Here is a 57,671-nt window from a genome sequence, read left to right as displayed (position 1 = left end):
CTCCTTTACTCACCGCTCTAGCGCCACACGGTGCGTCTGGCGCTCACCAGCCATCGTATACCAACGTGCCGGTTGACACACTGCACCATTGGGTAGATCTGGCGTGAAAACAGGCGTTCCCGGGAGGGCGACGACTTCCCAGACCCCCCTATCGGGCAACGGTGCGGGGAACCGCGGATTCCCACAGCGCTCGAACCGGCAGGGTTACCGCTACTCACCCTCCCTCGCCTTCCTGCGCTCGGCGCCCTCTCCACCAGCAGCGGAGAGAGAGGGGGCCAGGGGGTTCTCAGGTGCAGGGTTTTTCGAGCGAGAAGCGGTTTTCGGCATTCCAATGCGCTTGCGATCCTCACCCCCCGCCCCCCTCTCCCGCTCGCGGGAGAGGGGGGCGCTGGGCGTCCCAATGCCCCGGATGGCGCATGCGACGCGAGCATTCGCCGGAAAACTCTACACCTGAGAAGGGCCGGGGGGAGCGTGAGGACCCAACTACCCCGTATCACCTCAGTACGTCGCCACAAGCACCTCGGCGGCCCGTTCGAGCTCTCCCAGCAGTTCCAGTTCTCCACTGATATGATACCGCATCGGCACAAAGGCGCGCACAACAGTCTCGATCTGCGCCTCAAGGTCGAGTCCTGAAAGATCGAGCCCCAGCACACCGGCGATACGACCGAGGCGCGTCTCGCGCTCGGGATCGGCGCGGAGACTGGCAGCCAGGCGCCGCCGGTCGTGGCGTTTCTCGGCGATGCGCCGCCAGAAGGGATCGGCGTGCTCGCGGCGCGGCTCGATGCGTCCGGCTTGCAGGTGCTTCGAGTAGAGCCAGCGCAGGATGGCCTCGGGGTCGTTGGCAGGCGGGCAGGGAGCATCGGAAACCGGAAGCGCGATGCCCAAGGGATCAGGGTGGGATACCGGATGATGCATTGCTTAATCCTCATTAGACTAACAACGCACGGGGAGAGCCGGGCCCTGCGCCGCGACTGATTTTGTTTCGTCCACGGCGGACATGCACCCCGGCGAAGCCGTAACCCGGCTACTGCGATGACAGGTCCCAGCGGGACGCCTTATAGCGTTTCTCAAACAGGTTGATCCGCAACGATAGCGGCACGAGCGCTGCAAGCCACACAGCTCAGAGTCCTCAGCGGATCAAGCATTTCGGTCGGCGCTCTGGACGGCGATCCAACATTATTCCATCCGGCGTGGCCGGTACTGAAGGGCTTCAGCCAGGTGAGCCGGGCCAATCTGCTCGGCGCAGGCCAGGTCGGCGATGGTGCGAGCGAGCTTGATAACACGGTGGAAGCCGCGGGCCGAGAGGTTCATCTGCCGCGCGGCGGCTTTCATGAGCGCCTGCCCTGCCGCGTCGAGCTGGCAGTAGCGCCGGATGTCGGCCGGGCCCATGTCGGCGTTGGTGCGCGTCCCCGCGCTGCCGAAACGCTCGTGCTGCCGTTCGCGCGCGGCGATCACCCGCTCGCGGATGGTCCGCGACGGCTCGCCCAGGCGGTCGCTGCTGAGCTTCTCGTAGTTCACTCGCGGCACATCAACGTGGATGTCCAGCCGGTCGAGCAGAGGCCCGGAGATGCGCTTCTGGTAGCGCGTGACCATGGCCGGCGAGCAGGTGCACTGGCGCTCAGGGTCGCCGTACCAGCCGCACGGGCAGGGGTTCTGGGCGGCCACCAGCATCACCGCCGCCGGGTAGGTAATGGTGCCGGAGGAGCGGCTGAGGGTGACCACCCGTTCCTCCAGCGGTTGCCGGAGGACCTCGAGTTTGGGGCCAAACTCGGGCAACTCGTCGAGGAACAGCACGCCCCGATGAGCCATGCTGATCATGCCCGGGCGCGCGCGGCCCGGCCCGCCGCCCACCAGCCCGGCGATAGAGGTGGTGTGGTGGGGCGCGCAGAAGGGCCGGCGGCGCACCAGGGGCGTGTCTCTGGGCAACTGGCCGCAGACGCTGTAGATTTTGGTCACTTCCAGGGCCTCATCGAGGCACAGCGGGGGGAGGATGGAGATCAGGGCGCGGGCCATCATCGTCTTGCCCGAGCCGGGCGTGCCCGACATGAGGATGTTATGCCCCCCCGCGGCGGCCACTTCCAGCGCCCGCTTGACGTGTTCCTGGCCCTTGATGTCCTGGAAGTCTACCGGGAAGGGTTCCTCTTCGGGGAGATGGCGCACCTGGCTGAGATAGGGGGCGATGGGCCGCTCGCCGCTAATGTGGGCGAGCAGTTCAGCCAGGCTCCGCACAGGGATGACGGTGACGCCTTCGACCAGGCTGGCCTCGGCGGCGTCCTCCACCGGCACATAGAGCGTGGTGAGGCCGTGCTGGCGGGCTACCGCGGCCATCGGCAGCACGCCCTCGGTGTGGCGCACCCCCCCGTCAAGGCCCAGCTCGCCGATGAAGGCGGCCCCTTCGGTGACGCCTGCCACCTGGCCCGAGGCCAGCGCCAGGCCCACGGCAATCGGCAGGTCATAGGCCGGCCCGGCCTTGCGCAGGTCGGCGGGGGCCAGGTTCACCGTGAGCCGTTTCATCGGGAAGGTCAGCCCCGAGTTGCGCACCGCCGAGCGGACCCGTTCGCGGCTCTCCTGCACCGCCGCGTCGCCCAGTCCAACCACGGCGAACGACGGCAGGCCCTGGGCAATGTCCACTTCAACCTCTACCAGGATGCCTTCCAGACCAACGACGGCGCAACTGTGAACCTTGGCGAGCATGCGGCCCCCCGTCCTCGCGACACATCCTTGATGCTCCGCCGGGTATACCGGATGGCGCGGGAAGAGGTTACGGGCGGGCCGATTGTGGATTTTGGATTTCGGATTTTGGATTTTGGATTTTCTGGATTGCGGATCGGGAATGTCTGGTTATGCCATGCCCAATCCGCAATCCAAAACCCAAAATCCAAAATCTACAATCACTGGCCGGGGCGCAGCAGGTTCTCGTTTTCGCGGCCCTCCTCGAAGTCGGTGAGGTTGCGGATGGTTGTCTCGGCGATGGTGGTCATGGCCTCGTAGGTGAAGAAGGCCTGGTGGCTGGTGACGAGTACATTGGGGAAGGTCATCAGGCGGGCCAGCACCTCGTCGTCTATCACCGTGTCGGAGAGATCGCGGAAGAACTTGCCTTCTTCTTCCTCGTAGACATCGAGGGCCACGGCGCCGACGTGCCCGCGCTGGATGGCGGCAATCAGCGCCTCAGTGTCAATCAGGCCGCCGCGACTGGTGTTGACGAGCATCACTCCCGGCTTCATCAGCGCCAGGGTTGTCGCATTGATCATGTGGTAGGTGTCGGGCAGCAGGGGGACGTGCAGGCTGATGATGTCGGAGCGGCGCAGCAACTCCTCCAGACTCACGTAGGTGACGCCCAGGGCCAGGCACTCCGGGTTTTCGCGCACGTCGTAGGCCAGCAGCGGGCAGCCGAAGCCGTGCATGATCCGCGCGAAGACGGCGCCAATTTTCCCGGTGCCCACCACGCCGACGGTGCGGCCGTGCAGGTCGTGGCCCAGCAGTCCGGCCAGGCGGAAGTTGAACTCGCGGGTGCGGTTGTAGGCCCGGTGGATGCGCCGGTTGAGGGTCTGCAACAGGCCAACGGCGAACTCGGCCACCGAATAGGGCGAGTAGTAGCTGACGCGCATCACTGTGATCCCGTGGCTCCGGGCAGCGACCAGGTCAATGTTGTTGAAGCCGGTGGAGCGCTGGGCGATAAGGCGTACGCCGCCGCTCGCCAGACGCTCGATTGCCGGCGCGTCGGCCCGGTCGTTGACGAAGAGACAGACGGCATCGTAACCCTGGGCCAGGGTCGCAGTATGGGGATCGAGCTGCGCCGAGGTGTATTCCAACTGGTGACGGCCCTGGTTGGCCTGGTCGAGAAAGGTGCGATCATAGGAATGGGTATCGTACACAAGGACGCGCATGCGTCTCTCCTTCCTCTCTGGTGAGAGCGTGGGAAAATCAGGTCACCCCACGCGCCCCTGCTTGAGGGCAGGGTCTGGCAGGAACAGGCCCTCCCGGAATGTAACCGCATAACCTGATTATCCGGCCGCGCGCGGCGTATCGGGCACATTGGCGCGCAGTTCCTCCAGCCACACACGGGCGCTCGAGTCGCTGGGAGCGCGCCAGTCGCCGCGGGGCGAGAGCGAGCCGCCCGAGCCGACCTTTGGCCCGTTGGGCAGCGCCGAGCGCTTGAACTGGCTGATCTGGAAGAAACGGTACAGAAAGACCTCCAGCCAGCGCTTGATGGTCGCCAGGTCATAGGCCACCCTTCTGGTTTCAGGCAGGCCCTCGGGCCAGGCGCCGCGAGTCGCATCGGCCCAGGCGTGGTAGCTGAGAAAGGCGACCTTGCTCGGACGAAAGCCGAAGCGGGTGAGGTAGTAGAGGTTGAAGTCCTGCAAGGCGTAGGGGCCGATGAGGGCCTCGGTGTGTTGCGCTGGCTCATCGTCCGCGCCATCGCGAGCCGGCACCAGTTCCGGCGAGATCTCAGTATCGAGGATGGACTGGAGAGTGGCGTTCGTGGCATCGTCGAACTGGCCCGAACGGATCACCCAGCGAACGAGATGCTGAATGAGCGTTTTCGGCACCGAGGCATTGACGTTGTAGTGCGACATATGATCACCAACGCCATAGGTGCACCATCCCAGGGCCAGTTCGCTCAGGTCGCCGGTGCCGAGAACCAGGGCCTGGTGGAAGTTGGCCAGGCGGAAGAGATGCGAGGTGCGTTCTCCGGCCTGCACATTCTCGAAGGTCACGTCGAAGACCGGCTCGCCGCGGGCGTAGGGATGGTTGATGTCGCGCAGCATCTGCAGGGCGGAAGGGCGAATGTCAATCTCGCCAGCGCTCACGCCAAGGGCGCGCATCAGCGCGTGGGCATTGGCGCGGGTACGCTCGCTGGTGGCGAAGCCCGGCAGCGTATAGGCGAGAATGTTGGCGCGGGGCAGGTTGAGGCGGTCCATCGTCCGGGCGGCGACGATCAGCGCCTGGGTGCTGTCGAGGCCGCCAGAGACTCCGATGACCACCTTGCTGATGCCGGTGGCCTTGAGCCGTTGCATCAAGCCGTGCACCTGGATATTGTAGGCTTCATAGCAACGCTCGTCGCGGGTAGCGGGATCATTGGGCACATACGGGAAGCGCTCGACAACTCGCAGCAGGGGCAGTTCACCAACGGGCGGCTGGAAGGCGAAGGGCACGCGGCGCAGCGTTTGCAGACGCGCCTGATAGTCGCTGGCAGCGTCGCCGAAACTGGTCTGGCGCATGCGCTCCTGGAGGAGCCGTTCGAGGTCCACATCGGCAAAGATGATCTGCTCGTCGCTGGCAAAGCGCGGCGACTCGGCCAGGCATTCGCCATTTTCGTAGATCAGGGCGTGCCCGTCCCAGGCCAGATCGGTGGTGCTTTCGCCGGGACCGGCGGCGGAGTAGAGGTAGGCCGCCAGGCACTTGCCGGACTGGGCGGCGCAGAGGGCGCGGCGATAATCAGCCTTGCCGATGGTGATGTTGCTGGCCGAGAGGTTGCAGAGCACGGTAGCCCCGGCGAGGGCGGCGTAGGTGCTGGGAGGGATAGGGGTCCAGACATCCTCGCAGATCTCGGCATGGACGGCGAGGGCGGGCCAATCGCGGGCCACGAAGAGCAGATCGGGGCCGAAGGGCACAGTGGCATCGAAGAGATCAATCGTGGCGCTCAGGGCGGCACGGGCGGCGGCAAAGTGCCGTTTCTCGTAGAACTCGCGGTAGTTCGGCAGGTAGCTCTTGGGAACCACCCCCAGGACGCGCCCGGCATGAATGGCGACGGCGCAGTTGAAGAGCTTGCCCTCGACACGCAGGGGCGCGCCTACCAGCAGCAGGGGGCGCAATCCGGCGCTGGCGGCCACAACCTTGCCCAGGGCGGCGAGGGTGGTCTCGAGCAGGGCGGCCTGGTGAAAGAGATCCTCATTCGTGTAGGCCGAGAGACCGAGTTCAGGAAAGAGCGCTACGGCGGCGCCCGCGGTATGGGCGCGCTGCGCCAGGGCAATAGTGCGTTCGGCGTTGAAGAGCGGGTCGGCCACGCGCACGGCAGGCACGGCTACCGCGACCCGCGCGAAGCCGTGGCGATAGAGATTGAGAAATGGCAGGGACATGCTACGCTTCCGGCAATCAGGCAGGGTGAATCCGGGTTCGTCGGTTGCCCATCCGTCGCGCCCTGCGCCACCATACGCAGGTCATGATGTTCCCGGCAGGGCAAAGCCCATCTGAACTACGCCATAAGCGGGCAGCAACAGCGTCCGGTAATACGTCATGATGTTCCCGGCAGGGCGAAGCCCATCTGAACCCTCCCATAATTAAGGACGCGCAAATACTGAAAAACCTCGCGGGTTGGCGACACCCGCGAGGTCTTCATTATATCGGGTATTCCCGGAACCGTCAGGCGGCGATGGCTCGGGCCTGTAAGCGGCTCTCGCGCATTCGGCGAGCAAGCGCCTTGAGCACCGCTTCCAGCTCGGTCGCCATCAAGGCGCTTACCTGCTGGGTGGGGACGAAGGAAGCCATCGGGCCGAGCATCGGCGCCAGGTTGAGCGAAGTGCTCAACTGAATATCCGTGCCAGTCTTGACCGGCGCCAGTTCCCAGGACGTCTCAACCTCAACCGGGGTGCGCACCTTGAAGCGAATGGCGCGATCATCTTCCCAGGACAGTTCACCCTCGGAGCGAATGGTGCCGAAGATGCCCCCAATGTTCATATAAGTCACCAGACGAGCGGTGCGCGCAGCATCGTCGCGCCGGGTGACCTCAACCCGCTGGACGCGGGGGAGTATCTGAGCGATGGCCTGCGAGTCGGAGAGCGTGGCGAAGATCTCCGCCGGGGTGAACCCTTCCAGATAGGCCTGGCGCGTAACGTTAATCATTGGTCTGTTTCCTCTCCGGGCGGCAGGCCCTCGAACCTGTGCGATTGCACATTGTATTGCACAGATTTGTCCACGCTTTGCACAAGAGCAGTATACGCGGTTTTGCTGCGCCTGTCAACAGTCTGTGCAAAGAAATGTTAGACGTGGTTCACACCTGAGCTGCCGTGGGGGGCCAGGAAGGCTATGCCTCCCCGCACCCCCCGGACGCCTGGCCTTCCCGGACTCTGTTCTCAGGTGTAGGGTTTTTCGAGCGAGAAGCGGTTTTCGGCATTCCAATGCGCTTACGATCCTCACCCCCCGCCCCCTTCTCCCACTCACAGGAGAGGGGGGATTTGGGCGTCCCAATGCCCCGGATGGCGCATGCGACGCGAGCATGTGCCGGAAAACCCTACATCTGAGAACCCTCCCCCTCAGGGAAGCGGTATGGCAACCTGGTCGCCTCGCGCACCAGCTCGGTAGCTGGGGGAACGGACAGGGTAATACGGGTGCCGCATGATGGGATACCGGTCCGTCTTTGTGCAGGGCCGATGCAAAGTCTCGGGGGGAGGCCCCGGACTCCAGGTTTAGGGATGGTTTGGGCCGCCACCCTGCCAGAACCATCCAAAAAAAATTGACCCTATCGGGCGGCGTAGCCGCCCCAATCCTCAGCCGGGGGGACGTTGCATCAACCCTGCGTCTTTGCAGACGCATCTACTATATGCGGGCGTTCGTGCGGTACCATGAGAAGCGACTGCAGGAAGCGCTTCGACCGGATGGCCCGAGGTGCAAACGGGGGGCATGCATCACCTCTCGGCCCGATAAGAGCGCCTGGGTCGTGCTCGACCTCCCAGGAACGTCTCTTTTACCCGTGGTGTACGGCAGCGTCGCGTAGGGTCTGGCAGGTTGGCGAGCAGAGGGGCCGGAGAGTTCTTCCGGAAATGCTCCTTCCTCAGCAGGTGGTAGTGAAGATACCCGTGCACCACGAGGGGTGCAGTGCGGCGATGTTCCTTGATGTGCAGATGGTTGCGCTGAGCAGGTGAGGACGTGTCATTGATGAAATGGTCGGTTACCCGAGTGCCCATGGCCGCGACCTCCCCGTTCTGGATGGCGCTGAGCCTGGCGACGCTGGCGCTGGTGGCCCTGGCCGACGCGATCACCCCGTTGATGCGCGCCCCGGCAGCGCTCTACGTGCTCCCCATTCTGATCGCCATCTTCGCCCGACGCGCACCGTTCGTGATCGCCGTCGCGGTGCTGGGAACACTGCTGTGCATTGCCAGCTATGCGCTGGCGCCGTTGCCCGAGGAGTGGTCGGCCTACGCGCTGATCAATCCCGGGAGCGCCGTGGGCGGCATGCTCGCCGCGGCCGGTCTGGGCCTGGCCCTGTTGCGCGTCATGGAGCGGAATGAGGAGCAGCAACGAGTGGTGCAACAGCAGTACGAATTGCTGCGTATGGCCAGCACGGCCGGACGCCTGGGCGGCTGGATCGCTTATCTGCCCAACGGTCCGGTACGATGGACGGACGAGGTGGCGCAGATCTACGAACTGGACCCGGCATCGCCTCCGGAGACGCTGGATTTTGAACGCTTCATCGCTCCCGAGCACCTGGAGCGCATGCGCGCCTGTTTCGAGCGCTGTGCGCGTGAGGGCACGCCCTACGACGAGGAGTTCGAGATCATCACCACTGGCGGACGGCGCCTCTGGGTGAGCACCTTCGGGCGCGCAGTGCGCGACGCCAGCGGGAAGATCGTCGCCGTTCATGGCGCGGTGCAGGACATTTCACGCGCCAAGGAGATAGAGGCTTCGCTAGCGCGGAGCGAGGCGCGCTTCCGGCAGTTCGCCGAGTCGGTGCCGTTGATCGTCTGGACTAACGACGTCGCGGGGAAGCTCGATTACATTAATCAGGCCATCGCCGAGCTGTGCGGCCCGGGGGCGCCGGTCCAGGCCCTGGGCGACGGCTGGCTCACCCTGCTGCATCCCGATGACGTGGACGCCGCCCGCGCGGCATGCGAGCAGGGGGTGCGAGCGGGTATGCCCTCTGAAACGGAGTTTCGCTTCCGCACCCGCGACGGGAGCTACCGCTGGCACCTGGCCCGCGCCTTCCCCGTTCGCGACGAACAGGGCAATGTCATCAAATGGTACGGCGCCGCTACTAATATTGACGAGCAGAAGCGCCTCGCCACGCGCCTGCGAACGATCCTGGAAAGCGTCACTGATGGGTTCGTTATCATCGATCCAGATGGGCGGATTGCCTACATGAACACCCACGCCGAACACATCCTGCTCCGAAGCCGGGCCGATCTCCTCGGCAAGAGCATCTACGAGACGTTTCCGCAGATCCGGGGAACGCGGTTCGACCGCGAGTACAGCCAGGCGCGGGCCACGGGGCGCGCGGCCCATTTCGAGGAGTTTTTTCCCCGACGCGGGATCTGGCTGGAGTTCAGCCTCTATCCCTCCGAGGAAGGCGTGGCGGTCTATTTTCGCGACGTGACCCGGCGCCGGCAGATGGAGGACCAGTTGCGGCTGCTGGAAACGGCGGTGGCGCGGCTCAACGATATCGTGATGATCACCGAGGCCCGGCCGATTGATGAACCCGGCCCGCGGATCATCTTCGTCAACGACGCCTTCGAGCGCATCACGGGCTACCGTCCGGATGAGGTGCTGGGGCGCAGCCCGCGTATCCTGCAAGGCCCGCGCAGCCAGCGCAGCGAGCTTGACCGGGTGCGCGTCGCTTTAGAGCAATGCGAATTCATAGTCGTTCGAGTGATTAATTACCGAAAGTCAGGAGAGGAGTTCTGGAACGAATTCAGCATTATTCCTATTACCGACGAGCAGGGCAATTGCACCCATTTCGTCTCCATTCAACGCGACGTTACCGAGCAAGTGAAGCTCGAAGAACAGTTGCGCCAGTCGCAGCGCCTGGAAGCGGTGGGCCAGTTGACCGGCGGGGTGGCCCATGACTTTAACAATCTGCTGACGGTGATGCTTGGCAATGCTGAACTCTTGAGCGAAGCCCTCGCCGGCAACCCCGATCTCAAGATGCTGGCCGAGATGATCGGCGCCGCCGCCCAGCGCGGTTCGGAGCTTACCCAGCATCTGCTGGCCTTCGCCCGGCGCCAGGCCCTCGATCCCCGCGCGGTGGACGTGAACCGGCTGGTAACGGGGATGGACGGGCTGATCCGCCGCGCCCTCGGCGAACACATCGCGATCCAGGCGATCCTCGCTCCCGACCTGTGGCCGGCGCTCGTCGATCCGGCGCAACTGGAGAGCGCGCTGCTCAACCTCTGCATTAACGCCCGCGACGCCATGCCAACGGGCGGCGCATTGACGATCGAAACCGCGAACGTGCTGCTCGATCAGCAGTACGCCGAGCGCGCCACCGAGGTGACCCCCGGCCCCTACGTGCTGATCGCCGTGTCCGACACCGGCGTTGGCATCGCGCCAGAACATTTGCCCCATGTCTTTGAGCCGTTCTTCACCACCAAGGAGAAAGGCAAGGGCAGCGGCCTCGGCCTGAGCATGGTCTACGGCTTCATCAAGCAATCGCGCGGGCACGTGACGATCTACTCCGAGCCTGGTCGCGGCACGACGGTCAAACTGTATCTGCCGCGCGCCGTCGAGACGGTTGCCGGCTATCAGCCAGGCATCGAAAGGACGTGGACAGGCGGGAACGAGACCATTCTGCTGGTCGAAGACGACGAGGCTGTGCGCAACTTTGCCCGCCAGCAATTGACGAGCCTGGGGTACCGGGTGCTGGAGGCCGGGAGCGGGCCAGAGGCGCTGGAGATCGTCCGCGCCCACGATGATATTGACTTGATCTTTACAGATATCGTGATGCCCGGCGGGATGAGCGGGCGCGAGCTGGTGGAAGCGGCGCGCCAGGTGCGACCGGGGATCAAAGCGCTCTATACATCGGGCTATGCTGAAAATGTGATTGTGCACCACGGGCGTCTGGACCCGGGAGTGGTGCTCCTGAGCAAGCCCTACCGCCGCATGGATCTGGCGCGGAAGGTGCGGGAGGCGCTGGCAACCGGGGCTGAGAGTCGAGGTGACGGGGAAAAGAGCATATGACCAGTAGTGTGCCACGCAGACGCCTGTTGATACTGGATGACGATCCGCTGATCGGGCAGACGATCAGCGCCATCGCCACGCTGTCGGGGCTGGACACGCGCTACACCTCGCGCCCCCAGGAGTTCTTTCAGGCCGTTGAGGAATGGAATCCGACCCATATCGCCCTGGATCTGATCATGCCGCAGATGGATGGCATCCAGGTGATCCAGAACCTGGCGTTGCTGGGTTGCACTGCAGGGATCATCATCACCAGCGGCGTTGACGCGCGGGTCCTCGACGCCGCCGGGCGACTCGCCGCCGAGCATGGCCTGAACATTGTCGGGGTGGTTGCCAAACCCTTCACACCGACGCGATTGCGGCAGTTGTTGCTCAGCAATATTCCATCGAATGCCGTTGAGCGTGGAACCGCGCAATCCGGCGCGCTGGCGCCCGCGACGGAGCTTGATGCCAACGAGTTGCGGCGCGCTCTCCTCGGCGGGGCCATCATTCCCTACTACCAGCCCAAGGTTGTCTGCGCCACCGGCGCCCTGGCGGGTTTCGAGGTCCTGGCCCGCTGGCGCCATCCCGACCGGGGCCTGATTCCTCCCGCTCGCTTCGTTCCCCTGGCCGAAGCCGCCGGCCTGATTGACGAACTGACGCTGCGGGTGACCGACCAGGCGCTGCGCTGGTTCGCGCCACTCTGTACCGGCAGGAACAGCGTCACCCCCTCGCCCGCTTCCACCGGGCTGGAGACAGGCTTGCAACTGGCGGTGAACATCTCGGCGCGGACGCTGAGCAATACCGCGCTCTTTGATCAGATTCGCGCCCGGTGCCGGCAACTCGGCATCGCCCCGGAGCACCTGAGTTTTGAACTGACCGAGAGCAGCGCGATAGACGATCCCACCGCCTCGCTTGACCTGCTCACCCAGCTGCGGATGCATGGCTTTCACCTGGCCCTTGATGATTTTGGCGCCGGTTTTTCGTCTATGCTGCAACTGGTGCGCCTGCCCGTCTCGGAGATCAAAATCGACAAGTCGTTCGTGATGACGGCGATGCAATCGAAGGAGTCGCGCACCGTGACACGCTTTATCGTTGACCTCGGACGCAGCCTGGGGCTCCGCTGCACCGCCGAGGGGGTCGAGAACGCGCACGTGCTGGCCTATCTGCGAAGCATTGGCTGCGATCTGGCGCAGGGCTACGCTATCGCCCAGCCAATGCCCGGCGAGGCGGCCCTGCAGTGGATGGGGCGGCGAGCCTCGCTACGCTAGAGCACTGACCGGAATGCTTGATCCACTGAGGAATCTGAGCGGTGTAGCTCGCTGCGCCTGCGCCGCCATCGTTACGGGTCAACCTTTTCAAGAAACGCTATAGTGCGCTTCCTGCCAACCTGTTGGAGCGTCCGCATGACGCCGACACGTTCAAATGCGCCGCGCCTAATCCGCAATCCAAAATCGGCAATCTACAATTTTTTCCAACCAGGGAACAGTTAAGTAGTAGTGTGTGAACGAAGTTTTTCGCTCAACCCCACCCCCTCCCCAACCCTCCCCCGCCGGGTGAGGGAGTCCGGCGCCTCCCAGCCAACGGGGGGAGGTTGGGAGGGAGGCGGAATTGCCGGGAAACTTGTTTTACAGACTGGTAAGGAGCAACGGTATGTCCGACCCTGGCAGCGTAAGCGCCGAGAAGCAGCGGCAGGCGGTCAATCTATGGCCGTTCGGCGCGGGCCTGGGACTGTTTGTATTGCTCTTCGCCGTGGGCAGCGCGGTCGGCGGGGAGCCTGGCCAGATTATGGCTGCCAGCGTCAACACGCTGCCGTTCGCCGTGCTGGCGGTGCTGGCCTACCTTGGCGGCGAACGCCCCAACTGGGCCTGGGTCGCCACAGGGCTGTGGCTGGCGCTGATGGTTGGCGGCGTCAGCCTGATTGCCCTGGGCCTGTCGGCAAGCGTGCTCAGCGGCGGCCGCTTGACCGAAACAGAGCGTTTGCCCCTCCTGGGGCCGGCGGAACTGGCGCGCCTGGGACTGGTGATGCTGGGCATCGCGGGCAGCATCGCTATTGGCGCGCTGTTCATCCTGCCCGCGGCGCGCCGCCTCCTCGCCAGGATCGTGCCCATCAATCCAGCGTCATTCGTGCATGCCGTCGCCCTGATTGCCGTGGTGACCATCGGGCTGGTCGCTATCGTGCCCCTGGTCGTGCTCGGCGCCCCCCCGTTCCTGACCCTGGTTGATAATCTGGCCGGGAATGCCGGCGGGCGCGACGCAGCCGGGTTGCTGCGCGATCAGATCTACAGTCTGATCTGGACGATTCCGGCAGCCATTCTTGCCGTCGGCTTTGGCATCACGCGCGATCTGCGCGGGGCGCTGGCGCGGCTGGGGCTGACCCGCCCGACGCCGCGCCAGGCGCTGATAGGGCTGGGGCTGGCCCTGCTCCTGGCGGGGGCCGCGCAGGCGCTCGGTGCGGCCATCGAGTGGCTCTGGGGGCTGATGGGCTGGCCGGTAACCGACGAGGAAGCTTTTGAGCAATTGTTTGCCTTTGCCATTAACCCGGTTGGCGCGCTGGTGATTGGCATCTCCGCCGGTCTGGGGGAGGAACTGGCGATGCGGGGCGTGTTGCAGCCACGCCTGGGGTTGTGGCTCTCCAACTTCTTCTTTACGAGCCTGCACGCCTTCCAGTACAACTGGGACGCCCTGCTGATCGTCTTTCTCGTCGGCGTGGCGTGCGGGATCGTGCGCCAGCGCAGCAGCACCAGCGTGGCGGCGATCGTGCACGGAGGGTACAATTTTACCCTGATTATGCTGGTAGCTCTGGGGGTGGGAAAGTGAACCAGACACCGGTCCAGATCAGGACGTTCGGGTTCGCCGGTCCCTGCACGGCCCCGCGCCGTTGACGGGGGGCATCGCGCTGGCTATAATGCCGCCGGAGGGTCGCGCACAGGGTCTGGCGATGAAACTGATCGTGTTTGTCACCGACGATGCCCACGCCGACGTGAGCGTGGACACCCTGGTCGGGCAGGGTTTCCGGGTCACGCGCCTGGCGACGACCGGCGGCTTTCTGCGCCGGGGCAATACAACCCTGCTCGTCGGCGTCGAGGATCAGCAGGTAGACCAGGCCTGCGATCTGGTCAAGGGCGTCGCCCCTGGCACCCTGGCGATTATCATGGACCTGGAGCGCTACGAGCGCCTGTGAAGATCCTCTACGTCACCGCTGGCATTCCGGTGCCAGGGGCTCTCGGCGGCAGCACCCACGCCTACGAGGTAGCGCGAGGTCTGGTCAGGCGCGGGCACGAGGTGCATCTTGTGGCCGCGTCGCGCGAAGGCTGGAGCGGCCTGGCGCCCTTCGTCCGCCCGGTCTCCTCGCGTCTCGACGGCATCTACCTGCACTATCAGGACGTGCCCAAGGTCCTGAGCCTGCTGGGCGCGGCGCCGGTGCTACGCCTGGCGCGCCTCCTGCGCCCCGATGTGATCATCGAGCGCTACTACAACTTCGCCGGGGTCGGCATCCTCGCTGCCCGACACCTTGGTGCGCCCGCGCTCCTGGAAGTCAACGCCCTGATCGTTGACCCGCCCGCCGTCTTCAAGCGGCGCCTCGACGATGCCCTGGGCGGCCCGCTGCGGCGCTGGGCCGAGTGGCAGTGCCGCGCCGCCGACCGCATCGTGACGCCGCTGCACACTACGGTGCCGCCGAGCATCCCCCGCACCCGGATCGTCGAGTTGCCCTGGGGCGCCGATGTGGAGCGCTTCGCTCCCGTGGCCCGGCAGCGGCGCCAGATCCACTCCCCGCCCAACGTGGTCTTCCTGGGTTCATTTCGCGCCTGGCACGGCGCCACCGATGTCGTGCGCGCCGGGCTGCGCCTGCTCGACCAGGGTCACGACCTGCGCTTCACCCTGATCGGCGACGGGCCGGAGCGGGCCGCCGCCATGGCCCTCGCCGCGCCGCGGGCGGAGCGTTTCACCTTTACCGGGGCCGTGCCCTATGCCCGCGTGCCTGACCTGCTCGCCGCCGCCGACGTGGGCGTGGCGCCCTTCACTACCGCGCCGCACCCGGCCCTGCGCGCTGCCGGCTTCTTCTGGTCGCCGCTGAAGGTCTACGAGTACATGGCTGCCGGCCTGCCCGTGGTGACCACGGCCATCCCTCCCCTCACGGAGGTCATCCGCGAGGGCCGCGAGGGCGCCCTCTTCCCCGAAGGCGACGTGGAGGCCCTGGCCGCGGCCATCGCCCGCGTACTCGCCAACCCCGCCGCCGCCCTGGCTATGGGTGCGGCCGCCCGCGAGCGGGTGGTAGCCCGCTACTCCTGGCAACGCCACTGCGCCGAGCTGGAGCGCATTCTTGAAGAACTGAGGCAGTCCTCACCCTCCCCCTGACCCCATCCCTCTCCACCTGCGGCGGAGAGGGAGGAAGCGCGCCCGCACGCCTCCGCCCGCAGCAGGGCGTGGGAGGGCTGCGCCCTCCCGCGAAGGACTTATTCTCGATAGGGTCCGGCGCAGCCGGTTGACAGACGCCCGCCATCTGGCATAATGAAAAAAGAGCGGGGCCAGGCCCCGCATCTGTATGTGGAGCAGCGTGATGACCCTGTTGAGCGTCGGCGGCCTGACCAAGTACTACGGCGCCGAACTGATTTTCGAGGACCTCAGCTTCCAGGTGGCCCGGGGCGAGAAGGTCGCCCTGGTCGGCGTGAACGGCGCCGGCAAGAGCACCTTGCTGAAGATCATCGCCGGCCTGGAAAGCCCCGACGCGGGCCAGGCGGCCATCGCGCGCGGCGCTCGCATCGCCTATCTGGCCCAGGAGGTGCGCTTCGGCGGCGACCTGACCCTCTGGCAGGAGATGGAGCGCGCCCTGGCGACCCTGCGCGATCTGGAGGCGGAGATGCGGGCTCTCGAACCGGTGATTGCCGACACCGCCGCTCCGGGCTGGGAAGCGGCGATGGAGCGTTACGGGCAACTTACCGCCCGCTTCGAGCACATGGGCGGCTACGAGGTCGAGCCGCGCATCAAGCGCACCCTGCAGGGCCTGGGGTTCCACGAGAGCCAGTACCACCAGCGCATGGCCCACTTCTCCGGCGGCCAGAAGACCCGCGCCGCCCTCGCCGCCGCGCTGCTCTCTGACCCCGACCTGCTGCTGCTCGATGAGCCGACCAACCATCTCGACATGCAGGCCCTGGAGTGGCTTGAACACTTCCTCCGTTCCTGGGATGGCACGCTGATCGTGACCTCCCACGACCGCTACTTCCTTGATCGCGTCACCCGGCGCACCCTGGAAGTGGCCTTCGGCAAACTGGAGGACTACCCGGCCCCCTACAACCGCTACCTAGAACTCAAGGCCGAGCGTATGGAACGGCGGCTGAAGGAGTTTCGCGCCCAGCAGGAGTTCATTGCGCGCACCGAGGAGTTCATTCGCCGCTACAAGGCCGGCCAGCGCGCCCGCGAGGCAAAGGGCCGCGAGAAGCGCCTCGAACGGCTGAAGCGCGAGCGGGCCATCGAACGGCCCCGCGAACCGGCGCGCCTGCGTCTCTTCCTCGACACCCAGCTTCGCAGCGGCGCCCTGGCGCTCGCCCTCGACGACCTGGTGGTCGGCTTTCCCGGCGACGGCCCGGACACCGCCCCCCGCGTGCTGCTGCGCGCCGATGGGCTTGAGGTGCATCGCGGCGAACGGGTGGCCCTCCTCGGCCCCAATGGCTGTGGTAAGACGACCCTGCTGCGGACCATTCTGGGCCAGGTGCGCCCGCTGCGGGGCCAGGCGCGCCTGGGACATCAGGTGCACATCGGCTACTACGCCCAGGGCCACGACGCGCTCAACTGGAACGCGACCGTGCTGGAGGAACTGACGCGGGCCAGCCCGACCCTCGGCGAAGCCGCGGCACGCACCCTGCTGGGGCGCTTCCTCTTCAGCGGCGACGATGTGTTCAAGCGCGTTGGCGACCTCAGCGGCGGCGAACGCTCGCGGGTCGCCCTGGCCCAACTGACGCTGCTGCCGGGCAACCTGCTCATCCTTGACGAGCCGACCAATCACCTGGATATCGGCGCCCGCGAGGCCCTTGAAGCCGTGCTCAAGGAGTATCCCGGCGCGATCCTCTTCGTCTCCCACGACCGCTACTTTATTGACGCCCTGGCCGATAAAGTCTGGCACGTCGAACAGGGGCGCATTCGCGAGTACCTGGGCGGCTACAGCGACTTCGTCGCCGCCCGCGAAGCGGCCGCCGCAGCGCCGTCCGAGGCGCAGGCGGCGCGCGCGCCTGCTCCTGCTCCCGCTGCGGCGCGGCCGGCGGCGGCCTCCGAGACAACCGCGCTGCAAGATCGCCAGCGCAAGAAGCGCCTGGCGGCGCTGGAAGCGGAAGTGGCCCTGCTCGAACAGGAACTTGGCCGCCTCAAGGCCGACCTGGAGCGGGCCAGCGCCGCCCGCGACGTGCAACAGATCACTGCCCTGGGCACGCAATACGCCGAACTCGAAACCCTGCTGGCGGCGAAGTACGACCAGTGGGCCGAACTGGCCGCCTGAAGCCAGGCTCTCGAACGGGAAGGGCCGGGAAGACTACGCCCTTCCAGAAAACCCTCCTCACTGGTCGTTCGAAGGGGTGCGGGCAAACCGGGTTTCCCCACGCCTCTGCCTGGGCAAGGGGCTGCAAGAGTTACGCCCTCGCAGAAAACCCTCCTGCGTGAGGGGAGGATCGCGGAAGGCTGCGCCCTTCTGCGATCCTCCACCGAAAGGGAACCCAAACATTAGCGCGGCAAAACCAGGTCTTGAGGGGAACAAAACCGTGAGCAAAGACATCAAAAATGCTATCGTAGTGGCGACCGGATTTCTTTTTGGCGCCTGGCTCTATTACCTGTACCAGGAAGGCGGTTGGAACTTAATGTTAAGAGATGGGTGGCAGGGATTGGTTGTGGCGCTGCTGTTTCTGGCGGTTGTCTTTCTCTGGGATCGGGTGAGGAAAAGGAATTAAAAGGGTGGCGGGGGCCTGCGGCCCCAGAAGGATATCCCTGGGCCTCCCCTACCAGGATCAACCCGCAACGGCGGCGAACGGCTGCGCTTCCTCGCCGCGCCAGGGGGGCGTCAGGCGTTACCAACGCTAGAGGAGAGGACCATGGGCATCGCGTGTTGCGGCCCGGATAACAAGACCCTTGACGCAAGGATCGAGCAAGAGCATATTCGCTTGTTGTATGACAGGATCGCGCCACTTTATGATATCTGGGCGATCTTGACAGAATCAAACGCCAGGAACAGAGCCCTGGAACTCGCGGCGATTCAAGATGGCCAGTCTATTCTTGAAGTCGCTGTAGGGACAGGACTGGCGTTTTATGAAATAGTCAAACGCAACCCAAACGGCATTAATATCGGCGTCGATCTATCGAAGGGCATGCTCGAAAAAGCAAAAAGACGCCTCAGAGGAATTTCCGGAGCGAACTACACTCTGGCTGTGGGAACGGCCTTTCATCTAGGCATCAAAGACGAATCGATTGACACCCTGACAAATCATTACATGCTCGACCTTATCCCGTTCAGTGACATGGATAACATTCTGTTGGAATACAGGCGTGTGCTTAAAAAGAACGGGAAACTTATTATGGTCAACATGACCGAAGGTGAACGCTTTGGAAGTAAGATTTACGACGTTGTCTACAGCATTTCACCGAAAACCATGGGCGGTTGTCGCGGCATCAAGTTGAAAGAACGATTACAACAGCTCGGATTCAGCGTTGAAGCGCGAGAGTATTACCAGCAGATGCTATTTCCTTCCGAGGTCATTGTTGCTTACAAAGCAGGAGTTTGAAATCACCCCATACTACATCGAGACTCCGTCTGAGCGGGGGGTGCACGAGCCTGCGCCCCCCGCAGGAGTTCCTGTTCCGGTGCGGCGCGGCCTCGTCGCGGTGCACCAGAACGGGTCTTTCAGAGAGGTAAAGTTCCTCGAAGCCTCGGAGATAGGCGAAGGTTTCGTGTTTGGGCCTGGCTCTGAAACCGGTCTCTGCTCCAGCCCCGGAGAGGCCCCTCTCCTCCCACACCTTGCCCGGAAGATCAGGTATAATCCCCTGCGGTGACCGGTAAGCGGAGCGGAGGAAACCACGCTCCCCGTTGAGGAGTTGCATACGAGCGATGCCCAGACGCACGGATCTGCATACCATCTTGATTATCGGCTCTGGCCCGATTGTGATCGGCCAGGCCTGTGAATTCGACTATTCGGGGGCCCAGGCCTGCAAGGCTCTGCGCGAAGAGGGCTATCGCGTCGTGCTGGTCAACTCCAACCCCGCGACGATTATGACCGACCCGGGGCTGGCCGATGCCACCTACATCGAGCCGCTTACCGCCATGAGCCTGGAGCGCATCATCGCCAAAGAGCGCCCTGATGCGCTGCTCCCCACCGTCGGCGGGCAGACCGCGCTGAACCTGGCGGTCGAACTCCACGAGGCCGGCGTGCTCGAGCGCTATGGCGTCGAACTGATCGGCGCCTCGGTCGAAGCGGTGCGTGTCGCCGAGGATCGCCAGCGCTTCAAAGACAAAATGATCGAGATTGGCCTCGAGGTGCCCGCCTCGGGCACCGCCCATACCGTTGAGGAGGCCCTGGCCATCGTGGCCCGCACCGGCTTCCCGGCGATTATTCGCCCTTCCTTCACCCTCGGCGGGATGGGCGGCGGAATCGCCTACAACCTGGAGGAGTTCAAGGAGATCGTCGAACGCGGTCTCGACGCCTCGCCGGTCACCCAGGTGCTGGTTGAAGAGAGCGTCCTGGGCTGGAAGGAGTTTGAACTCGAAGTGATGCGCGACCGCGCCGATAACGGGGTGATTGTCTGTTCGATTGAGAACATTGACCCCATGGGTGTGCACACCGGCGAGTCGGTCACCGTTGCGCCAGCGATGACCCTCACCGACCGCGAGTACCAGCGCATGCGCGATATGGGCCTGGCGGTGCTGCGGGCCGTCGGCGTCGAAACCGGCGGCTCGAACGTGCAGTTCGCCGTGAACCCCGACGACGGGCGCATCTATGTCATCGAGATGAACCCCCGCGTTTCGCGCTCCTCGGCTCTGGCCTCCAAGGCCACCGGCTTCCCCATCGCCAAGATTGCCGCCAAGCTCGCCGTTGGCTACACCCTCGACGAGTTGCCCAACGACATCACTCGCGAGACCCCGGCGAGCTTCGAGCCGACCCTCGACTATGTGGTGGTGAAGATCCCTCGCTGGGCCTTCGAGAAGTTCCCCCAGGCCGATCAGACCCTCACCACCAGTATGAAGTCGGTCGGCGAGGTGATGGCGATCGGGCGCACCTTCCCTGAAGCCTTCCAGAAAGCCTGGCGCTCGCTGGAGCAGGGCCGCCTGGGCTGGGGCGCAGACGGCAAGGACCGCATTAACCCTGAGCGCCTGCGCGAGCGCCTGATCACTCCCAATCCTGAGCGTTACTTCTACATCCGCTACGCCCTGCAGAGCGGTATGAGCGTCGAACAGATCAGCGCCCTGACCCGCATTGATCCCTGGTTCCTGCACCAGATGGAGCAGATCGTCAATCTGGAAGGGCGCCTGCGCGCCTTTACGCTGGACACCGTGCCCGCCGATCTGCTGCGCCAGGCCAAGCGCATGGGCTTCTCTGACGCCCAGCTCGCCTTCCTGCTGCGCGTCGAGGGCGGCGCCGCCGATAGCCCCCCCGAACTCCAGGTGCGCGCCCGGCGCAAGGAACTGGGCATTGTGCCGACGTTCCTGCGGGTGGACACATGCGCGGCGGAGTTTCCCGCCTTCACGCCCTATCTCTACTCCAGCTACGAGAGCGAGGACGAGGCCGATGTCAGCGACCGCAAGAAGGTGATCATCCTCGGCTCCGGCCCCAACCGCATCGGCCAGGGCATCGAGTTCGACTACTGCTGCGTCCACGCCGTGTTCGGCCTGCGCGATATGGGCTACGAGACGATCATGATCAACTGCAACCCCGAGACCGTCTCGACCGACTATGACACCGCCGACCGGCTCTACTTCGAGCCGCTGACGCTCGAAGACGTGCTCAACGTCGTCGAACGCGAACGTCCCGATGGCGTGATTATCCAGTTTGGCGGCCAGACGCCCCTCAAGCTGGCCCGCGCCCTGGAGGCCGCTGGCGTGCCAATCTGGGGCACCCCGCCCGAAGCGATCGACCTGGCCGAGGACCGTGACCGCTTCGGCGCTCTGCTTGACCGGCTGGGCATTCCCGCACCGGCCCATGGCAGCGCCACCAGTTGGGAGGAGGCCCGCCGGGTCGCCGCCGCCATTGGTTACCCCGTGGTGGTGCGCCCCTCCTACGTGCTCGGCGGGCGCGCCATGGCCATCGTCTACGATGACGAGACCCTGGAGCGCTACATGCGTGAGGCGGTGGAGGCCTCGCCCGAACATCCGGTGCTGATTGACCGCTTCCTGGAAGACGCCTTCGAGATGGATGTGGATTGCGTGGCCGATGGGCAGGAAGTGGTCATCGCCGGGATCATGGAGCAGATTGAACTGGCCGGCGTCCACTCCGGCGACAGCGCCTGCGTGATCCCCACCTACATGGTCGCGCCGCAGCACGTCGCCACCATGCGCGAGCACACCGTGCGCCTGGCGCGCGAACTGGGCGTGGTGGGCCTGATGAACGTCCAGTACGCCATGAAGGACGACGTGGTCTATGTGCTCGAGGTCAACCCGCGCGCCTCGCGCACGGTGCCCTTCGTGGCCAAGGCCACCGGCGTGCCCTGGGCGCAGATCGCCGTGCAATGCGCCGCCGGCAAGCCGCTCAGCGCCTGGCGCGAGGTGATGAAACAGGGCGAAGCGCAGATCTTCAACCCCCACGCCCCCCGCTACCACGTCAAAGAGGTCGTCCTGCCCTGGGCGCGTTTCCCCGGCGTGGACATCCTGCTCGGCCCCGAGATGCGCTCCACCGGCGAGGGGATGGGCAGCGGGGCCACCTTTGGCGAGGCGTTCGCCAAGGCCCAGCTTGGCTGCGGCCAGCGTCTGCCCCTCAGCGGCAACGCTTTTCTCAGCGTCAACGACCGCGACAAGCCCACCCTGCTGCCCATCGCCCGCGACCTGGAAGCCCTGGGCTTCACCCTGCTGGCTACCGGCGGCACGGCGGCGTTTCTGCGGGAGCGCGGCATCACCGTCACGACCATCTACAAGGTGAACGAGGGCCGCCCCAACGTCGTAGACTACATCAAGAACGGCCAGATCGCCCTGATCGTCAACACCCCCCTGGGCAAGGCCAGTTTCTTCGACGAAGCCGCCATCCGCCGCGCCGCAATCGTCTACGGCGTGCCGACCCTCACCACCCTCTCCGGGGCCGCCGCCGCGGTGGAGGCCATTCGCGCCCTCCGCGATGGAGCCTGGACGGTCGAGAGCCTGCAGGAACGGTTTGCGTGGATTGGGTGATGGCACCAGTTGGTTCGGCCATCTGAAATCGTATGACACCCTGGCGTGGCGCGCGCCTCTTCCCTCACCTGGTAGCTTTGCTATGCTATACCGGCGCAGCGGTAATCCTTACCTGGCCGATGGCCACCGCCTTCACCACGGCCATCGCCAGCGCACGAACCATCCACGGCTACCTCTATGACGCTCGCGAAGATGGCATCCAGAATGTCTGGAACATCTGGTGGACGCTGCGCGCCCTGCGCTCCGGGCACAATCCTTTCTGGACCGATCTGCTCTACTACCCCGACGGCGTTCAGCTCTATGTCCAGACCATGGGCCTGAGCAATTTCCTCGCAACGCTCCCCGTGGCAGCGCTGTTCGGGCCAGTAGCCGGGTTCAACGCCGCGGTCCTGCTGGCCATGGCCGGCAGCGGCTATGCGGCCTTCCTGCTCGCCCGCTTCTTTACGCCCTACCTGGGCATTGCCCTCCTGTGCGGGCTATTGTTAACGGCCAGCCCGTTCCACATGTTCAAGCTCCAGATCCACCAGTTGAACCTGATCAGCTTCCAGTGGCTCATCTTCTATCTGCTGGCATTGCTGCACCTGGAGCGCAATCCCTCGTGGCGAACGGTGCTAGCAACGATTGGGGCCACAGTGCTGGTCATGCTGAGCGACTGGTACTGGTTGCTGATCGCTCTAATTGGCGCGCTACCCTGGGGCCTGGCCGCCCTGGCGCGCTCTTCCCGGCGCGCCGATCTGCTGCGCGCCTTCGCCGGCCTCGGAGCAGGTGTGGGGCTGGCGACCCTCCCACTGCTGATCGGGATCGTCCAGGCGCGCCACCGTCTGCCGGCAGCGGCGCCGCGTGACGCGATCTGGTTCGCCTATATCCAGGGCTTCTCAGCCGATCTGTTGGGACTATTTGCCCCCAATATGCTGCATCCCCTCTGGGGCGAGCGCCTGTGGGAGATCACCCGTCCGCCACCGACGGACTTTGCCGCCGATGGCTGGTACGTGGCCGCCGGTTGGGTCTTGCTGGGGTGCGCGGCCCTGGGTCTGCCAGAACTGTGGCGTCGCCAGCGTCCCCTGGCGCTGATGGGGCTGGTAGCCTGGCTGTTGTCGCTGGGACCAGCGCTCCGAATCGCCGGTCAACCCACCGGGCTGCCCCTGCCTTACGCTCTGGTACAGGAGCTTCCTCTGGTCCAGATCGCCCGCCGCCCCTCGCTGTTCACGACCCTGGTGCTCCTGGTGGCCGTGGTGGCGGCGGCCCTGGGTCTGCAGCGCCTGCTCGCCCCCCAGCCGCCCGGACGAAGGGCGTTGCTGGTTGGCGCCATCGCCGTTCTGGCGATAATCGAACTGGCCCCGCCCGGCCCGGGGCAACGGCAACTGATTGTCCTTGAGCCTCCAGCGTTGATGGCAGAACTACGGGCGCGGCCTGGCGCCGTGGCTGATCTGCCCTTTGCCCCGATGGAAGATAGCCGCTCACTGCTGAACCAGATCGGTCACGAGCAGCCGATCATTGGCGGCTACGTCGCGCGGTGGCCAAGCTATCCGGCGCTTGAGCGGGCGCCGCTCCTGGGAGCTATCGCGCAGATGGGCCTTACGCCAGACATTGCGCCTCTCGACCTCGAAACGTTAGGCGCCATGCAGTGCGCCTACCCGGTGCGCCATATCTTGCTCTACCGACCGGAGGTGGGCCCTGATCAGCATGCCGCCATCGCCGAACTGGCGGCCGTTCTCACGGGCGCGCCACCCGTGCCACAGGTGGTTGGCGATTACCTCTGGTACGAATTGCCGGTTCCGTCGCCGCCCTGCCCCCCCTTCGCCAGCATGGGCGCGGGCTGGCACCCCCTCGAAGAACACCCGTCTGGTCGCTCGCGCTGGATGGACGAGGAGGCCGTAATCAACCTGATCAACCCTCAACCCTGGCCGCTACGAGTACAACTTGACCTGGGGCTGATCGCCTTTGATCAGCCCCGGCCACTGGTTGCAACCCTCGGCAACGGGCCGGCTGCTACCTGGATCGTCCAGTCTGACCAACCGCGGCGCTACACGACCCAGGTGCTGCTCACCCCCGGTGTCAACGAACTACGCCTGCGGGCGCCCGCCGCCTCCGACCCGGCGGCGCCTCGGCGCATCAGCCTGTGCGCGTTTGCTATTGCTCTGCGACCGGTCGAACCATAAGCTGCTGGCGCGTGTTCAGATTTACCGCCGAGCACGCAGAGGAACGTAAAGGATGAGCTTTTGAAGCCCTTTGCGCCCCTCCGCGCCCTCTACGGTGCGAACGTGTGCGGTAGATGCGAACATTATCGGCTGCCGGCTTCGGAGGGGATGTAAGGAAACCAGGTTTCCCCATACCCCTGCCCGATGGAGGAACCCGCGGCGCCCGCAACCGGTCACCACACCTCGTTCCGCAGCACCCCGATGCGCTCAATCTCGCACTCCATCACATCGCCGGCCCGCAGCCAGCGCGGCGGATTCATGCCCATGCCCACGCCAGCGGGCGTGCCGGTGGCAAAAATATCTCCTGGCTCGAGGGTGATGCCGCGGCTGAAGGTGGCAATGCAGGTCGGAATATCGAAGATCATATCGCTGGTGTTCGAGTCCTGCATCGTCACCCCGTTGAGACGCAGGCGCAGGCGCAGATTGTGCGGGTTGGGGATCTCGTCGGCGGTGACGATCCAGGGACCCATGGGGGCCGAACCATCGAGGCTCTTGCTATAGAAAAACTGCTGATGGCGCGTTTGCAGATCACGGGCCGAAACATCGTTCAAAATAGTATAGCCGAAGACGTGGCTCAAGGCCCGCTCCCTGGAAATGTTCCTGCCGCCAACGCCGATCACTACCGCCAGTTCCACCTCCCAGTCGCGCTGGGAAGAGACGTCGGGCATGAGCGGCACCACGGCCTCGGGATGGTTGACCGCCGTGGGCGCCTTGGAGAAGAAGACGGGGTATTCGGGCAGTGTCTCGGGCAGACCTCTGGCCCGCAGCGACTCGATTGCATGAGCGGCGTAGTTCATCCCCAGGCAGATGATGTTCTTGCGAGGTCTGGGGATAGGCGCCAGCAACGAAACCGCCTCAAGCGGCACGGCGCTTTCAGCGCTGGCGGTGATCGCCCGGGCGCGGGCCAGCAATGACGGCCCCCCGGCGATCAACTCCAGCATTGATGGCGCAACCTCGCTCAGATCAACGATCGCCTCGTCGCGCAGGGCGCCAATCCGCTCCGCGCCTTCGTGGCGATAGGTCACCAATTTCATACCCTCGCTCCCTCATCTCCAGGACGGCTCATCCAATGATGTGGCGTATGGTAGCATATTCCTGGCGGCGCACCGCGCCGCGCCGCCAGAGCATACGCATTGCGCACCGGAAGAATATGGCAGGGCTAGACCCTCCCACGGGCCGCAGTAAGGCCCTGCGCCTCCCCCCTCTCAGGTATAAGGGTTTTTCGAGTAAGAAGGGGGTTTCGGCATTCCAATGCACTTACGATCCTCACCCCCCGCCCCGGATGGCGCATGCGACGCGAGTATGGGCCGGAAAACCCTGCACCTGAGAAGCGCCTCCCCCTCCCTCTCCACCTGCGGTGGAGAGGGAGGGGGCCGGGGGAGGGTGAGGACCACCCCCCAACACGGCGAAATCACATCCCTGTGGTCTCCATAATCGGCCGTGGCGTAAAGACCAGGATAAACACCACCAGCCCCAGGAAGGCCAGGAGGCGCCAGGGGCCGCGCAGGGGCGAGACCTCATTAAGCAGGGGGCTGCGCTGCTGACCCAGGAGGGCCACGATCACCGCCCAGATGAACCAGCCGCTCCAGAGAAAGCCCATCGCGAGCAGAGCCAGCGCGACGACCATGCTCATTGCCCGCGCCAGCCGCGGCCCAAACAGGGCGAAGAAGATGTGCCCTCCGTCAAGCTGGCCCGCGGGCAACAGGTTCAGCCCGGTGACGAGCAGGCCGGCCCAGCCCGCCAGGGCCACTGGATGCAGGTACACATCCTCGCCATTGCTGGGCAGAAATCGCCCAAAGACGAGGATCTTGATCGCCGCGTAGAGCAGGCTGTTGCCTTCGGTAAAACTGCCGGGCGCAGGCACAATCGGGCGCACCTCGGAAATGCTCAGCCCGATGAAGAGCACCGGAATGGCTACAATCAGCCCCGCCAGCGGGCCGGCGATGGCGATGGCCAGCAGGGCGCGCCGGTTCGGCACCGGTTCTTTGATCGAAATAAAGGCGCCCATCGTACCCAACAGAAAGATCGGCGCGGGGATGAAGAAAGGATAACTCACTGCCACGCCCTCGCGCCGCGCCACCACATAGTGGCCCAGTTCGTGGGCAAGCAGAATGCCCAGCAGCGCCGCGCTGAAACCCAACCCCTTCGCCAGATTAAAGCCCTCGGCGGAAAACCCGCCCACAAAGATCGTCGAGGCCACGGTAAGGGCGAAGAGCAGCAGCGCCAGCCAGAGCCGCGAGGGCGCCGGTCTGGGCAATGCCGGCGCCGCTACCAGCGCCACCTGATGATCGCCGGCCTCCTGCAACAGCGGTGTATAGCCCATCGCCCGCAGCCGCGGCGCTACCCGATCATAGGCGCTCTGCGCCTCCATACGCAGCCGGCCCACAAAGCGCGTCGCCATCTGGTCATCACGGGCGAGTTGTAAACGCTCTACCGCATCAATTGCCATCACCTCCGCCACCGCGGCGTAGAGCGCGTCCGTCGGTTCGGCTACATAGAAATCCATACTTCTGCCAATCGCTCGTTTCGTGAATGGCACACTATCGGCCATGCTTTTGCTATTATTGTGATCATCATACCACGGCGCCCTTCCCTCTGGACAGGCTTAATGCTATACTCAGGGCTGATGCAAAGTCCCTGGGGCGAGTTTCGCACTCCAGGTTTTTCTCTGGCGGCTACGCTGCCAAAACCTACGAAATAATGATCCTGTCGGGCAGCGTAGTCGCCCCAAAATCCGCCACTGGAAGTGGACGCTGAGTCAGTTCTGATGTTATACTGACCTTGCAACAGGGCGCTGGAACGCGCTACACACGCTTGGAAAACCCGGTTTGCGCCTGCGCTGCCGTCCTGGAGGCGTCGGGAGGTCTAACCTCACCGCAACCCTTTCGTCCGCATGCAGCGGGTGCGCGCTGTACAGAAGGGGAGACGTTTCTGCCGCCGTGAGCGAACGCATATCGTCGAAGGCGGCGCCTCCGCATCCGCTTCGCAGAGGTACACAGGCGAAGCTGGTCCTTTGCAAGAAACCTGGCTCTCAGCTATGTTTCAAATCGGCCTGACTAACCGTTCGACCCCTCTGCACCTCTGCAGCTCTGTGTCTTCACCGAGGAGCAACGGTCAAGCTGGAACGTCCCGGTCTGTACCATGCCTTATTCCTCGTCTCCATTCGAGCGTATGACCGAGCCGGCACACATTCTGATTGTTGAGGATGATCAGATTATCCAGCGGGTTTACCATGATGTTCTCGTCGCCGATGGCTACCGTGTGTCTCTGACTGCCAGCGGCGAGGAAGCCCTGGCATATCTCCATCTTATTACCCCTGACATTATTCTGCTCGATCTGGCTCTGCCCGGCATTGACGGCCTCGAAATCACCCGGCGCATCAAGGCTGACCGATCCAAACCTTTTATCCCCGTGATGATCATCTCCGCGACGGCCGACCTGAGCACGAGCGTCGCCAGTCTCGACGCCGGCGCCGATGATTTTCTGGTCAAACCTATCGCCATTGACGAACTGCTGGCGCGTGTTCGGGCGATGCTGCGGCTGCAACGGGCGCAACGCGGGCTGGAGCGGGCCCAGCGTAAAACCGAACTGCTGCTGCACCTGACCCGCGACCTGGGTTCCAGCATCGATCTTGACGCCCTGCTCACCGGGTTCCTTGATCATCTCGCCGACGCAGTAGGGGCTGCGCGTGCCAGTATCATTCTGACCGATGTAGACGCAGAGCAGGTGCTCTGCTACTCCAGCAGTCGGAACCCGGCCAGCGCCACGCTCCAGCATATTCTGCAACAGGGCGTGGCCGGCTGGGTGCTGCGGGAACGCCGCCCGCTGACCATTGCTGATACGCGCCAGGACGGGCGCTGGTTCACCGCCAATCCACTGCACAGCAATGTGCGTTCCGTCGCGGCGATGCCGATAATGCGCGAGGGCCGCGTCCTGGGAGTGATCACCCTGGTGCACCATACGCCCGGCTACTTCACCGAGGAGCATCTGGAACTGGTCACCTCGGTGGCGGCTCAGAGCGCCGTAGCCATCGAGAGCGCCCAGCTCTTCCGCCTGACCCGGCGCCAGAAGGAACTGCTCGCCCGCCGCGCCGAAGAACTGCGCAAGGTCAATGAGATCAACACCTACCTTGCCGAACTCATGGCGCCCGAGCAGTTGATGCGCCTGATGGTCTATATGATCCAGCAGCAGTTTGGCTATCCCCGCGTCAGCCTGCTGCTGTTGCAGGGTGAGCGCCTCGTGCTCCAGGCCGATGCCGGCGGCGCCGCCACAGCGGCGGTGAGCGTATGCGCCCGGCGGGGCCTGAGCGGGTGGGCCATTGCCCACCGGCAAGCGGTGCGAGTGGCCGATGCTTCCCATGACCCGCGCTTCGAGCCAATGCTGCCCGGCGACGAGCAGGTGCGCGCGCTGCTGGTTATGCCGGTGATGCTGCGCCGTGAGATGCTGGGCACCCTCGAACTGCGCAGCCCGGACGAAGACGCTTTCGGCCCCAACGACGAGGCGGTGCTCAATGCGATTGTCAACCAGTTCAGCATCGCGCTGGGGAATGCCCGCCTCCTCGAACAGGAACAACGACGCATCTCGCAACTCAGCCAGGTCAATCGCCTCTCGGTGGCTATTACCGCCCAGATTGACGCGCCGCAGAACCTGCAACTCGCCGCCGATGCCGTAGCGGCGATCTTCGGCGTGCCCCAGGCTGGCCTGGTGCTGTTTAACGACGCTGAGCGGCAGGAGCAGCCCCTGATCGCCTTCCACGGAGGGCCAACCCTGTACGACGCCGATCTGGAACGTTTGTTCACCACCCATTCCGACGCGCGGCAGGTGATCCTGAACGCGCGTGAGCCAACGCTGATCCGCGGGCTGCGCGCCGATCCACGCTTCACCGCTCTGCACGAGTTCTTCACCGCCCGCGCGATCGAGGATATGCTCTTCGTACCGCTGCTAGCCGGCCAGCGCGTTCTTGGCGTCCTCTGCATCGATGCGACGGGTCGCGAGGCGGGTTTCGGACGCGCCGATCTGGAACTGGCCACGACCGTGGCCAGCCTCATCGTCCAGGTAATGGAGAATGCCCGTCTCTACCGGGTAGTTGCGGAGGAACGCTCCACCCTGAACGCGGTGCTACGCGGCGCGACGGACCCTATCCTGCTCGTTGGCCCGCAATGTGAGTTGCTGCTCGCCAATCGCGCTGCGGAAGAATGCCTGGGGCTGAATCTAGGCGTCGCGCGCGGCCAGAGTCTCGGGGCGCTCGAGCATGGCAACCGCCCCGCCATCAGCCAGTTGGCGCCGCTGATCCAGCAGGCCAATGGCGTGGGCGCCGCTGCCGAGATCGTTCTGACCGACGACGTAACCTTCAGCGTCAGCGTCGCGCCCGTGCGCGGCGCCGATGAAACCCCCCTCGGTCACGTGGCGGTGCTACGCGACATTAGCCCGATCAAACGCCTGGAGCGCCAGGAACGCGAGCGGCTCCGCAGCGTCTTCCGGCGCTATGTGTCGCCCCAGGTGGCCGAACAGCTGCTCGACGCCGGCACGGAATTTGGCCATCCCACCGAGCGCGATGTGGCGGTGATTTTCGCCGACATGCGCGGCTTTACGACCATTACCGAACGTACTCCTCCTGGCTTATTGATCGAAAAGATCCTCAACCGCTATTTCACCGCCATGACTGAAGTGCTCTACGCTTTCGGAGGCACCATTGATAAATTTCTCGGCGATGGAATCATTGGCGTATTTGGATCGCCAATCGCCTATGCCGACGATCCGCAGCGTGCCCTGGTCGCTTCGGTTGAGATGCAACGAGCCTTCGCCCGCCTCGCCCGCCAGTGGCGCACCGAACTGGGTCTCGATATCGGGATGGGCGTCGGGCTCAGCTATGGCCGCGCCGTGGTCGGGAATATCGGTTCCGAACAACGTCAGGACTACACGCTGATCGGAGATGTCGTGAATACTGCTTCGCGTCTCTCCGGACTCGCCCGCGCCGGGCAGGTGATCGTCTCCTATCACCTGGTTGAGGCCCTGCCCCCGTCCTGGCAGTCGCCCTGGCCCCTGATCCCCCTTGGCAGCGTGGATCTCAAGGGAAAACTCGAACCCCATCGCGTGTACGAAGTGAAAATCCCCTGACACTCTCTGCAAGAGGCGCCCTGTCTGTAAGCCGTCTTGACAATATCATGTAAAAACTTTATCATACGACTACCCTGCCGAATGAGAACGGCACAGGCTGGAGTGCTTTGTGTCGGACGCGCCAGTAACCCATGGATTGAGAGCATCGTGGTGATACGAACCTGTCTCAACACAGTTTACAGCCGGTTGACAAGTGGCAGCGCAACTCGGCGGGTTGCGCGCAGGCATTTGAGAGGGTCGCGTCTTCCCATACGACACAGGCGCTCGCCGGGGCGCCCCGCGGCCCTGCTGAGCATCCTGTTCCTGGCCGCCATCATCGCCGGGTGTGGCCGCCAGCCTGTGGTGCTTACCGGTACGATTACCGACGCCTACACCGCCCAGCCCGTGCCCGAGGCCCGCGTAACCATCGGCAATACAACCGTGACGACTGACGCGAACGGCGCCTTCAGCACTTCCCGCTGGCGACGGGGTGATGTGCTGGCGGTGTCTGCGCCCGGCTATGAGCCGCTGCGCCTCCTGCTGGCCGAACGTCCCGAACTGGCGGCCAGCGACGCCCTGACCCTGACCCTCAATACCGTCCTGCGGCCCAACACGCTGAGCGGAACGGTTACCGACGCCTACACCGGCCAACCGCTCGCCAATGCTCAGGTGACGGCGACGTTCAATGTCACCAGCGCCCTTAGCGTCGCCACTGGCGCCGATGGTCGCTATCTGCTGAGCGACCTGCCCGAAGAGTTCACCCTTAGCGTGGTCGCGCCGGACTATGCGCCCGTTGAACGGACGTTGCGCCGCACCACCAGCCTCGATCTTGCCCTGCGTCCCAGCGTGCTGACCGGCACAATCACTGATCGCTACACCGGCCAGGCGGTGGCCGGGGCTGCCATCACCGCCGGTACGGCCCGCGCCACCTCCGGCCCCGATGGTCACTACCGTCTTGAGGGTATCCCGGCTACGGCGACCAGTGTCGAGATCAGCGCCGATGGGTATGCCCCGCTTGCCCAGGAACTGTCTCGCTCGACAGTGCTCGACGCCGCGCTGCGCCCGGACACCCTTCGGGGCCGCCTGATTGACAAGAATACGGGCAAACCCCTGGCCAACGCGGCCATCCTTGCCACCACGGCTTATCCCGGCGTCGCCGTGGCCTTTGAACGCATCGCCGATAGCAGCGATGGCAGCTTTACTCTCAAGGGCGTGCCTGAGCAGGGCTATCTCCACGTGCTTGCCCCGGGCTATCGCACCGTCGTCCTGCCGATCAAGCCCGGCGCAGTGCCCGCCGAGATTGCCCTTGAACGCTTCCGGGTGAAGGCCCTCTATGTCACTGCCGCCGTCGCAAGCTCTCCCGCCCTGCTCGAGGAGTACCTTCAGTTGATCGACCGCACGGAATTGAACGCGATCGTTATTGATCTGAAGAGCGATCTCCGAGACGATCTGGGAATTGTGTATTACGACACGCAGGTGCCCCTGGCGCGCGAACTCGGGCTTTCACGGCCCTACATTGATATGCCGGCTCTCGTGCGGCGCCTCAAGGATATGGGCATCTACACCATCGCGCGCATCCAGCTCTTTTCCCACGACAATGCCCTCTCCGACGCGCGCCCCGAGTGGTCCGTTCGCCTCAAGGAGACCGGCGAGGTCTACGCTGATTATCCTGGCCCCGGCATTCGCTACGCCTACCTCGATCCGACCAACCGCAATGTCTGGGATTACAATATCCAGCTCGGTGTCGAGGCGGCCCTGATGGGCTTCGACGAGATCAACTACGACTACATCCGTTTCCCCGACTGGTTCGGCGAGCGCGCCGAGTTTCGCGATAAGTTGCTCTTCTCCGAGCCGATCGATCCAGTTGACAACCCTGAGCGCATGTTTAAGGTGATCACCGAGTTTATGGATGAGGCCCATCGGGCGGTCAATGGCGCCGGCGCGAAGATGTCCATTGACATTTTTGGGCGGGTCGTCCTCGGTGGTTCGCTCACTATCGCTCAGGACATCCGGCTCATGGGCGACCACACCGATTATATTTGCCCTATGCCGTATCCGTCCCTCTGGTGGCCCGGCGCCTTCGATCTGCCTTCACCCGTTGATGAACCATTTAAGGTCCTCGACGCCGCCAATGCCGAGGCGCTGCGCCAGATCGAGGGCGAATACGCGCGCCTGCGACCGTGGCTCCAGGATCACACCGACCCCTGGGCGTACAAGGTGGTGCGCTATGGCCCCGCCGAGGTGCGCGCCCAGATTGAGGCGACCGAGAAGTATCCGGAGATTGATGGCTGGATGCTTTACGACTCGGCCAATGCTTACAAGGGCGCCTTTGGCGGCGCGGTGAAGCCTGAGCGATGATCCTGCGAGTAAAGGAGGGTTGGAGAGGCGCTTCCAGGAACACCCTTTGTTGGCGAGGAGGTTAGGGGAACCGCCTTTCTCCGCCTCACCTCGCTTATTGACGATTGATGAGCAACCACCCCTGTTTGAGAGGGATCTAGTGCGCGCCGCGGTACTGCGGCCCCCTCTGGAGGATCCGTCGGACGTGGCAGCGTCCCCGTCCAGTTAATCCGGCAGGGCCAGGCCCTCCGTTTCAGCAGCGCGCAAGGCGGAAACGTATGCGACGGATGTTGGCTCTCTTTACACTCCGGGGGCGCCACGTCGCCTGCACGCTTCTGATCGCGCTGGTAATGACGCTCGCGTCGTTCGCTGCGGCTCCCTCTCATGCCCAGCAGCAGGGACCGCCGGCCCGCGTCGGCAAGCTCGCCCTCTCGTCCGTCGCTGATTGGGAGGCGGGCAGCGTCAGCGGGATTCTGGTCACCAATAACGCCGGTGGTGAACTGCGTCTCGCCGACGGTCAGAACTTTGGCAGCTTCGTCTCGCCTGCACTCAAGACAGGCTTTCCGATCAACGCTGCTGGCGCTCAGTGGCGCGCAGATGTGCTCGACGGCACCCAGTTGCTGCTGGAGGTGCGCGCTCGCGCCACGCCCCCCGATGGCGACCCTGAAAGCGGCTGGGGGCCCTGGCAACCCCTCGTCGCCGGCGATGCGCGCTCCGCCGCCAGCGGGAGTGCGGGCGCCTTCGCCACTCCTGATGTGCTCGCCTTGCCCGCCGACACTCAGTACCTGCAACTGCGCGTCACCCTTGGCAGCCAGATCGCCCGCGCCTCGCCCGTCCTTGAAGAGGTCACCCTCAGCTATCTGAACACCACCGCCGCGACGCCCATCTTCGCCGCCGGTCTGCCCCGCCGCCCTATCCTCTTCGGCCCGCCCACTTTGACCCAGCGCCCCACGGTGATCAGCCGGGCCGACTGGAGCGGCAGCATCCGCGGCGCTCAACCTGTTCGCGGCGATCCGCGCGGCGTGATTATCCACCAGATTGACGCCAGCCCGACGCCTGCCGCCACCCTCGATTTCGTCCGCGCGCTTACGCTGTACCAGACTGATGTGCTCGGCTGGGAAGATCTCAGTTATCACTACCTGATTGACGCCGAGGGAAACCTCTTTGAGGGCCGTCTGGGCGGGCCAACCTCGCGTGTGCCTCGCCTGGCCGGGGACGACGCCGCCGTTCACGTCGCGCTTATCGCCCCCCGCGACGCGACGGCGACCTCTGCCGCCACCGGGTCGCTGGTGAGCCTGCTGGCCTGGCTCGGTGAAGCCTATGCCATCCCCCCCACCGGCAATCACGTCGTTGTGCTCGACGGGCAACGCCAGACCCGGCTCAACATTGCCGGGCATAACGATGTCGCTCCGGAGGCCCCCGATCCGTTCCCGCCCCTGCGCGGCCAGCTCGCCCAGATCCGCACCCAGGCAGATGCCTCCACCGTGCGCGCCCGCTGGTACTTTGCCGAGGGCAACGTAGCCGATTACAGCCAGCGGTTCACCTTCTTCAACCCCACCGGCGCCCAGGCTGATGCGCGGGTGAACCTCATCCGCATCGGCGGCGCGCCCACCACCCGCATCGTCAGCGTGCCACCCAATGGCCGCGCTGACCTGACCGTCAATGACCTGGTACAGGACGCCCCGGCCCTGCCGGCAATCGTCGAGTCCAGCGCGCCCATCCTGGTCGAGCGCACGATGAGTCTCACTACTGACATTGATGGCGGTCCCGGCATCACCGAGCTGTCGCGGGTCTGGTACTTCGCCGAAGGCTCAACCGAAGGCAACAACCGGACCTACCTGATCCTCTTCAATCCTGGTCCTACGACCGTTCAGGCAACCGTCAACTATTTTCGCCGCGATGGCCTGACCTTCGAGCAGCCCGTGACCGTGGGCGCCCAGTCGCGCCTGGTGATCTCCGTCCACGACATTACCCTTCCCGATGGCTCGCGCCCGCTGCTCGGCGCCAACTTCGGCGGACAGGTGATCGCCAGCCAGCCCATCGCCGTTGAACGCACCCTGCGGTTCGGACCGGCGCAGGCGGGCCTGCACACCGGGCGCGGCATTACCACGCTGGCGCGCCGCTGGCACTTCGCCGAAGGCACCACCGAGGGCGATTTCCGTATGCGCCTGCTGGTGCTGAACCCTAACACTCAGCCCGCTCGCACCGTCGTAACCTTTATGGGACCGGACAGCCGCGCCGAGACGCGCCGCTACGCCGTGCCGCCACGCTCGCAACTCAGCATTAATGCCAATGAAATCGCGCCGAACCTGGGGTTCAGCTCGCTGGTCGAGGCGGACCGGCCCATCGCCGTCGAGCGCGCGCTGATCTTCAACGGCGGCGCGGCGGGGACGATCAGCGCTGGCGCGGCGGAACCCGCCCTGCGCTGGGCTTTCGTTGACGGGCGCACCCGCGATACGAGCTACATTCTCTGCGTCAGCAATCCCGGTCGCCTTGCCGCCCGCGTCACGGTGGATTTCAACTTTTCCGGCGGCGCCACTGGCCAGCAAACCTTCGAGGTGCCCGCTGGCGCCCGCTATACCCTGTCCGTGCACGAACTCTACCCCGACGAGGACGCCGTCTCAGCGGTGGTACGCAGCACCCAGCCCATTGTCGCCGAACGCTCGCTCTTCCCCGGCGGCGGCGCCCGTGGCGGGGCTACGGCGCTGGGGATACCCACAGGAGAGTGATGTCAGATCACGGCCTGCCAGGCGCCTGATGAGCTTCAAGAACATAGTCTGGCATCGTGGAGCGCTGAGGGTTAATCAGTCGCCTGTCTTCCGCCGACCCGCCGTGGCGCGCAGCGACCGGCGCAGGCGCAACAGCAGACCGATGAAGGCTGCGCCCAGACCCGTCCACAGGGCGCCCTGAATCCATGGCGAGGGCAGCATGGCCGCCAGCATCGCCGGAGCTTCGTAGCGCTCCACTAGTTCGACTGGCGGCGCGACGCCCAGGACGCTCGCCAGCCGTGTAAACGTCGGCCTGATGACCGATATCTCGCGCCGCGCTATCTCGCGGTGGATCAGGCTGAAGGGAAACACCCCCGGCAGCGCGTAGGGCAGCACAACGCCATTCTCGATCCGCGTGCCGCCCGCCTCCGGCGCCAGACTGAACATCCAGATCTGCGCTATCCCCGGAGCAAAGGTGAAGCCCACTCGCCAGGCGATCCGGTAGGGCGGCGCCCAGAGCACTACGCGGTTCGCCGTCACATACGACAGCCCACGCATACGCTGCTGCGACTCGAACACCACGCCTGGCCCCATCCGTCCCCCTGGCACCGTCACCGCCTGAACCTCGCCGCTTCCGGCAATCTCCGGGTGACGGGTCGGGTCGGCGACCAGATCCCACACTGATTCCACCGGCGCGCGCAGGACGCCGCTCACCGAGGCGCCGACGTATCGCATAACTCCTCCTCGCTTTCAGGTTGCATTGCTCTGGTGAACGCGAACAGACACTTGCATCCTCTGACCACTAGAGGGTTGCGGCAAGGCTCGGACTTCCTCAATACCATCAACGCGAACTCTCATCGGGACGCTACATACCGCAATCCAAAATCCAAAATCTAAAATCCAAAATCGTTATTACTCGTCCCGCCGAAGGCGGGCAACCAGTTGGGAGTAGAACTGGCTGCTTGGCCGCAAGCGCACAAAGGTGCACACCCGCGGGCTACGCCGCACGACCACCTCGTCGCCCTCCTGCAACGCCAGGTTCTCGCGCCCATCAACGGCCAGATTGGCATGGTGGCGGCTGCGCAGTTGCAGGGTGACTACCGCGTCCTCGTGCAGCACCATCGAAGGCACTCGCGAGAGATGCGGCGCGATCCCCACCAGCAGCAGCGCCCGCGAACGTGGATCAACGATCGGGCCGCCCGCCGCCAGCGCATAAGCCGTCGAGCCGGTCGCCGTCGCCACCAGCACCCCATCGGCGTGGTAGGTCGTCAATGGCGAACCATCCACGCTCACCTGCACATTGACGATGCGACTGATCTCGCTGCGCGAGAGCACTACTTCATTCAACGCCGTGAAGTCGGCGATATGTACGTCCTGGCGGTACAGACTGGCGCGGATCAACGCCCGTTCGTCATACCAGCCGCCCCCCTGATCCACCAGTTCAATCGCCTGCTCGACCTCATCGGGTTGCACCTCGGCCATGAAGCTCAGATGCCCCAATGCCACCGCCAGCACAGGAATATCAAGCGGAAAGCACAGGCGCGCTGCTCGCAACACCGTGCCATCCCCGCCCATCGCGACCATCAGGTCGGTGTCGTTCAGCACGCCTGGCATATCGCGCGCTTCTTGCGACACTCCACGCCAGACGGCTATGTCTCGCGACCGCAACCACTCGGCCAGTTTTGCCGAACGCTCGATGGAAACCGGGGAGAATGGATTGTAGAGAACGGCTACGCGCCTGAGCATCGTGAGGGCTCCTCGATCAGCAAGGGATTGCGTCCGCGGGGTGGCGCCACAAGCATACCATGGAACGATGGTCTCAACAAAGGCCGGACGCCGTATGCCCTTTCGGATTGTGGCTTTTGGATTTGAGACCGCCCTGTCTTGAGACCGGGCGATCATGCCTATGCACGGTATTCACCAGAAATGATCGTGTTCGCCTCTACCAAACGCGTTCGCGCCGCAGAGGGCGCAAAGGGCTTCCAAACGCTTATCCTCTACGTTCCTCTGCATGCTCCGCGGTAAATCTGAACACGCGCCCACGAATCGGAAGCGCCCGTATCCTCCTGACAACGGCAGCGGTACATACAGCGAGGTATCCGTTGCTACCAAAGGAGTCACCACCCATGAGCGACCGCGTTCTCTCCACCGCCACCGCCCGCGAAGCCATCAACGCCTTCCAGCGCATCGTCAATGGCCCGCTGCTTCAGCAGATCAGCGAATTGAACAGCCAGGGCCAGATCCTCAGCGATCCTGGCAACTGGGATGGCCGCCTGGCCGCCGAGTTCCGCGCCCAGTGGACCGACACCCACCGGAAGCTGCTCAGCACCCAGCAGGCCCTCGAGGAACTGCGCCGCCAGATCCAGCAGATCAACCAGAACATCATGCAGGCCGGCGGCAACATCTAGCTCCAGCGGCCAGCCGCACAGGTCACGCCGGTCGCGCCTGGCGTGACCTGCGCGGCTTGTGTCCCGGCGATTCCGCCCTGGATTGCGAGGCTCTCGCTGTGGGGGCATGGCAAAGCATCGCTCCGGCTTCCCACAGACAGGCTTGCCCTTCGCTCAGGGCAAGCCTGTTGTCTGCCACGCCGACGACACCCTTGCCCGCGCCCCGATATCAATGCCCGTTGAAGACGGTGCCTGCGCATTATCGCCGGCGCTCATCGGGCTGCCAGATACGGCAATCCAGAATTTACAATCCGAAATGATATATAAGGAGTCTGGCCATGACCGTCAGTTCGGCGCGCCCCGCAGCACTCACGCGCTACGCCCGCGCCTCCAGCGCCTCCGCCACAAACCTGGAGGACGAGGCTCGGCGCCTCGCGGAGATCCTCGCGCATTTCGCCGCTCGCTGCACCGAGTATCGCGTACCGGAAATCGAAGGGCTGGCCGCCCGTCTGAACGTCGCGGCCCGCGATCAGGCCGCCCTTGCGGCGTGGACGGTTGACGTCGCGCGGGCCTTCACCGCCGCCGATACGCGCGCTGCGGCTGCCGCAACCCTGCGCGCCCAGATCATGCAGTGGATGGGCAACCACCCCATGCGCGCCTCGTTACCGCTGGAGTATGCAAAACTGATCGAGCTTGTCCGCAGCCGGCCCGAACTGGCCCGCGCGGTTTGGAACGGGATCGCCACGATGCTCGACTACCACCTCGCCGAAATCGAGCGTGTCCTGAACAGCTACGGATCTGCCTGGCCCTCGCAGATCCCCTACCTGCTCGCCAGGATGGGGCCTTCCCTGGCGCTGCTGGGCATGCTCGCCGGGGGTACGGTAGTCGCTACCGAGTGGTCACGCTGGATGGCTCAACCAGTTGCCTCGCCCAGGGACTTCTTCGAGCTGGTTCACAACAGCGTCTGGCGCCTGATGTACCGGCCGGTTGATGAGCAACGCATGCGTTCGATCACCGCGCGGCTCGACCGAATCCACCTGGCGCTCTGCGGCACGCTTGGCACCTGCTCGCACCCGCGTCCGTCCGAGTTCGCCGAACCGCTCCGCGACCCCGTGCGGGGCATCCTCGACGTACCGCTGGAGGCGATGTACGATCCCGGGACGGTTCGCCATCGCAGCGCCGATGGCCGGCTCTATCTGAGCCCCCAGGCGCTGATGTATGGCGAGCACAGCTTGATCGGCTCCTATTCTGGCGAGCAGGTGCGCCTGGCGCGGGTGGGCGCCAACGAGTACGCCTTTGGCATCGCCGGGCTGGACGTCGCTAACGCCCAGGGTCCGAACAACTTTTACGCTGTCGCGTTGACCTCACAGGGGGTTTCGGGGAACGAGAATCGCTACTTTACGTATGTCAAGGAGCAGATCCTCGGTCACCTCGAACGTCTGCCCGAAGGCATCACCATTCACCTGGCTGGTCACAGCATGGGGGGCGGGATGGTTATGCTTGCACTCAACGATCCAGAGGTGCAGCAATACCTGCAAAGGCACAATATCACGGTGGGATCGGTGACCACCTTCGGCGCGGTGCGGCCCAACCGCGCTGGAGTTAACGGCGTGCCGCCGGACGCCCCGGGCGCGCTCGCTGGGCCGCTCTTTGCCAATACGGTCGTCAACCACTACGTGGACACCGACGACGCGCTCGCGCTCAATGTCGGCGCAGGCCACGATCCGGGGCGCTTCGCCAATGTGCATCTCCTCGATGACGGCGAGATAAGCGACCCGAGGATCGCCCATCTCTCCTATGACACCAGCAGTTACCGCGGGCTGCCAGCGGCCGCGCAGGTGCTTCCCTTCGCCATCGATCCCGCTTATCACGAGGTGTATGCGCCGATTCCGCCAGCTACGGCCCCGGCGCCCGCCCTCTGCGGCTCAGGAGCGCCGCGCTCTCCCGCGTCGCCAGGCGGCAACTGATACGAAACCGGGAAACCGGGTTTTCGCACGCCCCCGCTCGTCTGGAAACCATCAGTAGCGCGGGTTGCAATCGGACACAACCCGGTTTTCCAGATAGACACTCAACCAGGAGGCTGCTGATGCCAAACGATATCTGGCAAGATGTGCGTTGGGACCATGGCGCCGCCACCGAGGCCGTGGCAGCCCTGCAGCGCACCGCTGGCGAGATTGATCGCGCGCTCGCCGAAATCGCGCAGACCAGCCGCGAAGCCGCCACCGACTGGCTCGGCCCGCACCGCGAGTTCTTCGAGCACTCGAGTTCCCGGTTGCGTGGCGAGTTAACCGCTATTGCCGCGGCGTGTCGCCGCGCTGCCGCCGACGTGCAGCATGCCAGCGCCCGCGCGCATGAAGAGCAGGCCCGACGCCTGCGCGAGCGCGAGGAACACGAGCGCCGCGAGCGCGAGGAGCGTGAACGGCGGCAACGCGAGCGCTCCGGCCCTCGCCCCGTATAAGACATCCACACAGTTCCAGGCGCTATGTTCGGGAATCAGCACGATGCCAACCGCATCCAGATGCGCCGCACTCAATCCAAAATCCAAAATCTACAATTGCTTTAAGGAGGCCAGGTGCGCGATCACACCTTTAACCGGCCGCCTCGCGTGCGCCCACGCTGGGCCGCCGAGCGCGTGGAATTGCCCGAACCGCCCGCGCCGCCGGAGCCAGCGCCGACCGACTGGGCGCAACTGGTGTTGCCTCTGGCGGGCGCGGGCGTCTTCGCCAGCGCGGCCAGCCTCGGCGGCGGCAACCCGCTGCTCGTCGGCTTGCCCAGTGGCGCGCTGGCGCTGATGGGAATCGGGGCGGCGCTCGCCAGCCGTCGCGCCGCCGCGCGCCGCGCCGCCGCGCAGTATGCCGAGCGCCGCGCCTACTTCGAGGACCGCCTGGAGAGTCAGCGCGCCCGGCTGCGGCGCCTCTACGACCAGGAGCGCAGCGCGCGGCTCTATCTCTGGCCCGATCCCGGCGAACTGCTGCTGATCGCTGGCGTCACCGGCGGCGCGCCCGAGCCGCGTCTCTGGGAACGTCGCCCGGATGACGATGACTTCCTCGACCTGCGGGTGGGCAGCGGCAATCTCCCCGCAGCGAGCCAGGCGCACGTACCGCCTCCCACCCCTGCCGGCGCCGTAGACCAGCGTCTGCTGCACATCGCCGCCGAACATGCTACTCTGCGCCAGACGCCCATCAGTGTGCCCCTGGCCACGCTCGGCTCCCTCGGCCTCGCCGGGCCGCGCCCGGCGGTCCTGGCTCTGGCGCGGGCCTTGCTCTGGCAGGCGGCCGTGCTCCATGCCCCCGGCGATCTGCGGCTGGCGGCGCTCTACGCCCCTGCCAGCGCCGCCGAGTGGGAATGGCTGCGCTGGCTTCCACACACTTTGCCGCTCAACAACGACCCTTCGCCGGGTCTACGCATGCTCGCCGGGCGTCCCGATGTCGCCGAACGGCTCACCAGCGATCTGCTCGACCACCTTAGCCGGCGGAGGGAACGGGCCGCGCGACACGAGACCGCTCCTTCAGCTCCGCGCATCCTGGTGCTCGTTGACGGCGACGAACTGCCGGGGACCTACACCGCCATTACTGAACTGCTCCGCCACGGCGGCCCGCTGGGCATCGCCACGCTGCTGCTGGTTTCGGCCTGGTCGCTGCTCCCCGAGTCCTGCGCCGCGATGCTCGAACTCGAAACCCACGGCGCCCGCTGGACCCGCGCTGGCGATCAGTGGCCCCGTGAGCGTTTTTCGCCTGATCAGGCCGATCTCGCGGCCAGCGATCAACTCGCGCGTCACCTGGCCGGCGTGCGGCTGGTGGAAAGCGGCGGCGCGCAGGATGTGCCCCGCTCAGTCCGGCTCTTTGACCTGCTCGGAATCAGCGACGTGAGCGAACTGGCGCCGCCCCACTGGTGGAACGAACTGCCTGCCACCGCCTGGCGCGCCGACGTGCCGATCGGCGCCGGGGCCGATGGGCAACCCATCTGCCTCGATCTGAACGAGAGCCGCCATGGCCCCCACGGCATCATCGCCGGGGCGACCGGCGCGGGGAAGAGCGTGCTGTTACAGAGCATCATCGCCGCTCTGGCCACGACTCATCCCCCCGAGCGTCTGCAACTGCTGCTCATTGACTTCAAGGGAGGCGCCGCCCTGATGCCCTTCGCCACGCTGCCCCACTGCGCGGGGATGGTGACCGACCTCGAAGGGCGTCTGGCCGAACGGGCCATGACGGCGATCAAGAGCGAACTGCGCCGGCGCAAGGAGGTGCTCAAGAGCGTGGCCACCGCTTACAGCGCCCGCATCGAGAACATCGGCGACTATCGCGCCCTGGCCGCCCGTGCCGGCCTGCCGCCGCTGCCCAACCTGCTGATCATCGTGGACGAATTCGACGAACTGGCGCGCACCTATCCCGGCTTTGTCGCCGAGTTGATCCGCGTTGTGAAGCAGGGCCGTTCACTGGGAGTACACCTGCTCCTGGCAACCCAGCAACCCGCGCGGGCCGTCTCCAACGAGATCCGCAGCCAGCTCACCTTCTTCATCGCCCTGCGCCTGGGCAGCGCCGAGGATAGCCGTGAGATGCTGCTCAAACCCGACGCTGCCTTCCTCCCCACCGATCTGCCAGGGCGGGCCTTCTTCCGGGTCGGCGCCGAAACGCGACTGATGCAGGTGGCCCAGATCACCACGCCGCACCGCACCGGCAGCGCCGCGCGCGCTGCGGGTCCACGGGTAAGTTTTCTGCGCGATGGGCGCGAACAGCCGGTCACGACGATGCACGATCCGCCGGCTGATCAGCGCGAGACCGATCTCGACATCCTGGTGCGCGCCCTGCGCGAAGCCGCCGAGGCCCGCGCGCTCACCCTGGCCGGCTGGGAGCCATCCCGCATCTGGCAGCCCCCACTTCCCGCGCGGTTGTCACTCGCTGCTGTCAGTGGGCGCGTGGCCGACGGTTGGAGCGAACCGCCCACCGGTTCAGCCTGGCTTCGCCAGGCCATCGGCCTGCTCGATCTGCCCCAGGAGAGCCGGCGCGAGCCGTTCAGCGTCAGTCTGGCCGACGGTCACCTGGTGGCGATTGGCGCCCCCGGCAGCGGCAAAACCACCCTGCTGCGCGCCCTGGTGTTCGGCCTGGCGATGTCGCACACCCCCGACGACCTCTGGTGCTACCTGATTGACGCTGGCGGACAGGGCCTTGGCCCCCTGGCTGGATTGCCACACGTCGGGGCTCACATCCAGGCCCGCGAACGCGAACGGGTGCGCCGTTTGATGCGCATGCTCGAGACGACCATCCGCGAACGGCAGGAGGTGCTGCGTGCCGCCGACGCCGCCGATCTGCCCGCCCTGCGCGCCGGTGGCCGGCGCATTCCGGCCATTCTGGTGGTGATTGATAAAATCGCCGTATTGCGGGAAGAGTTCCGCGACGGTCATGGGGACGACGAGATAATTGACGACCTGATCCGCATCGCACGCCTTGGCCGGACCTACGGGGTGCATCTTGCGCTGAGCGCTGATCGCGCCACCGATCTCACCTACCGGCTGCTTTCGCTTATGGAGATCCGTATTGCCCTGCGCCTGCCCGAGTTGCACGACTACTCCGATCTGCTCGGCGCGCGGGTGAGCGCGCCAATCCCGCAGCACCTGCCGGGACGCGCGCTTGTTATGCACCCTGACTACGGCCCGCTGGATCTACACATCGCTCTGCCGGGCCTCGATGGCGACGGCGCCGGAGGCGAGGCCATTGAAGAACGTCCCGGCGCGCTGGACGCCGAACTGACGATCGAACTGCGCCAGCAGGCGGCACGCTTGAGGGCCGAGTGGCGCGAACGGGGCGCGGGCGCGGGGCCGGCGCCGATCGAACTGCTGCCTGAACGCCTGAGCCTTGCCTCCCTGAAAGCCGCGAGCGAGGACCCCGCCCCCGGCGACGCGCTCAGCGCGCCAATCGGCCGCGAGAGCCTGACCCTGGGCCCGGCCTGGCTCCATTTGAGCCAGGAAACACCGCATGCGCTGATCATCGGCCCGCGCCGCAGCGGTAAAACTGGCGCCCTGCTCTGCGCGGCCAGCGCCCTCATTGCCCGCTACGGGCCTGAGGAACTGGCCTTGTTCATTCTCGACGGGCCGCGCGGGGGGCTACGCCCGCTTCGCGCGCTGCCCCATACGATGCTCTACGTGGACGATGAGGCCGGCGCCGCTATGCTCCGCGCCAGCCTTCTGGCTGCTCGCGCCGAAGCGCCTGCGCGTCGCCGGCTCGTGCTGATTGATGATTACACCCTCTGCCGTGAGCGTATGCGCGCCCAGTTGACCCAGAACTTCGGCGGCGAACCTAACCTGCACGAACTCCTCACTGAGATCGCCCAGGTCGGCGGGCAGCACGGGGAGCATCTGCTGGTCGCCGCTGGCGTTGCCTACGCCGATGACAATCTGCTGCGCGCCCTTGACGCTGGCCGCGCCGGTTTATTGCTGTGGCCAGGGCGCTACGATCCCGGCACGCGGCTGCTGGGAGTCGCGCTGCCTCTCGCCGATCAGCGCGCCAGCGAACAACCCCCTGGACGGGCGCTGCTCGTGCGCGACGAGGAGCGCGAACTGGTGCAACTCGCCCAGGCCGATGCCGTGTGGCCTTCCTGAGAGGGCTGCACGTTCCCGAACCCTCCCCCGGTCAGCGACGGCTGATGCGACCTTCGCCGCTGGCGGCAGGGTTCGGGGCGGCCAGGCCGCCCACCAGGATTGACGCCAGGGCTGGTCCGTAAAGAGTTGGTATCGCGTCTGGGCGCCAGGGAGTCCCTTTTCAGGTGCAGGGTTTTCCGGCGCACGCTCGCGCCGCATTCGCCATCCGGGGCATTGGGACGCCCAACTCCCCCCGCTCCCTGAGCGGGGGAGGCGGGCGGGTGGTGAGGATCGGAAGCGCATTGGAATGTCGAAAACCGCTTCTTCTCGCTCGAAAAACACTACACCTGAGAAAAGGGAGTCCCACGGTGGAGCATTTCTCGATTGACCCGCAACGATGGCAGCGCAAGCGCAGGGAGTCACACGACGCAGGTTCCTGAATGGATCAAGCATGCCGGTCAGTGCTCTAGTATTACTCTCAGGGGACTGAATTATGACTCAACAACGCCAGGAGATGCTTACGGTAACCCTGCACTGGCTCGTCGGCGACACAGAGCAAACGACGACCATTGTTTGCGAGGACAGCTCACCCGAAATGCTGCTCCCGCTGCTCATTGATGGCTGCGGCCTGCCTGTACGGAACGAGCGGGGCGAACCTATCGCCTACGCCCTGCGGCTGGCCTCACCGGCGGGCAGGTTGCTGCGTCCGACTGAAAGGGCCAGTGCTCAGGGCGTGCGTTCAGGCAGCCATCTGTGGTTGACCGAACGCAGCCTCACGACACCCCGGCGTTGCCTGCTGGGTCTTCCCGATGGCAGCGAAGTGGCCCTTCCGCCACGCGGCGCTACCGTGAGCCGGGCCTGGCTGTTGCAGGCCCTGGCGCTGCTGAACCCCGATATGTACCATCGCGAACTGGCCCTGCTGGAACAGCGGCGCTCCGCCTACCGCTACGTGTCCAATCGCCCCCACTGCCTTATCGCCCCCGCCGAAACCGGTCCGTGGAGCGTCTCAACTGAACGCGCCGACGTGGCGACGCTGCTCAACGGTATGCGCATCGCTCCGGGCGCTCCCGAACCCCTGCGTGACGGCGACATCCTGACGCTCGGCGAGGACGGTCTGAGCCTGTCCATTACCCTGATCGGCGACATCGCCGCGTAGGGGTCGCGCCGGCTTCCCGGGTAGGCGAAGCCCCCAGGAATGTTCCTCAGGTAACGTCCGCAGGCGCCTTACGGTTCACGGTGTTCCGCCCGCCGGAGTGAAGAGGCCGGTTCCCGCCCCCGCCGGGTGAGTGGCCTATGCATCACCCACAAGTCAAGAGCGGGGTTCAGCCCGCCACCTTCTTGCCCGTCTGGACCGGCAGGGGCGACCGGTCGGTCACCCCTGCCGGTTCTAGGCGGCGCACCCCGATACTCCGCCGGCGCCACTGGCTCCGCTATCGAAAATCCAAAATAGCGGCATTCCTACCGCGACCGGAACACCACGGCGGCGCGCTGCTCCGGCGCGCCGTTGAGATACACGGTGGTGGTCGCGCTGCTCACACTGCCTGTCTGCGGCGTCCAGAAGAGCACAACGCTCCACGTCGAGGCCCCCAGCCCGCAGCGCCCCGTGTAGCCGCTGGCGTCGGTCTGGTTCTGGTAACTGTGCTCGCCGTTATTGATGCCAAGAACGGCGCCAGGGATTGGCCCGCCAGGCCCAAGGACCTGAATGTCAATGCACGAGGCAAACTGACCACTGTTGCCGCTCCCATCGAAGCTTTTGCGTTGCACGACGCTGAAGGCGGGGCCAGTGGAACGCGCGGGAGGACGCGGGGCGGGAGTTGGACGGCGCAGAGGAAGGGTTGCCGCTGCCGGCGTGGCGGGCGCGGCGGCGCTGGCAGGCGGGTTCAGTTTGCTGGCCAGTCGCTCGAGACACGAGCGGGCTGCATCACTCGCCTGGAGCGCTATCGCCTGCTCGCAGAACCCGCGCGCTTCCTGCCATCTGGCTGAGGCGCGGTCGTCAGCGGCGCCATCGCCGCTCCGCTCGAATACAGCCGCCGCTGCAAGCAAGCCGTTTGCCGCAATCTGCTCCGCGCCTGGCAGACGCGGCTCGCCGGCGACGGCCGCAACGGCTCGCCCGGCCAGTGTACGGGCCATGTCGAGGGCGGCAACATCATTCGCATCTGGTTCACCAGCCAGAAGCGCCTGTCGCCGATCCTCAACAGCCAGCAGTGCGACAAGCGCGCGCTCCAGACCGAGCAACTCATCGCGCAGCGCCGCATCGTCGGGCCGGAGCGCCAGGGCCAGGCCAACCTGGTCGAGAGCGGCGCGAAGCGCCTGCGCGTCGCCAGGGGCAGCGGCGATTATCTCGCGAGTCAGACCGATGCGCGCGCGCACGAGCAGCGCTATGTGGGCCGGACTAACCGGAGCGCCGAGCATCTCCACGGCAGCAGCGTAATCGCCCCGCTCCAGAGCGGTCTGGACCTCAAGGAGCGCAGCCTCTTCCGGCGGCACGGTCGGATTGTTCGGCGCAGGAGTAGCAACAGGCGCCGCCGGAGCCACGCAGGCTGCCAGGGCAGCGGCCAGCAGCATCGAGACAATCAGCTTTACACGTACCATCGGAGATCCTTTCATAGCTGGCAGAAGGATAGGACGACCGGGTGCGCCCACTCCTCGTTTCAAAGCGGAGCGCGGGGGGACGACGTCCCTCCGCATCGTCCCTTCAGAGACGAAGTTGCGTTGGCATATCAGGGTGACCGGCGATGTCACGGTGTGGCGTCGGCGCCTGCTGAGGCCGCCACCTGCACACAGAAGCGCACCTGAGGACCAACGCGCACTATCTCACCCGCTTCAAGCGGCTCGGGCACTCCCGGCGTCAAGCGTCGCCCCGGTTCGCCGACCAGGGTGCCATTAGTGCTCTCCATGTCGGTGATCTCTACCCGATCGCCGATCAGCGACAGACGAGCGTGCAGTCCTGAAACCCAGCTACTGGGAATGCAGACGTCGCAGCCAGGATCCCGGCCCACAGTGATCTGCCGGCTGCGTACTGGCCACACCCGGCGCTCACGTCCATCCCAGACCACAACTTCAAGGGCCGGCAGACTCCCGGTGATGCGCCGCTCGGTCGTCACCGCCCCCGGCGCGCGATAACGTTTTGTACTGTCGCCGGAACGTTCAGGGGTCCCTGAGAGCGTCCGGCGTCGCCAGGCAACCACCATGGCCGCCGCGACGAGCGGTACAGCCCCCAATCCTACCCACCAGAGGCGGAAGGGTTGATCAGGAGCGGGAACATCAAACATAACTGTAGCCGGAGCGCTGCAGCCGGCAAGGGTGAGTTCATGCCTGCCGGGAGCCATACGCTCCAGGGCAATCCGCACCTGGAGCGGCGCAGCGGCGCCCACCCAGTCCGCGAGGCGCTGGTCAACGGCCATGCTCCGCACGGGGAGCGCTGCGCTATCGGCGGCGGCGTAGGGCACGTAAAGCGCGCCGATGTCGGCCGCCAGCGGCGCGAGAGGACCGCGCCCTTCCTCGTCGGCGCCCCCCAGGTCTACGACGGCGCGCGCCGCCGCCAGCCCGGTGGGCAGAGGCGGCACAGGGGCATCCGCGGCGCTGGCGGCAAAGAGCGCCAGGGCCTGCGGCCCTTCCGGCGCCTCCAGGAGCGTCTCGGCGGCCAGACGCAGCGCCTGGCCCAGGGCGGGCGGCTGGTCGCCGAGGGCGCCGGGGGCGCCAACGAGCGTGCCGAGGGCCCGTCGCACGGCCAGCCCATCGGGAGTCAGCGGTAACACCACCCGCGCGGTGGCATCAAAGGTCACCAGACTGGTCAGGGAGCCAGGCGGCAGGCGGTCGAGCAACGCGCGCGCGCGCGTAAGCGCGTCGTGCAGACGAGTACTGCGCGGCGTGCCAGACTCTTCCATCACCGGCGTCGTCTCAACCACCACGACGAGGGCTAGCGGAACGGCGGAACGGATCGGCGCGCTCACGGGGTAGACCGCGCCGTCAATCGTCGCGGTCAGGGCGGGCAGCGTTTCGCCGGGACAGGCAAGTTCAACAACGAGACTTGTAGGAGTAACTTCGGCGACGCGGAGGACGGGCGGAGCTTCCTGGGCGAAGGCTGCGGCAGGCGCAACGCTCAGCAGTAATAGCGCGACCAGGCCGAGGCGGGAACAAAGGCGCATAGGGTTCACCTCCAGAACGTGAGCGTGATCCACCCTATGTACCGTTCGTTATCGTCGCGCGATGCGCCGCAGGACGCAGGTTATGGAAGCATGGGAGCGCGGGCCTGCCCGCGCTGCGCGTTTCTCAAAGGGGGTATGGGGAAACCGAGTTTCTCCATACCCCTCTAACGGCCCATTAGCGGGGTCAATCGAGCATCACCAGGGTGACAGCCCCGGAATATTGAAACGCCCGGTGGTGGCAAGGAAGTACAGCGTGGGGCCATAGTTGATCGCCACCAGCACGAGCGCGCTAAGCACCCAGGGCGTCAGGCGGTCGAGGAAGGCCGGCACATCCTCAGGCCCCGAGAGCGCCCTGGCGAAGGTCACCGGCCCGGCTTCCACCCGCCTGCCAGCCGTGAGCGTCATCACCATGTTCACCAGGAAGCACAGCGCGCTGGCAAACATCAGCAGACCACCGATCATCGTCAGGGGGAGCAGGCGCTCCCACTCGGGCAACACGTAGGGGGCAGAGCCGATCATGGTGCGCCGGGGCATGCCCGCCAGGCCAAGCATGTGCATGAAGTGCGAGAAGAGGATCATGCCAATGATCCAGAGCCAGGCCTGAGCCAGAGCCAGACCCCGGCTCCACAGTTCCCGGCCGGCCAGGTAGGGCAACAGCCAGTAGGTTAGCCCCATAAAGGTCAGCGCTACCGCCGAGCCGACGGTCAGGTGGAAATGGCCGGAGATCCAGGCAGTGTTGTGCACCACCAGGTTGAGGTTGTAACTGGCGTTGATCACCCCGCTGGCGCCGCCAAAGGCAAAGAGCATCATCGCGAAGACCTGAGTGACGAAGGCTGGCTCATTCCAGGGCAGGGCGAAGATCCAGGCCAGCCAGCCCTTGCCGCCCCGGCTGCGCCCGGCGTGCTCCAGCGAGGCCACCACGTTAAAAAAGGTCAGCAGGCTGGGGAAAAAGACGCCGACGGTGAAAATAAAGTGCACCAGTTTCCAGATCTGAGAAATGCCGGGATCGGTGTACTGGTGGTGCATGCCAATCGGCACCGACAACACCAGGAAGAGCAGGAACGACACGCGGGCCATCGGCTCGCTGAACAGTTTGCCGCCCGCCAGTCTGGGGACAATCGTATACCAGGAGATGTACGCCGGCAGGAGCCAGAAGTACACAATCGGATGGCCAGTGAACCAGAACAACGTGCGCGCCAGCAGCGGATCGGTGCCCGGAACCAGACCGAAGGCCCATGGCAACAGCAATACCAGCATTTCGACCGCAACGCCGAACGTGGCAATGACCCACATGGTCATCGTCACGATTGCCATGAACGCCGCCAGAGGAACCTTCGCGCCCGGATTATCCCGGCGCCAGTCCCGCAGGGTCATCGCCTGGTTAGCCAGGAGAAAATACGTCCCCACCACTACCATAGTCAGGCCCAGGTAGAAGAAGCCATTGGCCTTCAACGGCGGGTAAAACGTGAACATTACCGTGGCCTTGTTGAGCAGAATCGGCACGGCCGCGATGAGCAGGCCAGCGGTCATAAAGTAAAAGGTAAACCAGGTCAGACCACGGTTGCTGAGGGGGCGGTCGAAGGACCGCGCCGTCACGAAGGTCAAAAACCCGATGATATAGAACGTGGTAAACACGAGCACATTCAGCACGCCATGGAGCGTCAGACCCTGGTAGTAGCCGCCGGGCAGGATTGCTTTGAGGGGTTTGTAGAGATCAATCCCGTTGTACTGCAACACCTGCAGCACGCCCATCAGTCCGCCCAGGCCCAGGGCCAGAAAAGCCACCAGAATGTTGAGACCCGCGACGCGGTTCTCGGTGGCAAATCGATCCGCAACATCTGCACGCGCCGCGGCACGTGGTCGAGCGATCACTGCCATGATGAAACCTCTTGCTCAGGGTGCATCGGAGCGCCGACAGGAGCGCAACTAATACACGATCACCTTGCCTGACATTACGTGATGGCCGCTGCCGCAGTACTCATGACAGACAATCAGGTACTCGCCGGGCCGGTCGAAGCGCACGGTCAGTTTAGAGATCTGGCCGGGAACGACCATCATATTGACCGACGTGCCGACGATCTTGAACCCGTGAATAACGTCGCGGCTGGTAAGGACAAAGGTCACCTCGGAACCGGCGGGCACCTCGATCTCGTTCGGCGTGAAGAGGAAGACCTGGGCGATCATCGTTGCCTGGTACTTGCCCGGCGCCAGTTCACGCAGACCTGGCTCGTCAAACGGCTCGGTGACGGTGATGGCCTGGGGGTCAATGCGCCCGGCGACATCGGGCACGCGCAACCCGACGGCGAAGGCGGTGAGGACTACCGCGGTAATCACCGCAACGGGAATGGCCACGCTCGGCAAGATCCAGGCCACCTCGAACAGATAGGCCATAAACTTCTCGGGGTTTTTCAGTATCATGGCCGGATGACTCCTCCGTTGCTCAACAGTTGCAGGTACACCTGCAACCACAGGCCGACGATCAGCACCAGATAGCCACAGATAATCAGCAATGCCCCCCGTGGGGGTTCGTGGCTCTCGTGCTCATCCTCTTCGGCGGCGGGTTCGGCGGCGGGCCGCGCCCGGGCCCAGCGTTCGCGATCAGGGGTGTTTTGCGTTGCCATGGAAGTCAGTACGCTCCTCTCTAGTTCACAATAGCCTGTTGCAGACGGCTACTCTCTCAGTCGTTTAGCGCCATGCGGGGAAACCGGGTTTTCCCACGCCCCTGCCTGCAGAGCGCGATGGTCATGCAACTTTCCAGGTTGCGGTGAGGAAATCGGGTTTTCCCACGCCCCTGCCTGCGGGAGGTCGGAGAGAGCTACATCCTTCTACAAACAAATAGTTGGGCAGCCTGGTTGTCCAGACAGGCTCCTAATCGGGGTAGCACAGAAAGAGGTGCGAAGCTTCGTACACCTGGCGCATCAGACCAGTGCTGCCCAGTTCCTGGCGCACCAGCTCAATGTCGCGCAGAAAGGTTTGCACATTGAGCCGCTCGCCGGCGTACCTGGCCCGGATCATGCCATTGCTATCCACGAGGATCACCCGCTGGTCGTGCTTGATCACCCCGTTGGCATCGGGCTGGCCATAGTAGAAGCCCAGTTCGCCCCCGATCAGCGCCTTCAACTCGGCAGGATCACCGGTGGCAAAACGCCAGGAGCGCCGGTCGGCGCCCAGTCGGGCCGCGTAGGTCTGGAGCGCCTCGCGCGTGTCGCGCCGGGGATCAAAACTGATCGTCAACAGAAGCACTTCGCTGCCCAGAAGTCCCGCGGCGCGCAGATGCTCGCGCAGAGCCGCCAGTTGCTCCCGCTGCGCGGCGCAGTCCGCGCCGCAGCGGGTGTAGGAGAAGTTGATGAACACCAATCGCCCCAGCAGGTCGTTTGAATTGATAGGCAGACCGTACTGATCTTCCAGGGCAAAGGGGGGTAGTGGCGCAATCCGCGGCAGCACTTTCACTGGCCGGGCCACGGCAAACCAGAGCACCAGCGCCAGTAGCGCCAGACCCAGTGCCACCAGGCCGTGCATAAAGTTCCATGCGCCATGCGGACGGGGGGCAAGGCGGGGGATCCGTTCGGGGGCCAGGACCAGCTTCAGGGGTCGCATACCATTGCTTGTGATCGCAGGAACAAGTTACAGGGTAGAGTATATTTTGAGAGCGAAAGTAATATGGTGAAAGCCCAGCAACCGGTGATGGTGATGCATTAACTTCCTATCAGGAAGCGAGTGAAACGGGTGCGGATGGGAACACCGGGGTTTGCCCGCGCACCTGCCGCGAGGCGCAAGCGTAGCGCAACCTTGGCATGTTGCAGTATTTGTTGACATCTGCGCCATCTCTGGGCTATAGTGCAGCTATCATAATTAATCCCCGCCTTCTACGAAACGGTTATGGTCCAATCGCTTGATCGCGCCTTTGATGTGCTCGAGGCGTTGGCGGAGGCCGATGACGATATCAGTCTCTCGCAACTGACCGAGCGCGTTGGTTTGCCCCTGGGCACGGTGCACCGCCTGCTGGGAAGTCTGGTGGCGCGCGGCTATGCCGCTCAGGATCGCGATACACGCCTCTACGGCCCCGGGCCGCGTTTGCTGCAGGTAGCGGCCCGTGCGGCCAGTAATCGCCGCTTTCATCTCAATCGCATCGCCCGCCCGGTGCTCCAGCGCCTCACCGAGGCAACCGAAGAGACCAGCAATCTGGTGATGCTGCACAATAACGAGGGGGTCTATAGCGAGCAGGTCCCCAGCCCGCGGATGGTGCGCATGTTCACCGAGGTCGGGCAGCGCGCTCCTCTGTACTGCACCGGCAGCGGTAAGGCGATCCTCGCGACCTTCTCCCCCGAACAGCTCGACGCCTACCTGGAACATACGGCATTGCAGGGCTTTACTCCCCGCACGATCACCAATCCCGAACGCCTGCGCGAGGAGCTCGAAGCCGCTCGCTCCCAGGGCTTCGCTCTTGATGACGAAGAACGCGAACTGGGAGTATGCTGCGTCGCTGCGCCGATCTTTGATCGCTTCGGTCGGTGTGTGGCGGCCATCAGCATCTCCGGTCCTGCGGCGCGTCTGTCGCTCGAACGGGCGCGGGCGCTCGGCCCGCTGGTGCGCCAGGCCGCCGATGAGTGCAGCGCCTGTCTGGGCTATTGTCCGCCCACGCCGGTTGAAGCGACTGAGGGGGCGTAACGCAACCCTCCCGGTTGCGCCAGCAGGCGCAAGCTGGTTCTCGTTTCTAGAACCCGACCCGCCTGTAGCGTTTCTCGAAACGATTGACCTGCAACAATGGCGGTGCGAGTGCAGCGAGCCACACGGCTCGCTGTCCTCAGGGGATTAATCATTCCGGTCAGTGCTCTATGGATCCTCAACGCCTCTGGACAGCTTCGTTGCGCGCTGCGCCCTGCGGCGACGCTATCACGGCCATTATGGCCGCGGCCCTGGCTGCCGTCGAGCCTGGCGCTGCCGTGCGTCGCTGCCTGCGTCGCGATGGCGACACCCTTGTTGCCGGCGAGCGCGCCTTTGATCTGCGCGCCGTTGACCGGGTTTTCGTCATCGGCGCGGGAAAGGCCGGCGCGCCGATGGCCCGCGCCGCCGCCGCTGTTCTCGGCCCCCACCTGACCGGGGGCCTGGTTGTGGTCAAGGACGGCCACCTTGATGGCGCGCCCCCGCCTCGCATCACCATCGTTGAGGCAGGGCACCCCGTGCCCGATGAACGCGGCGTCGCCGCCGCGCGCCGCATGGCCGACATGCTCCGCAACCTCACCCCGCGCGACCTGGTCATCGCCCTGATTTCTGGCGGCGGCTCGGCCCTGCTGACCCTGCCCGCCCCCGGGGTCGCCCTCGCCGATCTCCAGGCTCTCACCACCGATCTGCTCGCCTCCGGAGCGAGCATTGGCGAGATCAACACCCTGCGCAAGCACCTTGACCTGGTGAAGGGCGGCGGACTGGCCCGCATGGTTCACCCGGCGGCCCTGGTGACGCTCGTGCTCTCCGATGTGGTCGGCAACCCCCTCGACGTGATCGCCTCCGGTCCGACCGTGGCCGACAGCAGCACCTTCGCCGATGCCCTGGCCGTTCTGGAGCGCTACGGGCTGAGCGAGCGCGTGTCTCCCGCTATTGCCGCCCATCTACGCGCTGGCATTGCCGGCGCCGTTCCCGAGACTCCTAAGCCCGGCGACCCGGCGCTGACTGAGACCAGCACGATCCTGGTCGGCAGCAACCAGATCGCTGCCGATGCCGCCCTCGCGGCTGCGCAGGCCGCCGGGTTCCACACGCTCTTGCTCACTACGTTTCTGGAGGGTGAAGCGCGCGAAGCCGGGCGCTTTCTGGCCGCCGTGCTGCGCGAACTTGCCGCCAGCGACCGGCCGCTGCCGCGTCCGGCCTGCCTGGTGGCCGGCGGCGAAACCACGGTGACCCTGCGCGGCGACGGGCGCGGCGGGCGCAACCAGGAACTGGCTCTCGCCGCCGCCCTGGCCCTCAGCGGCACGCCCGACGTGGCCCTCGTCGCCCTGGCCACCGATGGCGGCGATGGCCCCACCGATGCCGCCGGCGCCGTTGCTACCGGCGATACTGCGGGCCGCGCCCGCGTCCTGGGGCTTAACCCCGCGGCCCACCTGGCGCGCAATGACGCCTATCCCTTCTTTGCGGCCCTTGATGACCTGCTCCGCCCCGGCCCTACGACAACCAATGTGAACGATCTGCTATTCTTGTTCGCCTGGTAATGACGGGACAGGGGCAAACCGGGCCTCCCCACCTTCTCAGGCGTAGGGTGTTCCGGTCCATCCTCGCGTCGCATGTGCCATCCGGGGCATTGGGACGCCCAACTCCCCCCTCTCCCGCTGCGCGGGAGAGGGGGGCGGGGGAGTGAGAATCGTAAGCGCATTGGAATGCCAAAAACCCCTTCTCGCTTGAAAAACCCTGCACCTGAGAGGTTTCCCCACCCCGGCCCTCCGACAGGGTTCTGGCGGCCCCGATGCCGGTTGAAGATGAGGGGGAAGCCAGGTTTTCCCCCGCCTTTCCGGGGTCACACGCGAACTAACGCCGGTTGGAGCTTATGGGGAACCCCGTTTTTCCAGGCCCCGGACTCCCCGATGGCGCAGGCGAACCTGACGCCGTCCGGGGCTTGTAGGGAACGCCGGGAGCTGCAAACCCTGGCGAGAGCCGGGCGCCGGCGGCGTCCCATATTTCGCCGGAGACGCCGTATTCCCGTAGTTCCGCCCAGTCGAGGAACACGCCGAGACGGCGACCGTCGGACGCGACGAAAGTCGGGCTGCGCAGGGCGATCTCGTCACCCGTCGTGGGAAGCAGCACCCGCACGACGCGCCAGCGCTGATCCACCGGCGCGGTTGTGCAGGTTTCGCCAGCGCAGATGCACAGCCGCGCCCCCTGGCCGTCGGGCCAGGGCGCCGTTACTCGCAGGGTCAACAAGCCTGGCGCCGATCCTTCGCCTCCCAGCCGCAGCCGCCCATCACCGCCGGTCCAGCGCCCGGTGGCCTGGTGGGCCAGTTCAGCCGGGTAAACCTGGCCCACGTAGCCGAAGTCCAGCCCGTTTCCGAGATCAATGAGCATGGCGGGGCGCGGGCGCAGGAAGCGATAGCTCCAATCGGTGAGCCGGGCCGGATCGAGGTAGCGCCCCTCAAAGGCCCTGCGGGCCTCATCGTCGCGGCCCAGCTCGCGCAGCAAGTCGCCGCGACGCGCGCTGGCGGCGGGGTAGGGGCCGGCCAGGGCGAAGGCCCGGTCGTAGGCTTCGGCGGCCCTGTTCAGGTCACCCTGGCGCCGCCGCAGGTCGCCGAGGACCAGCCAGCCGTCGGGGGTTTCGTGCGCCGCCAGGGCCGCCCGGTAGGCGCGCTCCGCGGCATCAAAGCGACCTGCCGCCGCCAAAGCGTCTCCGGCCCAGCGGTAGAGGCTGCGCGACGTTCCTTCCAGCGCCCACGACCATGGGTAGTAGAGCGACAGCGGCAGGAGGGCCAGCGCCAGCGGCGTCGCCACCGCCAGACCGGCCAGGGGACGCGGACGCGTCCGACGCGGCAGCGCATTGGCCGCGACACCCGCCAGCGGCAGCATGGCGATGAAGAGAAAGTGCCGGTAACGCCCCTCGGCGTGGGTCACCAGCGTCACAGCGATGAATAGCGCCATCCACAGAGCCAGCAATACGGTCAACCCATCGCGCCGCGACAGCCCGAGCGCCAGACCGTAGCCAGCCAGGAGCAGCACCAGCAGGTAGAGCAGATCATCGAGGAGCAACCCCGCCAGAAACACCGGGGGCGGCGGGTCAGCATAGTAACTGGGCAGTAGAAAGCGGTCCTGGATGATCTTCACCGCCCAGAGGCGGCTCCACTCTACCGGGAGCTTCCGCAGCAGGATGGCGGGATCCTCCCGCAGTCGCTCCAGGCCGCGCCGGGCGGCCTCGTCGGCTCGCGCCACCGGATCGGGGATGGCTTCGAGGGTGCGGTTAATCGTATTGAGGTCCTCCCGCGGCTCGTAGAAGGCCCACAAGTTATAGGCGAAGCCCGTCTCGATCAGGACGCAGGCCGTATAGGCCCGGCAGTTGCGGATCGTCCAGGGGGCGATCACCAGTGCAGCGCAGACCGCCGGCAGCAAGGCCGCCAGCACCCCACGCGGCCACAGCTTGCCCTCGCGCCGCGTGGCGATAATGGCAACCCAGAGCATCAGCGCGGGCAGAAACACCAGCGCCGCTGAACGGGTCAGGCATGCCAGCCCGAACAGCGCCCCGGCCAGGGCCAGCCGCCATGCACCCCCGGCGCGCCGCCAGACCGCCAAGGACAGGAGCGCGCCGCCGAAGAGGAGGCTGAAGAGCGTCTCGCTCATGTACAGGCTGGCGAAGGTGGCGCCGGTCTGGAGCAACGCCGCGGCGAGCGCCGCCAGCAGCGCCGCTCGTTCGCCACCGGCGGAGGCCAGTTCGCGGGCCAGCCGGTACACCAGATAGACCACCGCGACGCTGGCGGCGATGTTCGGGAGGGCGGCGCGCTGCAGATCGCCGCCCGCCAGCCAGAGGGAACCGGCGAGGAACAGCGGGTAGAGCGGCGCGCGCAACCAGCGCCACTCCTCGTAGAACGACCATCCCTGGCCAGCAAGCAGGTCGCGGGCCACACGCAGGTACTCAACCTCATCGTTGGCCGGTTCGTGCAGCGGCTGCGCCCAGAGGACCAGACGCCATGCCAGGGCCAGCATCAAGATCAACAGCAGCGGCGCCCTGTGCGCCAGGCGGCGGCTGAAGGTTCGCGGGTTCACGCGCCTATGATAGCGCAGAAATGCCAGAAGCTGTAGCGCAATCATCCGGATTGCGCGCTACAGCCTTGCCCCGGCAGGGGTGAGAAAGGAGGCCTCGTCCCTCAGTACGGCGCGTCGTAGAGCAACGGCAGCGGGAAGCCGTCACCAATCGCTTCCAACTCGTAGCGATTACGCCGGCTGGAACACGCCACCACGCGCCACCAGCCGCTTTCAGGCGCGGCGAAACGCTCCTGGACCCAGACGCCATCGCCGGATTGCCTTCCCTCGAAGCCACCGC

At 65.4% G+C, this 57,671-nt stretch carries 37 protein-coding genes (1 of these 37 only partly in view); 20 read left to right on the top strand and 17 right to left on the bottom strand.

Annotated features, from left to right (window positions below; all coding sequences use genetic code 11):
- Positions 1-498: 498 nt before the first annotated feature.
- The 5 genes from NZU74_11925 to NZU74_11905 form a co-directional block, all read right to left on the bottom strand.
- Positions 499-915, bottom strand: coding sequence for a hypothetical protein (locus NZU74_11925; protein MCS6882031.1), 417 nt, complete (start codon positions 913-915; stop codon positions 499-501).
- Positions 916-1,176: 261 nt separating this feature from the next.
- A complete protein-coding gene (locus NZU74_11920; protein MCS6882030.1) occupies positions 1,177-2,694 on the bottom strand; it encodes a YifB family Mg chelatase-like AAA ATPase in 1,518 nt (505 codons plus the stop codon).
- A gap of 197 nt (positions 2,695-2,891) precedes the next feature.
- Positions 2,892-3,887 carry a 2-hydroxyacid dehydrogenase gene (locus NZU74_11915; GenBank protein ID MCS6882029.1) on the bottom strand — a complete coding sequence of 332 codons (996 nt, stop codon included), beginning with the start codon at positions 3,885-3,887 and terminating at the stop codon, positions 2,892-2,894.
- Positions 3,888-4,004: 117 nt separating this feature from the next.
- Complete coding sequence (locus NZU74_11910) at positions 4,005-6,080, bottom strand: NAD(+) synthase (GenBank protein MCS6882028.1); 2,076 nt, start codon at positions 6,078-6,080, stop codon at positions 4,005-4,007.
- Between the two features lie 283 nt (positions 6,081-6,363).
- Positions 6,364-6,843 carry an SRPBCC family protein gene (locus NZU74_11905; GenBank protein ID MCS6882027.1) on the bottom strand — a complete coding sequence of 160 codons (480 nt, stop codon included), beginning with the start codon at positions 6,841-6,843 and terminating at the stop codon, positions 6,364-6,366.
- Positions 6,844-7,875: 1,032 nt separating this feature from the next.
- On the opposite strand from NZU74_11905, the gene NZU74_11900 reads away from it, so the two are divergent.
- The 10 genes from NZU74_11900 to NZU74_11855 all read left to right on the top strand — a co-directional run bounded on the left by NZU74_11900 (position 7,876) and on the right by NZU74_11855 (position 24,375).
- On the top strand, positions 7,876-10,890 hold the full coding sequence (locus NZU74_11900; GenBank protein MCS6882026.1) for a PAS domain S-box protein: 3,015 nt from the start codon (positions 7,876-7,878) through the stop codon (positions 10,888-10,890).
- Entirely contained in the window at positions 10,887-12,137 is a 1,251-nt protein-coding gene (locus tag NZU74_11895; GenBank protein MCS6882025.1) for an EAL domain-containing response regulator, read from the top strand. Before NZU74_11900 ends, NZU74_11895 begins: the two co-directional genes overlap by 4 nt.
- 382 nt (positions 12,138-12,519) lie before the next feature.
- Positions 12,520-13,686, top strand: coding sequence for a CPBP family glutamic-type intramembrane protease (locus tag NZU74_11890; GenBank protein MCS6882024.1), 1,167 nt, complete (start codon positions 12,520-12,522; stop codon positions 13,684-13,686).
- Positions 13,687-13,807: 121 nt separating this feature from the next.
- On the top strand, positions 13,808-14,050 hold the full coding sequence (locus tag NZU74_11885; GenBank protein MCS6882023.1) for a cyclic-di-AMP receptor: 243 nt from the start codon (positions 13,808-13,810) through the stop codon (positions 14,048-14,050).
- Entirely contained in the window at positions 14,047-15,225 is a 1,179-nt protein-coding gene (locus tag NZU74_11880; protein MCS6882022.1) for a glycosyltransferase family 4 protein, read from the top strand. The genes NZU74_11885 and NZU74_11880 overlap by 4 nt, the downstream gene beginning before the upstream one ends.
- Before the next feature lie 202 nt (positions 15,226-15,427).
- Complete coding sequence (locus tag NZU74_11875; GenBank protein MCS6882021.1) at positions 15,428-17,356, top strand: ABC-F family ATP-binding cassette domain-containing protein; 1,929 nt, start codon at positions 15,428-15,430, stop codon at positions 17,354-17,356.
- A gap of 259 nt (positions 17,357-17,615) precedes the next feature.
- Positions 17,616-17,801 carry a hypothetical protein gene (locus tag NZU74_11870; GenBank protein MCS6882020.1) on the top strand — a complete coding sequence of 62 codons (186 nt, stop codon included), beginning with the start codon at positions 17,616-17,618 and terminating at the stop codon, positions 17,799-17,801.
- Between the two features lie 141 nt (positions 17,802-17,942).
- Positions 17,943-18,629, top strand: a complete 687-nt coding sequence (locus tag NZU74_11865) for a methyltransferase domain-containing protein (protein ID MCS6882019.1) — start codon at positions 17,943-17,945, stop codon at positions 18,627-18,629.
- A 323-nt stretch (positions 18,630-18,952) separates the two neighbouring features.
- Positions 18,953-22,216: a carbamoyl-phosphate synthase large subunit gene (gene carB / locus NZU74_11860; GenBank protein ID MCS6882018.1), complete on the top strand. Its 3,264-nt coding sequence runs from the start codon at positions 18,953-18,955 to the stop codon at positions 22,214-22,216.
- Positions 22,217-22,248: 32 nt separating this feature from the next.
- A complete protein-coding gene (locus NZU74_11855) occupies positions 22,249-24,375 on the top strand; it encodes a hypothetical protein (GenBank protein ID MCS6882017.1) in 2,127 nt (708 codons plus the stop codon).
- Between the two features lie 212 nt (positions 24,376-24,587).
- Here NZU74_11855 and NZU74_11850 read toward each other — a convergent pair whose 3' ends face one another.
- The gene (locus NZU74_11850) at positions 24,588-25,448 is read right to left on the bottom strand and encodes a fumarylacetoacetate hydrolase family protein (protein MCS6882016.1); all 861 of its coding nucleotides are present in this window, start codon (positions 25,446-25,448) and stop codon (positions 24,588-24,590) included.
- 377 nt (positions 25,449-25,825) lie between these two features.
- Positions 25,826-26,920, bottom strand: coding sequence for a site-2 protease family protein (locus NZU74_11845; GenBank protein MCS6882015.1), 1,095 nt, complete (start codon positions 26,918-26,920; stop codon positions 25,826-25,828).
- A gap of 665 nt (positions 26,921-27,585) precedes the next feature.
- Here NZU74_11845 and NZU74_11840 point away from each other — a divergent pair.
- From NZU74_11840 to NZU74_11830, 3 genes are all read left to right on the top strand, one after another.
- On the top strand, positions 27,586-30,531 hold the full coding sequence (locus NZU74_11840) for a GAF domain-containing protein (protein MCS6882014.1): 2,946 nt from the start codon (positions 27,586-27,588) through the stop codon (positions 30,529-30,531).
- A 228-nt stretch (positions 30,532-30,759) separates the two neighbouring features.
- Positions 30,760-32,868, top strand: a complete 2,109-nt coding sequence (locus NZU74_11835; protein ID MCS6882013.1) for a carboxypeptidase regulatory-like domain-containing protein — start codon at positions 30,760-30,762, stop codon at positions 32,866-32,868.
- A 257-nt stretch (positions 32,869-33,125) separates the two neighbouring features.
- Complete coding sequence (locus NZU74_11830; GenBank protein MCS6882012.1) at positions 33,126-35,576, top strand: peptidoglycan recognition protein family protein; 2,451 nt, start codon at positions 33,126-33,128, stop codon at positions 35,574-35,576.
- A gap of 75 nt (positions 35,577-35,651) precedes the next feature.
- Here NZU74_11830 and NZU74_11825 read toward each other — a convergent pair whose 3' ends face one another.
- Together NZU74_11825 and NZU74_11820 are read right to left on the bottom strand one after the other, a co-directional pair.
- Entirely contained in the window at positions 35,652-36,290 is a 639-nt protein-coding gene (locus NZU74_11825; GenBank protein MCS6882011.1) for an SRPBCC family protein, read from the bottom strand.
- Between the two features lie 177 nt (positions 36,291-36,467).
- Positions 36,468-37,301 carry an NAD(+)/NADH kinase gene (locus NZU74_11820; GenBank protein ID MCS6882010.1) on the bottom strand — a complete coding sequence of 278 codons (834 nt, stop codon included), beginning with the start codon at positions 37,299-37,301 and terminating at the stop codon, positions 36,468-36,470.
- Positions 37,302-37,681: 380 nt separating this feature from the next.
- Between NZU74_11820 and NZU74_11815 the strand changes: the two genes are divergently transcribed.
- The 5 genes from NZU74_11815 (at position 37,682) to NZU74_11795 (ending at position 45,672) form a co-directional block, all read left to right on the top strand.
- Positions 37,682-37,963, top strand: coding sequence for a WXG100 family type VII secretion target (locus tag NZU74_11815; GenBank protein ID MCS6882009.1), 282 nt, complete (start codon positions 37,682-37,684; stop codon positions 37,961-37,963).
- Positions 37,964-38,280: 317 nt separating this feature from the next.
- Positions 38,281-39,909: a hypothetical protein gene (locus tag NZU74_11810; protein ID MCS6882008.1), complete on the top strand. Its 1,629-nt coding sequence runs from the start codon at positions 38,281-38,283 to the stop codon at positions 39,907-39,909.
- A 119-nt stretch (positions 39,910-40,028) separates the two neighbouring features.
- On the top strand, positions 40,029-40,400 hold the full coding sequence (locus NZU74_11805; GenBank protein ID MCS6882007.1) for a hypothetical protein: 372 nt from the start codon (positions 40,029-40,031) through the stop codon (positions 40,398-40,400).
- 114 nt (positions 40,401-40,514) lie between these two features.
- On the top strand, positions 40,515-44,537 hold the full coding sequence (locus NZU74_11800) for an FtsK/SpoIIIE domain-containing protein (protein MCS6882006.1): 4,023 nt from the start codon (positions 40,515-40,517) through the stop codon (positions 44,535-44,537).
- 472 nt (positions 44,538-45,009) lie between these two features.
- Positions 45,010-45,672: an FHA domain-containing protein gene (locus NZU74_11795; GenBank protein ID MCS6882005.1), complete on the top strand. Its 663-nt coding sequence runs from the start codon at positions 45,010-45,012 to the stop codon at positions 45,670-45,672.
- A gap of 302 nt (positions 45,673-45,974) precedes the next feature.
- Here NZU74_11795 and NZU74_11790 read toward each other — a convergent pair whose 3' ends face one another.
- The 6 genes from NZU74_11790 to NZU74_11765 all read right to left on the bottom strand — a co-directional run bounded on the left by NZU74_11790 (position 45,975) and on the right by NZU74_11765 (position 52,261).
- Positions 45,975-47,108 carry a hypothetical protein gene (locus NZU74_11790; GenBank protein MCS6882004.1) on the bottom strand — a complete coding sequence of 378 codons (1,134 nt, stop codon included), beginning with the start codon at positions 47,106-47,108 and terminating at the stop codon, positions 45,975-45,977.
- A gap of 146 nt (positions 47,109-47,254) precedes the next feature.
- Positions 47,255-48,664 (bottom strand): FHA domain-containing protein, encoded by a 1,410-nt coding sequence (locus NZU74_11785; GenBank protein MCS6882003.1) that lies wholly within the window; start codon positions 48,662-48,664, stop codon positions 47,255-47,257.
- A gap of 195 nt (positions 48,665-48,859) precedes the next feature.
- Entirely contained in the window at positions 48,860-50,542 is a 1,683-nt protein-coding gene (locus NZU74_11780; GenBank protein ID MCS6882002.1) for a cbb3-type cytochrome c oxidase subunit I, read from the bottom strand.
- 48 nt (positions 50,543-50,590) lie between these two features.
- On the bottom strand, positions 50,591-51,082 hold the full coding sequence (locus NZU74_11775; protein ID MCS6882001.1) for a cytochrome c oxidase subunit II: 492 nt from the start codon (positions 51,080-51,082) through the stop codon (positions 50,591-50,593).
- Positions 51,079-51,285 (bottom strand): hypothetical protein, encoded by a 207-nt coding sequence (locus NZU74_11770; GenBank protein ID MCS6882000.1) that lies wholly within the window; start codon positions 51,283-51,285, stop codon positions 51,079-51,081. Before NZU74_11770 ends, NZU74_11775 begins: the two co-directional genes overlap by 4 nt.
- 247 nt (positions 51,286-51,532) lie before the next feature.
- Positions 51,533-52,261, bottom strand: a complete 729-nt coding sequence (locus tag NZU74_11765) for an SCO family protein (GenBank protein ID MCS6881999.1) — start codon at positions 52,259-52,261, stop codon at positions 51,533-51,535.
- A gap of 282 nt (positions 52,262-52,543) precedes the next feature.
- Here NZU74_11765 and NZU74_11760 point away from each other — a divergent pair, with 282 nt between their 5' ends.
- Together NZU74_11760 and NZU74_11755 are read left to right on the top strand one after the other, a co-directional pair.
- Complete coding sequence (locus NZU74_11760; protein MCS6881998.1) at positions 52,544-53,332, top strand: IclR family transcriptional regulator; 789 nt, start codon at positions 52,544-52,546, stop codon at positions 53,330-53,332.
- Between the two features lie 167 nt (positions 53,333-53,499).
- Complete coding sequence (locus NZU74_11755) at positions 53,500-54,864, top strand: glycerate kinase (GenBank protein MCS6881997.1); 1,365 nt, start codon at positions 53,500-53,502, stop codon at positions 54,862-54,864.
- Between the two features lie 313 nt (positions 54,865-55,177).
- Here NZU74_11755 and NZU74_11750 read toward each other — a convergent pair whose 3' ends face one another.
- Together NZU74_11750 and NZU74_11745 are read right to left on the bottom strand one after the other, a co-directional pair.
- Positions 55,178-57,394: a glycosyltransferase family 39 protein gene (locus NZU74_11750; GenBank protein ID MCS6881996.1), complete on the bottom strand. Its 2,217-nt coding sequence runs from the start codon at positions 57,392-57,394 to the stop codon at positions 55,178-55,180.
- Between the two features lie 101 nt (positions 57,395-57,495).
- Positions 57,496-57,671, bottom strand: the end of a protein-coding gene (locus NZU74_11745) for a hypothetical protein (GenBank protein ID MCS6881995.1). Its footprint extends 4,579 nt past the window's final position; the window shows 176 of its 4,755 coding nt (coding positions 4,580-4,755); its start codon lies beyond the right edge, outside the window; it ends in the stop codon at positions 57,496-57,498.

Source organism: Chloroflexaceae bacterium (assembly GCA_025057155.1).
GTDB lineage: Bacteria > Chloroflexota > Chloroflexia > Chloroflexales > Chloroflexaceae > JACAEO01.
Note: the sequence above shows the minus strand (reverse complement) of the source record. Positions and strands in the feature narration are given on the sequence as shown.

Bases quoted from the DNA above. Each gene is read 5' to 3' on its own strand.
- NZU74_11850 (MCS6882016.1), bottom strand. From the start codon at position 25,448: ATGAAATTGGTGACCTATCGCCACGAAGGCGCGGAGCGGATTGGCGCC.
- NZU74_11840 (MCS6882014.1), top strand. From the start codon at position 27,586: ATGACCGAGCCGGCACACATTCTGATTGTTGAGGATGATCAGATTATC.
- NZU74_11775 (MCS6882001.1), bottom strand. From the start codon at position 51,082: ATGATACTGAAAAACCCCGAGAAGTTTATGGCCTATCTGTTCGAGGTG.
- NZU74_11815 (MCS6882009.1), top strand. From the start codon at position 37,682: ATGAGCGACCGCGTTCTCTCCACCGCCACCGCCCGCGAAGCCATCAAC.
- NZU74_11895 (MCS6882025.1), top strand. From the start codon at position 10,887: ATGACCAGTAGTGTGCCACGCAGACGCCTGTTGATACTGGATGACGAT.
- NZU74_11865 (MCS6882019.1), top strand. From the start codon at position 17,943: ATGGGCATCGCGTGTTGCGGCCCGGATAACAAGACCCTTGACGCAAGG.
- NZU74_11905 (MCS6882027.1), bottom strand. From the start codon at position 6,843: ATGATTAACGTTACGCGCCAGGCCTATCTGGAAGGGTTCACCCCGGCG.
- NZU74_11760 (MCS6881998.1), top strand. From the start codon at position 52,544: ATGGTCCAATCGCTTGATCGCGCCTTTGATGTGCTCGAGGCGTTGGCG.
- NZU74_11770 (MCS6882000.1), bottom strand. From the start codon at position 51,285: ATGGCAACGCAAAACACCCCTGATCGCGAACGCTGGGCCCGGGCGCGG.
- NZU74_11890 (MCS6882024.1), top strand. From the start codon at position 12,520: ATGTCCGACCCTGGCAGCGTAAGCGCCGAGAAGCAGCGGCAGGCGGTC.
- NZU74_11755 (MCS6881997.1), top strand. From the start codon at position 53,500: ATGGATCCTCAACGCCTCTGGACAGCTTCGTTGCGCGCTGCGCCCTGC.
- NZU74_11810 (MCS6882008.1), top strand. From the start codon at position 38,281: ATGACCGTCAGTTCGGCGCGCCCCGCAGCACTCACGCGCTACGCCCGC.
- NZU74_11790 (MCS6882004.1), bottom strand. From the start codon at position 47,108: ATGGTACGTGTAAAGCTGATTGTCTCGATGCTGCTGGCCGCTGCCCTG.
- NZU74_11825 (MCS6882011.1), bottom strand. From the start codon at position 36,290: ATGCGATACGTCGGCGCCTCGGTGAGCGGCGTCCTGCGCGCGCCGGTG.
- carB (MCS6882018.1), top strand. From the start codon at position 18,953: ATGCCCAGACGCACGGATCTGCATACCATCTTGATTATCGGCTCTGGC.
- NZU74_11795 (MCS6882005.1), top strand. From the start codon at position 45,010: ATGACTCAACAACGCCAGGAGATGCTTACGGTAACCCTGCACTGGCTC.
- NZU74_11925 (MCS6882031.1), bottom strand. From the start codon at position 915: ATGCATCATCCGGTATCCCACCCTGATCCCTTGGGCATCGCGCTTCCG.
- NZU74_11875 (MCS6882021.1), top strand. From the start codon at position 15,428: ATGACCCTGTTGAGCGTCGGCGGCCTGACCAAGTACTACGGCGCCGAA.
- NZU74_11920 (MCS6882030.1), bottom strand. From the start codon at position 2,694: ATGCTCGCCAAGGTTCACAGTTGCGCCGTCGTTGGTCTGGAAGGCATC.
- NZU74_11820 (MCS6882010.1), bottom strand. From the start codon at position 37,301: ATGCTCAGGCGCGTAGCCGTTCTCTACAATCCATTCTCCCCGGTTTCC.
- NZU74_11845 (MCS6882015.1), bottom strand. From the start codon at position 26,920: ATGGATTTCTATGTAGCCGAACCGACGGACGCGCTCTACGCCGCGGTG.
- NZU74_11785 (MCS6882003.1), bottom strand. From the start codon at position 48,664: ATGCGCCTTTGTTCCCGCCTCGGCCTGGTCGCGCTATTACTGCTGAGC.
- NZU74_11910 (MCS6882028.1), bottom strand. From the start codon at position 6,080: ATGTCCCTGCCATTTCTCAATCTCTATCGCCACGGCTTCGCGCGGGTC.
- NZU74_11915 (MCS6882029.1), bottom strand. From the start codon at position 3,887: ATGCGCGTCCTTGTGTACGATACCCATTCCTATGATCGCACCTTTCTC.
- NZU74_11765 (MCS6881999.1), bottom strand. From the start codon at position 52,261: ATGCGACCCCTGAAGCTGGTCCTGGCCCCCGAACGGATCCCCCGCCTT.
- NZU74_11900 (MCS6882026.1), top strand. From the start codon at position 7,876: ATGAAATGGTCGGTTACCCGAGTGCCCATGGCCGCGACCTCCCCGTTC.
- NZU74_11855 (MCS6882017.1), top strand. From the start codon at position 22,249: ATGACACCCTGGCGTGGCGCGCGCCTCTTCCCTCACCTGGTAGCTTTG.
- NZU74_11780 (MCS6882002.1), bottom strand. From the start codon at position 50,542: ATGGCAGTGATCGCTCGACCACGTGCCGCGGCGCGTGCAGATGTTGCG.
- NZU74_11805 (MCS6882007.1), top strand. From the start codon at position 40,029: ATGCCAAACGATATCTGGCAAGATGTGCGTTGGGACCATGGCGCCGCC.
- NZU74_11830 (MCS6882012.1), top strand. From the start codon at position 33,126: ATGCGACGGATGTTGGCTCTCTTTACACTCCGGGGGCGCCACGTCGCC.
- NZU74_11885 (MCS6882023.1), top strand. From the start codon at position 13,808: ATGAAACTGATCGTGTTTGTCACCGACGATGCCCACGCCGACGTGAGC.